General features: G+C 58.2%; 59 protein-coding genes (1 of these 59 running past the window's edge). 36 read left to right on the top strand and 23 right to left on the bottom strand.

Annotated features, from left to right (window positions below):
• Positions 1–228 precede the first annotated feature (228 nt).
• The 5 genes from BLM14_RS19165 (at position 229) to dnaQ (ending at position 3893) form a co-directional block, all read left to right on the top strand.
• The gene (locus BLM14_RS19165; RefSeq protein ID WP_100001526.1) at positions 229–1050 is read left to right on the top strand and encodes a pyruvate, water dikinase regulatory protein; all 822 of its coding nucleotides are present in this window, start codon (positions 229–231) and stop codon (positions 1048–1050) included.
• 43 nt (positions 1051–1093) lie between these two features.
• Positions 1094–1687 carry a Maf-like protein gene (locus BLM14_RS19160; protein WP_100000838.1) on the top strand — a complete coding sequence of 198 codons (594 nt, stop codon included), beginning with the start codon at positions 1094–1096 and terminating at the stop codon, positions 1685–1687.
• The gene (locus tag BLM14_RS19155; protein ID WP_100000837.1) at positions 1680–2528 is read left to right on the top strand and encodes a shikimate dehydrogenase; all 849 of its coding nucleotides are present in this window, start codon (positions 1680–1682) and stop codon (positions 2526–2528) included. Before BLM14_RS19160 ends, BLM14_RS19155 begins: the two co-directional genes overlap by 8 nt.
• Complete coding sequence (gene coaE / locus BLM14_RS19150) at positions 2525–3106, top strand: dephospho-CoA kinase (protein ID WP_100000836.1); 582 nt, start codon at positions 2525–2527, stop codon at positions 3104–3106. Before BLM14_RS19155 ends, coaE begins: the two co-directional genes overlap by 4 nt.
• Before the next feature lie 70 nt (positions 3107–3176).
• The gene (dnaQ, locus tag BLM14_RS19145) at positions 3177–3893 is read left to right on the top strand and encodes a DNA polymerase III subunit epsilon (protein WP_100001524.1); all 717 of its coding nucleotides are present in this window, start codon (positions 3177–3179) and stop codon (positions 3891–3893) included.
• A 50-nt stretch (positions 3894–3943) separates the two neighbouring features.
• On the opposite strand, the gene secB is transcribed toward dnaQ, so the two are convergent.
• Together secB and BLM14_RS19135 are read right to left on the bottom strand one after the other, a co-directional pair.
• A complete protein-coding gene (gene secB / locus BLM14_RS19140; RefSeq protein WP_100000835.1) occupies positions 3944–4450 on the bottom strand; it encodes a protein-export chaperone SecB in 507 nt (168 codons plus the stop codon).
• Positions 4451–4571: 121 nt separating this feature from the next.
• A complete protein-coding gene (locus BLM14_RS19135) occupies positions 4572–5057 on the bottom strand; it encodes an FxsA family protein (RefSeq protein WP_100000834.1) in 486 nt (161 codons plus the stop codon).
• Positions 5058–5234: 177 nt separating this feature from the next.
• Between BLM14_RS19135 and BLM14_RS19130 the strand changes: the two genes are divergently transcribed.
• The 4 genes from BLM14_RS19130 to BLM14_RS19115 are packed head-to-tail and all read left to right on the top strand — an operon-like array spanning position 5235 to position 7970.
• Positions 5235–5930 (top strand): Tim44/TimA family putative adaptor protein, encoded by a 696-nt coding sequence (locus tag BLM14_RS19130; protein ID WP_100001523.1) that lies wholly within the window; start codon positions 5235–5237, stop codon positions 5928–5930.
• Between the two features lie 20 nt (positions 5931–5950).
• Positions 5951–7051: a murein transglycosylase A gene (gene mltA, locus BLM14_RS19125; protein ID WP_100000833.1), complete on the top strand. Its 1101-nt coding sequence runs from the start codon at positions 5951–5953 to the stop codon at positions 7049–7051.
• Positions 7048–7602: a Smr/MutS family protein gene (locus BLM14_RS19120; protein WP_100000832.1), complete on the top strand. Its 555-nt coding sequence runs from the start codon at positions 7048–7050 to the stop codon at positions 7600–7602. Before mltA ends, BLM14_RS19120 begins: the two co-directional genes overlap by 4 nt.
• Positions 7599–7970: a helix-turn-helix domain-containing protein gene (locus tag BLM14_RS19115; protein WP_100000831.1), complete on the top strand. Its 372-nt coding sequence runs from the start codon at positions 7599–7601 to the stop codon at positions 7968–7970. The genes BLM14_RS19120 and BLM14_RS19115 overlap by 4 nt, the downstream gene beginning before the upstream one ends.
• Positions 7971–7985: 15 nt before the next feature.
• On the opposite strand, the gene BLM14_RS19110 is transcribed toward BLM14_RS19115, so the two are convergent.
• The 4 genes from BLM14_RS19110 to hslV form a co-directional block, all read right to left on the bottom strand.
• Complete coding sequence (locus BLM14_RS19110) at positions 7986–8948, bottom strand: DUF1402 family protein (RefSeq protein WP_100001521.1); 963 nt, start codon at positions 8946–8948, stop codon at positions 7986–7988.
• A 145-nt stretch (positions 8949–9093) separates the two neighbouring features.
• Entirely contained in the window at positions 9094–10401 is a 1308-nt protein-coding gene (gene hslU, locus BLM14_RS19105) for an ATP-dependent protease ATPase subunit HslU (RefSeq protein WP_100000830.1), read from the bottom strand.
• Positions 10398–10946: a GNAT family N-acetyltransferase gene (locus tag BLM14_RS19100; RefSeq protein WP_100000829.1), complete on the bottom strand. Its 549-nt coding sequence runs from the start codon at positions 10944–10946 to the stop codon at positions 10398–10400. The genes hslU and BLM14_RS19100 overlap by 4 nt, the downstream gene beginning before the upstream one ends.
• On the bottom strand, positions 10936–11490 hold the full coding sequence (gene hslV, locus BLM14_RS19095; RefSeq protein WP_100000828.1) for an ATP-dependent protease subunit HslV: 555 nt from the start codon (positions 11488–11490) through the stop codon (positions 10936–10938). The genes BLM14_RS19100 and hslV overlap by 11 nt, the downstream gene beginning before the upstream one ends.
• Before the next feature lie 204 nt (positions 11491–11694).
• Here hslV and hisB point away from each other — a divergent pair, with 204 nt between their 5' ends.
• The 7 genes from hisB to coaA are packed head-to-tail and all read left to right on the top strand — an operon-like array spanning position 11695 to position 16337.
• Positions 11695–12303 carry an imidazoleglycerol-phosphate dehydratase HisB gene (hisB, locus tag BLM14_RS19090; protein ID WP_100000827.1) on the top strand — a complete coding sequence of 203 codons (609 nt, stop codon included), beginning with the start codon at positions 11695–11697 and terminating at the stop codon, positions 12301–12303.
• A 15-nt stretch (positions 12304–12318) separates the two neighbouring features.
• Positions 12319–12819 (top strand): DUF2628 domain-containing protein, encoded by a 501-nt coding sequence (locus BLM14_RS19085; protein WP_100000826.1) that lies wholly within the window; start codon positions 12319–12321, stop codon positions 12817–12819.
• 1 nt (position 12820) lies between these two features.
• Positions 12821–13471, top strand: a complete 651-nt coding sequence (gene hisH, locus BLM14_RS19080) for an imidazole glycerol phosphate synthase subunit HisH (RefSeq protein ID WP_100000825.1) — start codon at positions 12821–12823, stop codon at positions 13469–13471.
• On the top strand, positions 13468–14211 hold the full coding sequence (gene hisA, locus BLM14_RS19075; protein WP_100000824.1) for a 1-(5-phosphoribosyl)-5-[(5-phosphoribosylamino)methylideneamino]imidazole-4-carboxamide isomerase: 744 nt from the start codon (positions 13468–13470) through the stop codon (positions 14209–14211). The genes hisH and hisA overlap by 4 nt, the downstream gene beginning before the upstream one ends.
• Positions 14208–14993: an imidazole glycerol phosphate synthase subunit HisF gene (gene hisF / locus BLM14_RS19070; protein WP_100000823.1), complete on the top strand. Its 786-nt coding sequence runs from the start codon at positions 14208–14210 to the stop codon at positions 14991–14993. Before hisA ends, hisF begins: the two co-directional genes overlap by 4 nt.
• Positions 14994–15009: 16 nt before the next feature.
• A complete protein-coding gene (locus BLM14_RS19065; protein WP_100000822.1) occupies positions 15010–15333 on the top strand; it encodes a phosphoribosyl-ATP diphosphatase in 324 nt (107 codons plus the stop codon).
• 2 nt (positions 15334–15335) lie between these two features.
• Entirely contained in the window at positions 15336–16337 is a 1002-nt protein-coding gene (gene coaA / locus BLM14_RS19060) for a type I pantothenate kinase (RefSeq protein ID WP_204251973.1), read from the top strand.
• On the opposite strand, the gene BLM14_RS19055 is transcribed toward coaA, so the two are convergent.
• The 4 genes from BLM14_RS19055 to BLM14_RS19040 all read right to left on the bottom strand — a co-directional run bounded on the left by BLM14_RS19055 (position 16324) and on the right by BLM14_RS19040 (position 19744).
• On the bottom strand, positions 16324–16938 hold the full coding sequence (locus BLM14_RS19055; protein WP_100000821.1) for an alpha-ketoglutarate-dependent dioxygenase AlkB family protein: 615 nt from the start codon (positions 16936–16938) through the stop codon (positions 16324–16326). The genes coaA and BLM14_RS19055 overlap by 14 nt on opposite strands.
• 74 nt (positions 16939–17012) lie before the next feature.
• Positions 17013–17471: a peptidoglycan-binding protein LysM gene (gene lysM / locus BLM14_RS19050; protein ID WP_100000820.1), complete on the bottom strand. Its 459-nt coding sequence runs from the start codon at positions 17469–17471 to the stop codon at positions 17013–17015.
• A 107-nt stretch (positions 17472–17578) separates the two neighbouring features.
• Complete coding sequence (arfB, locus tag BLM14_RS19045) at positions 17579–18016, bottom strand: alternative ribosome rescue aminoacyl-tRNA hydrolase ArfB (protein WP_100000819.1); 438 nt, start codon at positions 18014–18016, stop codon at positions 17579–17581.
• Positions 18017–18130: 114 nt separating this feature from the next.
• The gene (locus BLM14_RS19040; RefSeq protein ID WP_100000818.1) at positions 18131–19744 is read right to left on the bottom strand and encodes a phosphoenolpyruvate carboxykinase; all 1614 of its coding nucleotides are present in this window, start codon (positions 19742–19744) and stop codon (positions 18131–18133) included.
• A 308-nt stretch (positions 19745–20052) separates the two neighbouring features.
• On the opposite strand from BLM14_RS19040, the gene BLM14_RS19035 reads away from it, so the two are divergent.
• The 12 genes from BLM14_RS19035 (at position 20053) to trxA (ending at position 37676) form a co-directional block, all read left to right on the top strand.
• Positions 20053–20772 (top strand): response regulator transcription factor, encoded by a 720-nt coding sequence (locus tag BLM14_RS19035; protein WP_162293175.1) that lies wholly within the window; start codon positions 20053–20055, stop codon positions 20770–20772.
• A gap of 146 nt (positions 20773–20918) precedes the next feature.
• Positions 20919–22706 (top strand): sensor histidine kinase, encoded by a 1788-nt coding sequence (locus tag BLM14_RS19030; RefSeq protein ID WP_100000816.1) that lies wholly within the window; start codon positions 20919–20921, stop codon positions 22704–22706.
• Positions 22706–23164 carry an HPr kinase/phosphorylase gene (locus tag BLM14_RS32705; protein WP_100000815.1) on the top strand — a complete coding sequence of 153 codons (459 nt, stop codon included), beginning with the start codon at positions 22706–22708 and terminating at the stop codon, positions 23162–23164. Before BLM14_RS19030 ends, BLM14_RS32705 begins: the two co-directional genes overlap by 1 nt.
• Before the next feature lie 183 nt (positions 23165–23347).
• Entirely contained in the window at positions 23348–23749 is a 402-nt protein-coding gene (locus BLM14_RS19020) for a PTS sugar transporter subunit IIA (protein ID WP_100000814.1), read from the top strand.
• Between the two features lie 9 nt (positions 23750–23758).
• The gene (locus tag BLM14_RS19015) at positions 23759–24073 is read left to right on the top strand and encodes an HPr family phosphocarrier protein (RefSeq protein ID WP_162293174.1); all 315 of its coding nucleotides are present in this window, start codon (positions 23759–23761) and stop codon (positions 24071–24073) included.
• A gap of 181 nt (positions 24074–24254) precedes the next feature.
• Positions 24255–25655 (top strand): adenosylhomocysteinase, encoded by a 1401-nt coding sequence (gene ahcY, locus BLM14_RS19010; protein WP_100000813.1) that lies wholly within the window; start codon positions 24255–24257, stop codon positions 25653–25655.
• 207 nt (positions 25656–25862) lie between these two features.
• A complete protein-coding gene (locus tag BLM14_RS19005; protein WP_100000812.1) occupies positions 25863–28394 on the top strand; it encodes a sensor histidine kinase in 2532 nt (843 codons plus the stop codon).
• The gene (gene tsaE, locus BLM14_RS19000; protein ID WP_418314244.1) at positions 28387–29907 is read left to right on the top strand and encodes a tRNA (adenosine(37)-N6)-threonylcarbamoyltransferase complex ATPase subunit type 1 TsaE; all 1521 of its coding nucleotides are present in this window, start codon (positions 28387–28389) and stop codon (positions 29905–29907) included. The genes BLM14_RS19005 and tsaE overlap by 8 nt, the downstream gene beginning before the upstream one ends.
• A gap of 3 nt (positions 29908–29910) precedes the next feature.
• Positions 29911–30642 carry a nucleotidyltransferase family protein gene (locus BLM14_RS18995; RefSeq protein ID WP_100000810.1) on the top strand — a complete coding sequence of 244 codons (732 nt, stop codon included), beginning with the start codon at positions 29911–29913 and terminating at the stop codon, positions 30640–30642.
• Positions 30635–33775 (top strand): double-strand break repair protein AddB, encoded by a 3141-nt coding sequence (gene addB / locus BLM14_RS18990; RefSeq protein ID WP_100000809.1) that lies wholly within the window; start codon positions 30635–30637, stop codon positions 33773–33775. Before BLM14_RS18995 ends, addB begins: the two co-directional genes overlap by 8 nt.
• Positions 33772–37275 carry a double-strand break repair helicase AddA gene (gene addA, locus BLM14_RS18985; protein WP_100000808.1) on the top strand — a complete coding sequence of 1168 codons (3504 nt, stop codon included), beginning with the start codon at positions 33772–33774 and terminating at the stop codon, positions 37273–37275. The genes addB and addA overlap by 4 nt, the downstream gene beginning before the upstream one ends.
• A 77-nt stretch (positions 37276–37352) precedes the next feature.
• Positions 37353–37676 carry a thioredoxin gene (gene trxA / locus BLM14_RS18980; protein WP_100000807.1) on the top strand — a complete coding sequence of 108 codons (324 nt, stop codon included), beginning with the start codon at positions 37353–37355 and terminating at the stop codon, positions 37674–37676.
• Between the two features lie 48 nt (positions 37677–37724).
• On the opposite strand, the gene BLM14_RS18975 is transcribed toward trxA, so the two are convergent.
• From BLM14_RS18975 to BLM14_RS18930, 10 genes are all read right to left on the bottom strand, one after another.
• Positions 37725–39053: a bifunctional folylpolyglutamate synthase/dihydrofolate synthase gene (locus tag BLM14_RS18975; protein WP_100000806.1), complete on the bottom strand. Its 1329-nt coding sequence runs from the start codon at positions 39051–39053 to the stop codon at positions 37725–37727.
• A 42-nt stretch (positions 39054–39095) separates the two neighbouring features.
• Complete coding sequence (gene accD, locus BLM14_RS18970; RefSeq protein ID WP_100000805.1) at positions 39096–40019, bottom strand: acetyl-CoA carboxylase, carboxyltransferase subunit beta; 924 nt, start codon at positions 40017–40019, stop codon at positions 39096–39098.
• Positions 40020–40064: 45 nt separating this feature from the next.
• Positions 40065–40904, bottom strand: coding sequence for a tryptophan synthase subunit alpha (trpA, locus tag BLM14_RS18965; protein WP_100000804.1), 840 nt, complete (start codon positions 40902–40904; stop codon positions 40065–40067).
• Between the two features lie 2 nt (positions 40905–40906).
• Positions 40907–42157, bottom strand: coding sequence for a tryptophan synthase subunit beta (gene trpB, locus BLM14_RS18960; RefSeq protein WP_100000803.1), 1251 nt, complete (start codon positions 42155–42157; stop codon positions 40907–40909).
• A gap of 97 nt (positions 42158–42254) precedes the next feature.
• The gene (locus BLM14_RS18955; protein WP_100001515.1) at positions 42255–42914 is read right to left on the bottom strand and encodes a phosphoribosylanthranilate isomerase; all 660 of its coding nucleotides are present in this window, start codon (positions 42912–42914) and stop codon (positions 42255–42257) included.
• Between the two features lie 58 nt (positions 42915–42972).
• Positions 42973–43614: a YdcF family protein gene (locus BLM14_RS18950; RefSeq protein ID WP_100000802.1), complete on the bottom strand. Its 642-nt coding sequence runs from the start codon at positions 43612–43614 to the stop codon at positions 42973–42975.
• Positions 43614–44372 carry a M48 family metallopeptidase gene (locus BLM14_RS18945; protein ID WP_100000801.1) on the bottom strand — a complete coding sequence of 253 codons (759 nt, stop codon included), beginning with the start codon at positions 44370–44372 and terminating at the stop codon, positions 43614–43616. The genes BLM14_RS18950 and BLM14_RS18945 overlap by 1 nt, the downstream gene beginning before the upstream one ends.
• A gap of 120 nt (positions 44373–44492) precedes the next feature.
• The gene (locus tag BLM14_RS18940) at positions 44493–44945 is read right to left on the bottom strand and encodes a DUF2852 domain-containing protein (RefSeq protein ID WP_100001514.1); all 453 of its coding nucleotides are present in this window, start codon (positions 44943–44945) and stop codon (positions 44493–44495) included.
• 116 nt (positions 44946–45061) lie between these two features.
• On the bottom strand, positions 45062–46207 hold the full coding sequence (locus BLM14_RS18935; protein ID WP_100000800.1) for a benzoate/H(+) symporter BenE family transporter: 1146 nt from the start codon (positions 46205–46207) through the stop codon (positions 45062–45064).
• 25 nt (positions 46208–46232) lie between these two features.
• Positions 46233–47024: an alpha/beta hydrolase gene (locus BLM14_RS18930; protein ID WP_100000799.1), complete on the bottom strand. Its 792-nt coding sequence runs from the start codon at positions 47022–47024 to the stop codon at positions 46233–46235.
• A 213-nt stretch (positions 47025–47237) separates the two neighbouring features.
• Here BLM14_RS18930 and infC point away from each other — a divergent pair, with 213 nt between their 5' ends.
• The 7 genes from infC to pheT all read left to right on the top strand — a co-directional run bounded on the left by infC (position 47238) and on the right by pheT (position 53407).
• Positions 47238–47774, top strand: coding sequence for a translation initiation factor IF-3 (infC, locus tag BLM14_RS18925; RefSeq protein WP_100000798.1), 537 nt, complete (start codon positions 47238–47240; stop codon positions 47772–47774).
• 80 nt (positions 47775–47854) lie between these two features.
• Entirely contained in the window at positions 47855–48472 is a 618-nt protein-coding gene (locus tag BLM14_RS18920) for a methyltransferase family protein (protein ID WP_100001512.1), read from the top strand.
• 194 nt (positions 48473–48666) lie between these two features.
• Complete coding sequence (gene rpmI, locus BLM14_RS18915; protein WP_100000797.1) at positions 48667–48867, top strand: 50S ribosomal protein L35; 201 nt, start codon at positions 48667–48669, stop codon at positions 48865–48867.
• A 78-nt stretch (positions 48868–48945) separates the two neighbouring features.
• The gene (gene rplT / locus BLM14_RS18910; RefSeq protein WP_100000796.1) at positions 48946–49347 is read left to right on the top strand and encodes a 50S ribosomal protein L20; all 402 of its coding nucleotides are present in this window, start codon (positions 48946–48948) and stop codon (positions 49345–49347) included.
• 134 nt (positions 49348–49481) lie between these two features.
• Positions 49482–50564, top strand: a complete 1083-nt coding sequence (gene pheS, locus BLM14_RS18905; RefSeq protein ID WP_100000795.1) for a phenylalanine--tRNA ligase subunit alpha — start codon at positions 49482–49484, stop codon at positions 50562–50564.
• Entirely contained in the window at positions 50561–50971 is a 411-nt protein-coding gene (locus BLM14_RS18900; protein WP_100000794.1) for an ASCH domain-containing protein, read from the top strand. The genes pheS and BLM14_RS18900 overlap by 4 nt, the downstream gene beginning before the upstream one ends.
• Before the next feature lie 21 nt (positions 50972–50992).
• Positions 50993–53407 carry a phenylalanine--tRNA ligase subunit beta gene (pheT, locus tag BLM14_RS18895; protein WP_100000793.1) on the top strand — a complete coding sequence of 805 codons (2415 nt, stop codon included), beginning with the start codon at positions 50993–50995 and terminating at the stop codon, positions 53405–53407.
• 72 nt (positions 53408–53479) lie between these two features.
• Here the strand turns inward: pheT and BLM14_RS18890 are convergent, their stop codons facing one another.
• Complete coding sequence (locus BLM14_RS18890) at positions 53480–54247, bottom strand: aspartyl/asparaginyl beta-hydroxylase domain-containing protein (RefSeq protein ID WP_157929555.1); 768 nt, start codon at positions 54245–54247, stop codon at positions 53480–53482.
• A gap of 248 nt (positions 54248–54495) precedes the next feature.
• Complete coding sequence (locus BLM14_RS18885) at positions 54496–54894, bottom strand: hypothetical protein (protein ID WP_100000791.1); 399 nt, start codon at positions 54892–54894, stop codon at positions 54496–54498.
• Between the two features lie 125 nt (positions 54895–55019).
• Here BLM14_RS18885 and BLM14_RS18880 point away from each other — a divergent pair, with 125 nt between their 5' ends.
• A complete protein-coding gene (locus tag BLM14_RS18880; protein ID WP_162293173.1) occupies positions 55020–55796 on the top strand; it encodes a helix-turn-helix domain-containing protein in 777 nt (258 codons plus the stop codon).
• A 24-nt stretch (positions 55797–55820) separates the two neighbouring features.
• Here the strand turns inward: BLM14_RS18880 and BLM14_RS18875 are convergent, their stop codons facing one another.
• Positions 55821–56284: the 3' portion of an aldo/keto reductase gene (locus BLM14_RS18875; protein WP_100000789.1), read on the bottom strand. 532 nt of this gene lie beyond the right edge of the window; 464 of the gene's 996 nt are visible here — the last part of the coding sequence; the start codon falls outside the window, past its right edge; the stop codon is at positions 55821–55823.

Below are 56284 nucleotides of genomic sequence, written 5' to 3'. Positions count from 1 at the left end.
ATATAATCATTACAATGGCTTAACATATTGCTAACTGTGAATAAATATGTGGAAACCTGCGGAAGAAAGGCGAACTATCGCAACAATCCCCAGATTCCTGTTGCTGCCGACAAAGACATCCACAGCCAGGCTCGCTGTGGATGACTTGCCAATAATTCACATGGCTGCCATCAGTTGTGGATGCTTTGGCTGATTGTCCCCAGCCATCAACAGGAGATGAAAATTTCTGTGACGAAACCGGTAAATTACTTTCATCTTCATATGATTTCTGATGCGACCGGAGAGACTCTCATTGCCGCAGGGCGCGCGGCGGCAGCACAATACGCCCACGCACGGGCCATAGAGCATGTTTATCCGCTGATCCGGACGGAAAAGCAGATCAAAAAGGTCCTTGATGGGATCGATGCCGAGCCGGGTATCGTGCTCTATACGATTATCGATCAGCGGCTCGCCGCGATGATCAATGATGGTTGCGCGGCGATCGGTGTTCCTTGTGTATCTGTTCTCGAGCCGGTCCTGAGTATTTTCCAGTCCTATCTTGGTGCGCCGGCGGGACGACGCGTCGGCGCCCAGCATGTTCTCAATGCTGAATATTTCCGGCGGATCGATGCACTCAACTTTACGATGGAACATGATGACGGCCAGCTACCGCCGGATATAGAAGAGGCGGACGTCATTCTGATCGGCATATCGCGCACATCGAAGACACCGACAAGCATCTATCTTGCCAACCGGGGGATCAAGACCGTCAATGTTCCAATTGTTGTCGGCGTTCCAATCCCGGACGTGTTGATAAATTCCGAAAGGCCGCTGATTGTCGGGCTGGTCGCTTCAGCGGAACGAATATCGCAGGTTCGTCAGCACCGGGTACTTGGGGCAACGCACGGCTTCGACGCCGATCAGTATCTCGATCGCGCCAATATCATTGAAGAGCTGACCTATGCCCGGCAGATCTGCCACCGGCACAATTGGCCGATGATCGATGTCTCACGCCGTTCGATCGAAGAAACAGCTGCTGCTGTTCTTGCCCTGCGCGCCGAGGGACGATAACGGAACTGGGATCAACCTAATCTCCGGCAACGAAGAAAAGACCATGGACATTATCCTCGCCTCCAAAAGCCCGTTCCGCGCCATGTTGTTGAAAAATGCCGGCGTTGCATTCACCGCGCAGTCCGCGGATATCGATGAGCGCGCGGTGGAGGCACCACTCTACAACAGCGGTGCTACACCGGAAGACGTGGCTTTGGTTCTCGCGGAAGCAAAGGCGATCGATGTCAGCGAGCGCAATCCTGCAGCGCTGGTGATCGGTTCGGACCAGACCCTCTCCCTCGGTGACCAGGTCTTGCACAAGCCGGAAGATATGGAAGGCGCGCGGCGGCAGTTGCTGAAACTGTCGGGACAGACACATCACCTCAACAGCGCGGTTGTTCTCGCCAGGGACGGACAGACGCTGTGGCGGCATGTCTCTGTCGCTCGCATGACCTTGCGCGATCTTGATCCCGGTTTTATCGGTCGGCATTTGTCACGTGTCGGTGCGGTCGCACTGCAGAGCGTCGGCGCATATCAATATGAGGGGGAAGGGGTGCAGCTTTTCGAAAAGGTCGATGGCGACTATTTTACGATTGTTGGCTTGCCCCTTTTACCGTTGCTTGCAGAATTACGTCACGAGGGAGCAATCGATGGCTAGGGCTTTTGTCACGGGCCTTCCCATTCACCATTCACGCTCGCCGCTGATCCACGGCTACTGGCTGAAAAAATACGGTTTGGTTGGTTCCTACCAGGCGATCGAGATAGCGCCGGAAGGCTTTGCTGATTTCGTTCATAGTCTGCAAGGAAATGGCTATGCGGGTGGCAATGTCACCATTCCCCACAAGGAAAGCGCTTTTGCGCTGTGCACCAGGCACGATGAGGCCGCCGAGGATATCGGTGCGGTCAATACATTGTGGTTCGAAGAGGGCGTGCTCTGCGGTGGCAATACTGACGCCTATGGTTTCGTTGCCAATCTCGACGCGGTGAGTCCGGGTTGGGATCGACGCAAGTCGGCGCTGGTGCTCGGTGCGGGTGGTGCCAGTCGCGCGGTGGTCTATGCCTTGAAGCAGCGGGGATTTGATGATGTCCGCATCGTCAATCGCACCGTTGACCGGGCACGCGAGCTGGCGGACCGTTTCGGCACGGGTATAAGTAGTCATGAATGGCGCGCAATTCCCGAGTTGCTGAAAGGTGCTGAATTGATCGTCAATACCACTTCGCTTGGCATGGAAGGCAAGGAAGACGGTGCTGTCGATCTGTCGCTTGCTGACAGGGACGCGCTGGTGACAGACATTGTCTATGTGCCGCTGCAAACACCCCTGCTGAAAACGGCGCGCGTGTGTGGGCTCGAAACCGTCGACGGCCTTGGCATGCTGTTACATCAGGCTGTGCCCGGCTTTGAACGCTGGTTCGGCGTCAGGCCGGACGTTACGCCGGAACTGCGTACGCTCATCCTGGCCGATATGGCAATGTCTGACTTAAGCGGACAATCCAGATGATCGTCCTTGGTCTCACGGGTTCCATCGGCATGGGGAAATCGACCTCTGCACAGATGTTTGTCGATGAAGGCATCCCGGTCTATTCGGCAGATGCGGCAGTGCATCGGCTCTATTCCGGTGCTGCGGCCCCGCTGATCGAAGCAGCATTCCCTGGAACCACCGAAAATGGCAAGGTTGATCGCGCCAAGCTGTCTACAGCGGTCATGGAAAAGCCGGAAGCGCTGGAAAAGCTCGAGGCAATTATTCATCCGCTGGTACGCGCCGAAGAAAATGAATTTCGCGACAATGCGCAGTCACAGGGTGCAAATCTGATCGTCCTCGACATCCCCTTGCTCTTTGAAACCGGAGCCGAAACCCGGGTCGATAAGGTACTTGTCGTAACGGCCCCGGCGGATGTCCAGCGAAGGCGCGTTCTTGAGCGTCCAGGTATGACACCGGCGAAGTTGGGCGCCATTCTGGCGCGTCAGACGCCGGATGCGGAAAAGCAGGCCCGGGCGGATTTCGTCATCGACACGCGCCATGATTTCGATGTGACCCGCGCCGCGGTCCGCAAGATTATCAGCCTCCTGTCAGGATAGGCGGGGACAGAACCCATCCCCCCTTGCCCGAATGGGCCAATTCGTGGAACTTGGGCACAAGGGTGATTCCATGCGCGAAATCATATTCGATACGGAAACGACAGGTCTGGACCGGCTGGATGACCGGATCATCGAGATCGGCGGGGTCGAGCTTGTCAACCGGTTCCCGACCGGACGGACGTTTCACGTCTATATCAATCCCGAGGGCAAGACCGTGCACCCGGATGCGCTCGCGGTCCACGGGATCAGCAATGATCAGCTGGCCGACAAGCCGCTTTTCGCCGGTATCCTCCATGATTTTCTCGATTTCATCGATGGAGCCAAGCTGATCGCGCACAATGCGATGTTCGATATGGGCTTTGTCAATGCAGAGCTGAACCGTCTCGGCCATCCGCCAATACACAATGATCGGGTGGTCGACACATTGGCACTCGCCCGGCGTAAGCACCCGATGGGTCCAAACTCACTCGATGCTCTTTGCCGCCGCTACGGCATCGACAACAGCCATCGCACCATGCACGGGGCGCTCCTGGACTCCCAGCTTCTGGCGGAAGTCTACATCGAGCTGATCGGCGGCAAACAGGCGGCTCTCGGCCTGACAATTGCGGATCAATCGAACAACCAACGAGCCAGCGACGCAGCGGGAACAATCACGATTTCGCGCCGGCCAATAACCCTTCAGCCTCGATTGACCGATGCCGAAAAATCGGCTCACGCCAAGCTGGTGGAAAAGATTGGCGAAAAGGCGATCTGGAACGAACGCAGCGCCTCTCTCGAACTTCAATAAAAAACCCGGGCCTGGACCCGGGTTTTCGCTTTTTCGAAAGCAGGTTCGGCTTAGCTGACTTTGGCCTTGGCCTGTTCTTCGGCCATACGCTGCTGGAACATCTGAGCGAAATCGATCGGATCGATCATCAGTGGCGGGAAACCGCCATTGCGCGTTGCCTCGGCAATGATCTGACGGGCGAACGGGAACAGCAGGCGCGGGCATTCGATGAACAGCAGCGGCAGCAAGTGCTCCTGAGGGAAACCGACGAGACGGAAAACGCCGCCATAGACGAGTTCCGCATTGAACAGGACTTCCTTGCCTTCTCCAGCCTTGGCCGAAAGTGTCAGGACAACATCAAAGTCGTTCTCGGCGATCGGATTTGCATTGACGTTGACATTGATGCTGATGCCGGGAGCCTTGTCACGCGGACGCAGGGAAAGCGGAGCGCCAGGGCTTTCGAAAGAAAGATCCTTCACATACTGCGCCAGAATATTCAGCGTCTGCTGCGGGGCAGTTCCATCGCCATTGGTCACTTCGTTGCCGTTCCCGGCCTTTTCATCAGGCTTTTGAGCCATTGTCTGGAAACCTTCTTCTGTTACGTCCGCTTATGCACGGTTATCGAATGAATGATGGCTCGCTAGCATGTGTGTCTTGGCGAGGCAAGGCACGCACTCTAATCCTATCGTTTCATTCGTGCTACGGCTTTGGGTTCCAGGGCGAGTCTGGATCCGGCTTGCTGGTATAATCTTCCGGATCAAGTTCGATGACACGGTCCTTGATGCGCGATGTTCCGGGCCGGGACGCACCGCGGCCGCCGGACTGGACCACAACCACGCGGTCGCTGATGAACCGCCAGCCGATGTCACGCACGGCCGGGATGAACAGCAGCAAACCGATAATGTCGGTAATGAAGCCGGGAATGATCAACAGGAACGCGGCAAAGACCAGCATAACGCCGTGAACCAGCTCCCGCTTCGGCGTGCGACCGGCGGCCGTTTCCTCGCGGATTTTCTGGATGAGCCCAAAGCCCTGCAGGCGCAGCAAAAAGACGCCCAGGAAGATCGACAGGAATATGAGACCAAGCGTTGCCAGCACGCCGATTTTGCTGCCGACCACGATGAAACCAGCGATTTCCAGAAATGGGAGCGCCAGGAGGAGCAGAGGCACGAGAGACGATCGCAAACTAATTTACCTTTCAGAGGACATATCGGGATATTATCCATACCCGGCGTCAATTTCATGCCTATATAGGCAAGCAAGATGAGCATTTGTATGATTGTGTTTGGCAATCTATATGATTTTGGTATTTCGGCGGAAGATCGAAGGCCGCAACGAACTTTGGGATGAATGGCAGGCGACATGGAATATCTGGACTTCGGAACAATTTTTTTCTTCGTGGCTGCGGTGGTGATCTTTCTCCAACTGCGCAAGGTCCTTGGGCGGCGCACCGGCAACGAGCGCCCACCGTTCAATCCCTACACGCGCACAGCCGAGGTCGATGACAAGCCAAAGGCAGGCGACAATGTCGTTTCCCTGCCGCGCCGCGGTGAAGTGAAGGAAAGCAGCTTCGAGAAAATCGATGCAATCGCCAAGCCGGGCACGCCACTGAATGACGGTTTGCGCGCAATCCAGAATGCTGACCCATCCTTCGAACCCGCGAAATTCCTCGAAGGCTCGAAAATGGCTTATGAAATGATCGTCATGTCATTCGCCGATGGTGACCGCAAGACGCTGAAGTCCCTGCTGTCGCGCGAAGTGTTCGATGGTTTTGTCGCGGCCATTGCTGACCGGGAATCGCGCGGCGAAAAGGTGCAGTCGTCTTTCGTCGGCATCAACAAGGCGGAAATCATCGGTGCGGAGATGAAGGGCACCGAGTCCCACGTCACCGTGCGGATTATTAGCGAGCTGATTTCGGCAACGCTCGACAAGGACGGCAATGTGATCGATGGCGACAAGGAATCCGTCGCCGAAGTCAAGGATGTCTGGACCTTTGCCCGCGACACACGTTCGAAAGATCCGAACTGGAAGCTGGTCGCAACCGAAGCCGAAGACTGATCAATCGGGACTGAATAACCATGCTGTCGCCCCTGTTCCAGCCGGTGGATTTCAAAGACTGTCCCGGCTGGGAAGATGACAACCAGCTGGAGTCATTTCGCGCCTTCGTTCGCTCTGCGGAGCGCGTCCGGGAAAAGCCGTACAAGTCGGGTTCGCTCGGCATCAGTTTTGACGCGCTTGCGCCAATTTTAGCTGATTCACGTGAAACATTGGTCGAAACCGATCAGCAGGCACGGCAGTTTTTCGGGAAATGGTTTCAGCCGGCCCTAATAGAAAGCACAGAATCGAATGACGGTTTCGTCACCGGTTTCTACGAACCGGAGGTCATAGCATCGCCGGTTCGCACCGACCGGTTTACAGTCCCATTTCTCAGCCGCCCCACCGATCTCGTCGATATCGACGACAGCAACCGCCCCGATGGGTTCGATCACTATTTTGCCTTTGCCCGGGAAACGCCGGCAGGTCTCGTCGAATATTTCGATCGTCCTGCAATTGAAAGCGGCGCGTTGGACGGCCAGGGTCTGGAAATCGCGTTCGTCGAAAGTCCTGTCGATGCCTTCTTTATCCACGTTCAAGGTGCGGCACGACTGAAAATGACCGATGGCCGCCTTCGCCGCATCACCTATGCGGCCAAGACCGGGCATCGTTTTACCGGCATCGGCAAGATCCTGCTCGACAGCGGCGAGATAGCGCCGGAAAACATGTCGATGCGGTCGATCCGCGTCTGGCTTGCCGATCATCCGGAACGGGCACGGGCACTGATGTGGAACAACCGGTCCTATATTTTCTTTCGCGAGGCCGAGGTCGATAATGAATCGCTTGGTCCAATCGCCGCGGCCAAGGTGCCGCTGACCGGCGGCCGGTCTCTCGCCGTTGACAGGCTGCTGCACACATTCGGGACACCATTTTATATCCACGCCCCTGATCTGAAGGCTTTCGGCGGTGATCACTTTGCGCGTCTAATGATTGCGCAGGATACCGGCTCGGCCATCGTCGGCCCGGCGCGGGGCGATCTCTTTGCCGGCTCCGGCAATGCGGCGGGCGAGATTGCCGGTGGCATTCGCCACAAGGCCGATTTCTATGCGCTGGTTCCGCGCTCCCTTCTGGCACAAAACGCATGAAGAAGAAGGCGCTAGGCGGATTCGCCACTCTGGAGGACAGGATTCTCTGGGAGACTGTTGCCAAATCCGCAAGGCCGCTGAAGGGCAAGGAAAAGCCAACCTTTTTGATCGATGAACGACAAGAACAGAAGGCACTTCACCTATCGGCGCCAGAAAGCACCAGGCCGGTCCCATCGGCGATTTCCGATGTAAAACCGGCTCAACCGCAGCGTCTGCATCCGATCGACCGCCCGACGCACAAGAAAATCGCAAAGGGCCGCGTCGTTATCGAAGCCAGAATCGATCTGCACGGACTCACCCAAAGCGAAGCCTATGGCCTCCTCCTCGGTTTCCTGCAGCGCGCGCATCTGCGAAAGCTGCGCCATGTTCTTGTCATCACCGGCAAGGGATCTTCTTTTGGTAGCGACGGTGTGTTGCGTCAGGCCGTGCCTCTATGGTTTGCGACGCCGTCGTTCCGCATTCTGGTCAATGGCTATGAGGATGCAGCGCGCAACCATGGCGGTACGGGCGCGATTTATGTCCGCATGCGCCGGTCGCCGGAGGCGCCATGACCCCGTTTGGCGAAAAACTCCGTGACCTGCGCGCCGAACGCAGCATTTCGCAAAAGGACATGGCCAAGGCAATCGGCGTGTCTGCGGCCTATCTCTCAGCACTGGAACACGGAAAACGTGGTCAACCGACGTGGGACAAGTTGCAGCGCATTATCCAGTATTTCAATATTATCTGGGACGAGGCGGAAGAGCTGCAGCGATTGGCTATGATATCGGACCCCCGTATCACCATCGATACGGCCGGTCTTTCACCTGCAGCGACGGAACTTGCCAACCTGCTGGCCGCAAGAATCGGCGAAATTGACACAGACATGGCCAAGAGCTTGATCCAGAAGCTGAAAACCTTACCGGAAAAACGCAAACGCTAACGGGTGGTTCTTCAATCAGAAAAGCGCCCGAAGCTGGTCGATTTTCTCATTGACCAGCCAGCCATAATAATTCTCTTCCGGTAATAGCGGCTCTTCACCATTGGCCAAGCGAGCAGCATTGGCATCGGCCAGCGCACGCGCACGCCCATCGGGGCCGCCCGTATTGTAAAGGGTTGCGGTGATACCCGGATTTCCCGAGATATCGAAGTCGGCAACGCGGCGGTAGACATCGATCGAATGTTTTAGCGCTGCTGCCATATAGGGCAGCGTCAGGTCGGGATCCATGATCGTCTTGTAAACATCCGCCGCATGGTCGGCATCGAGCTTCGGCAGTCCCGAATAGCGACTTACCATGTCAGTCATCTGCAGTGCGATCAGGGGACTAAGCTGGCCAAGGCCAAAACTCTGCCCCGCGTAGAAAGGCTGGAAGAATACGGCGCTGAAACGATTGTCTGGAAAGCGCTTGCCCCCAACCGTCTTACCCCGGAAATCCTGTTCCCAGACATCCTCACGGCAGGTCCATAGGCGCAGGCTGTCCTTGAACTGCGCGCAGGCTGAAAACTGCGGCCGTTTGACAAAATCGCCAATGGTCTCGCCCTGGTAGTCGAAGCTCAGGCCTTGCTGGACGTAGGAAATGGCCTTGACGTAGTAGGTCTGCAGGCGGTCATAGGCATCGACATTGTAGGTGTGTTCGCCAACAAGGGCGCCGACAATGTGAACAGGATCGATCCCGTAGGTACGGGCAACGCTGGCAATCTTCGATCGCAGCTTGGAATCAGTTTTCAGCAGATTGTAGATCTTCTGATATTTCGCTTCATAGGTGGTGTTCATCTCGCGCGTCCGCTTGGCGGAAGCGGCGGGAACGCCGGGCTGGCTCTCATTGCGATTGCCTTCCGGTACGACAGTTACGGCCGCTGCCGGTTGCAAAGCTGAGAGCAAAAAACAACTCGTCGCGAAAAGGATCAGGTGGCGTTTCATCATCGGTCCAAAGTTTCGGTCGGGCGATCCGAATAACGCCTTGCTTGTTCGAAAGCCAGAAAAACCTCACCACCAGCATCGTTGGAGCAAAAAATGCCCCCCTCGCAGGGTCGAGGGGGGCAGTCGTGACAGGCGATGACTGACGCTAGAGTATGAAGCGCGACAAATCCGCGTTCTTGGCAAGGTCGCCGACAGTCTCGCGTACATATTTGGCGTCGATTGTGTGTTCGGCACCGGATTTGTCGGGTGCATTGAACGAAATGTCGTCGAGTACACGTTCCATCACGGTCTGCAAACGCCTTGCACCGATATTCTCCACCGTCGAGTTGAGGTCGACTGCGATATCTGCCAGGGCATCGATCGCATCGTCAGTGATGTTGAGCGTGACCTCCTCGGTCGCCATCAATGCGATATACTGCTTCAGCAGGCTGGCTTCCGGCTCGGTCAGGATTCGGCGCATGTCATCGCGGGTCAGGGCGCTGAGCTCGACGCGGATCGGCAGGCGTCCCTGCAATTCCGGCAGGAGGTCTGACGGTTTGGAAACATGGAAAGCGCCTGACGCGATGAACAGGATGTGGTCGGTCTTGATCGGACCGTATTTGGTCGCGACGGTCGTTCCCTCCACCAATGGCAGCAAGTCGCGCTGCACGCCTTCGCGTGATACGCCAGCACCCACGCCGCCGTCTCGCGCGGCGATCTTGTCGATCTCGTCGAGGAAGACGATGCCGTCATCCTCGGCCGAGCGCAGCGCTTCCTGGGTGATCTGGTCCTGATCGAGCAGCTTGTCCGACTCGTCATTGATGAGCACGGAATAGGACTCCTTCACCGTGGTTTTCACGGTCTTGGTTCGCCCGCCCATGGCCTTGCCCAACATGTCGCTGAGATTGAGTACACCAATATTGGCGCCCGGCATCCCCGGAAGTTCGAAATTGGGCATGCCCGAACCGCTATCGGCAATCTCGACTTCGATTTCCTTGTCGTCGATCAGCCCGTCGCGCAGTTTCTTGCGGAAACTGTCGCGCGTCGCGGGGCTCGCTGTCTTGCCGACCAGCGCATCGAGAACACGCTCTTCCGCGTTGACATGAGCCTTGGCCTTAACCTCTTCGCGCTTCTTTTCGCGCACGAGGCCGATAGCGACTTCGACCAGATCGCGAATGATCTGCTCGACATCACGCCCGACATAACCGACTTCAGTAAATTTGGTCGCTTCCACCTTGATGAACGGAGCACCGGCAAGCTTGGCCAGGCGGCGGGAGATTTCCGTCTTGCCTACGCCGGTCGGTCCGATCATCAGGATGTTCTTTGGCATTACCTCTTCGCGCATCTGGCCTTCCAGCTGCTGGCGGCGCCAGCGGTTGCGCAACGCGATGGCGACGGCGCGTTTCGCATCATTCTGGCCGATAATGTAGCGGTCGAGCTCAGAGACGATCTCGCGGGGGGAAAATGTTGTCATTGCAGTCTCACTTCATCTTGCCCAAATTCGGGCCATTGTTCAGGATTATCCCGCGCCATCAAAAGGGCGGGACCATAAATGGATGTGCGGGTATCGAAAGCAATGAAACCCGCTTTCTTATATGCCTTGATCGCCTGCTCATTGGCGGGATCCGGATCGACGATCACGCGCGGCACACCTTCTTCGAACAGCAGCGACACGAACTCGTCAAGCAGACGGGGTCCATGGCCCTGGCCGATCAGATCGGGCTCGCCGATGAACTGGTCAAGTCCGAGCGTGCCGGTTGGTTGGTCCTGGTAGGGATGGTCATCTTCCAGATGCGGATCGTAGGTCTGCAGATATCCGATGGCCTCGTCACCAAGCATGATGATGAAAGGCTCGACCGAGACGCTGTCCATGTGTTCCATGATCGATGCCATCTCCTCCTCCGGATCCTTGCCCCACCACTTCGCCACATGCGGTTCTGCCAGCCAATCCGAAATCATGCTCAGATGGCGGGGCTCGACCGGGATGAAGCCGTAGCGATAGATCGGCTCATTCGGCATCGAGGCTCTCGAGTGTGACGTTCGTATTGGTATAGATACAGATGTCGGCGGCGATCTGCATGGAGCGGCGGGCGATCTCTTCGGCGCTCAGGTCCATATCGGCCAGCGCGCGTGCAGCGGCCAGCGCGTAATTGCCGCCGGAGCCGATGGCCATCAAACCATGTTCAGGCTCTAGCACATCGCCAGTGCCGGTCAGGGCAAGCGTCACCGATTTGTCGGCGACGAGCATCATCGCTTCGAGACGGCGCAGATAGCGGTCCGTCCGCCAGTCCTTGGCAAGCTCTACACAGGCACGCATCAGCTGATCGGGATATTGTTCGAGTTTGCTTTCAAGCCGCTCGAGCAGGGTGAAGGCGTCGGCCGTTGCGCCGGCAAATCCGGCGATGACATTGCCTTTGCCGATGCGGCGTACCTTGCGGGCATTGCCTTTCATGACGGTATTGCCAAGGCTGACCTGTCCGTCGCCGGCAATTACCACTTTCCCGTTCTTGCGGACGGTTACAATGGTGGTCCCATACATGGTGGAGGGATTATGGTCTTGCATTCGTTTCTCCTTCAAGCAGGTCCGATTATGCCCCAAATGGCAGCAGTTCGAACCCCTTCTGTTGCACTTATGTATGACGCCGCTACGGAATTGCAAATGGCTGCCCCAGCCTGCGCTATCAAAGCATTTGGAGATTCGCCGTTCGTGTTTTAGAAGGCCACAATCAGTCGGCAGCATCAAGAACCCACGTGGCGGGAAACAGCAATGACAAGCGTCAGTATACGCACCGCGAAGATCGAGCGCAGCACCAAGGAAACCAGCATTGCCGTTTCGGTTAATCTGGATGGCACGGGCACGTTCAACATATCTACGGGCGTCGGCTTTTTCGACCATATGCTGGAGCAGCTCTCCCGCCATTCATTGATCGACATGGACATCAAGGCCAAGGGTGATCTGCATATCGATGACCACCACACGGTCGAGGACACGGGCATCGCCATCGGCCAGGCCGTCGCCAAGGCACTTGGCGATCGCCGCGGTATCAATCGCTATGCCTCGCTCGATCTCGCCATGGATGAGACGCTGACGCGGGCCGCACTCGACGTTTCGGGCCGGCCGTTCCTTGTCTGGCAGGTTGAGTTTTCGGCGGCGAAGATCGGTACATTCGATACGGAACTGGTGCGGGAATTCTTCCAGGCGCTGGCACAAAATGCCGGCATCACCCTGCATGTGTCGAACCTCTATGGTGCCAACAATCACCACATCGCCGAGACTTGTTTCAAGGCGGTTGCACGCACGTTACGCTGCGCCATAGAGACTGATCCACGTCAGAAGGATGCCATTCCTTCGACAAAGGGCACGCTGAACGGCTGACGGGAGGGCTGAAACATGGCCAGTTTTCTTGTATTGGCGCCGCGGTCGCAGAACGGCCAGCGTGACGACGACCGCACTGTTTTCATCCGGGATGGTTTTGCCGTCCTCGCTTTCGTCCTGCCTGTCCCCTGGCTGCTGGTGCACCGGCTATGGTTCGAGGCAGTGCTGGTTCTCGGATTAACGATTGTTATTTCTGTCGTGGGCGATTCTACCGGTCATGATGATATGGCGGCGTTCGTCACGGTGCTGCTTTCGCTTCTGGTGGGTTTCGAGGCGAACAACTGGCGGGCGGCAGCGCTGGAACGGCGCGGCTGCGAACAAATCGCGGTTGTCGATGCGCGCAATGCGGATGATGCTGAAACAATCTGGTTCCTCGGACCGAATATTGCGGCCGTTGCGCTACCTTCGACCCCTGCAAGCCTTATATCTGATATGCCGCCTTCGCTTCCGGCCGCCGCCCGCAAGCAGGCACTTGGCGGTATGGTCGGGCTAGTGAGCCTCCGGGGAGAGCATTAGCATGCGCGTTGCCATCATCGACTATGGTTCGGGCAATCTGCGTTCGGCTACCAAGGCTTTCGAGCGCGCGGCGCGGGAAAGCGGGATCAATGCGACGATCGATTTGACCGACGACGCGGAGCACGTCCGTAACGCCGACCGCATAGTCCTGCCGGGCGTCGGAGCCTATGCCGATTGCCGCCGCGGGCTTCATGCTGTCGAAGGAATGGTCGAAGCCATTCATGAAGTGGCGGTGGAAAAGGCACGGCCATTCCTTGGCATCTGCGTTGGCATGCAGCTCATGTCGTCGCGCGGACTGGAAAAGACCATTTCAACCGGCTTTGACTGGATCAAGGGCGATGTCCGTGAGATGGTGCCATCCGACCCGGCGCTGAAGATTCCGCAGATTGGCTGGAACACTCTCCGTCTCACTCGTCCGCATCCGCTGTTCGATGGGATCGAGACAGGACCGCAGGGTCTGCACGCCTATTTCGTCCATTCCTATTTTCTCGATGCCGAGATCGAAAATGACGTGGTGGCGGTCACCGACTATGGCGGGACGGTTACCGCTGCCGTAGCCAACGACAATATGGCCGGGACGCAATTTCACCCGGAAAAGAGCCAGGCCCTCGGCCTTGCCCTCATCGCCAATTTTCTGAGGTGGAATCCGTGATCCTGTTTCCAGCAATCGATCTGAAAGACGGCCAGTGTGTGCGCCTCAAGCTTGGCGATATGGATCAGGCCACGGTCTATAATGCCGATCCAGCTGCACAGGCCAAAGCTTTTGAGGCTCAAGGTTTTGAGTGGCTGCATGTGGTTGATCTGAACGGTGCCTTTGCCGGTCAGTCAGTCAACGGCGCTGCGGTTGAGGCGATCCTCAATGCCACGAAAAATCCTGTACAGCTTGGCGGCGGTATCCGCACGCTCGATCATATCGAGGACTGGCTGGCAAAGGGGCTCTCCCGCGTCATTCTTGGGACGGTGGCCGTGCGCGATCCGGCGCTGGTCGTCGAGGCCTGCAAGCGCTTTCCCGGCAAGGTGGCTGTTGGTATCGACGCCAAGGGCGGCAAGGTTGCCGTCGAAGGCTGGGCGGAAGCTTCGACACTCGGCGTTGTCGAACTGGCGAAGCAGTTTGAAGGCGCTGGTGTCGCTGCGATCATCTATACGGATATCGATCGCGACGGCGTACTCGCAGGCATCAACTGGGAATCGACGCTGCAACTGGCCGAGGCGGTCTCCATCCCGGTCATCGCGTCGGGCGGCCTTGCCTCGATCGCCGATATCGTCCGCATGACCATGCCGGATGCGAAGAAGCTTGAAGGCGCGATCTCCGGCCGCGCGCTTTATGATGGCCGGATCGACCCAGCGGAAGCGCTGCAGGTCCTCCGCGAAGCACGGGAGCGCGCCGCATGACCCTGAAAGCCCGTGTCATACCCTGTCTCGACGTGAAAGACGGCCGTGTCGTCAAGGGCGTCAATTTCGTTGATCTCATCGATGCCGGCGATCCTGTCGAGGCGGCGAAAGCCTATGATGCGGCGGGTGCAGACGAGCTCTGCTTTCTCGATATCACTGCCTCCTCCGACAATCGCGAGACGATTTTCGACGTGGTTGCCCGTACTGCCGAACAATGTTTCATGCCGCTGACCGTCGGCGGCGGTGTGCGTACGGTTGCCGATATCCGCAAGCTGCTCCTCGCTGGCGCCGACAAGGTGTCGATCAACACCGCTGCGGTGAACAACCCCGAGTTTATCGCCGAAGCGGCCGACAAGTTCGGCAATCAATGCATTGTCGTCGCCATCGACGCCAAAAAGGTTTCGAGCCCAGGCGAGACCGATCGCTGGGAGATTTTCACCCACGGCGGCAGGCAGGCGACCGGCATCGACGCGGTGGAGTTCGCGCGCAAGGTAGTCGATCTCGGAGCCGGGGAAATACTGCTGACCTCGATGGACCGGGATGGCTCGAAGATCGGCTACGATATTCCGGTGACACGCGCCATCGCCGATGCAGTCCGTGTGCCAGTGATAGCATCGGGCGGTGTCGGCAATCTGGACCACATGGTCGAGGGGATTCTCGAGGGTCACGCTTCGGCCGTGCTGGCGGCGTCGATCTTCCACTTTGGCACCTATACGATCGCGCAAGCGAAAGCCCACATGGCCGCGGCGGGTATTCCGATGCGCCTTGACCCTGTCCGCTGAGCCGCTGGAGAGCTTGATGACTGCATTCACCCTCGCCGATCTCGAGCGCATCGTGGCGGAACGCGCCGCGTCGGCAGACCTCAAATCCTATACTGCCAGCCTCTACGCCAAGGGTATTGGCAAGGCCAGCCAGAAGCTGGGTGAAGAGGCGGTTGAAACCGTCATTGCCGCCGTCTCCGGCGACAGGCAGGGCGTTGTTTCCGAAAGCGCCGATTTGCTCTATCATCTGCTGGTCGTTCTCGGGATTTCCGGCATCAAGCTTGAGGAAGTCCTCGAGGAACTCGACCGGCGAACGGCGCAGACCGGCCTTGAAGAAAAAGCCGCGCGAGGACATGACTGATCATGTTTAAAGCACCGGCAGTCGAACGACAGACAGAAGGGGATGTCGTGGATCAATTGGCACCCAGCGAGTTTTCGCCCTACCGGTTCTTCAGTGCCGAGCGGTGGGCAGAATTTCGTGCTGACACGCCAATGACGCTGACTTATGACGAGGTCAAGCGGCTGCGTTCTTTGGGCGATCCGATCGATCTCGATGAGGTGAGCCGGATCTACCTTTCGCTGTCACGGCTGCTTTCCGCTCATGTGGAGGCGAGCCAGCTTCTGTTCTATCAACGCCGGCAATTCCTCAACACCGGCGACGCCTTCAAGACACCCTTCATTATCGGCATTGCGGGGTCGGTTGCTGTCGGCAAGTCTACCACCGCCCGTGTACTGAAAGAGCTTCTGGCCCGCTGGCCGTCGAGCCCGAAGGTAGATCTGGTGACCACTGACGGGTTCCTCTATCCGAATGAGGTTCTGCGCACCAAGGGCCTGATGGAGCGCAAGGGTTTTCCCGAGAGCTATGATGTCGGCATGGTCCTGCGCTTCCTGTCGCAGATCAAGGCCGGCCAGCGCAACGTCAACGCACCGCTCTATTCGCACCTGACCTACGATGTGCTGCCGGGTAAATTCCAGACGGTCGATGCACCCGATATCCTGATCTTTGAAGGGATCAACGTGCTTCAGGTCCGCGATCTGCCTGAAGATGGCAAGATGGTGCCTTTCGTTTCGGATTTCTTCGATTTCTCGATCTATATCGATGCGGATGAAGAGCAGATTCACAAATGGTACATCAGCCGCTTCATGCGGCTGCGTGAAACGGCGTTCAAGGACCCGAGCTCGTTCTTCCATCGTTATTCGACGATTTCCGATGATTCCGCGCTCGCCATCGGCGAAAGCCTCTGGGCGAATATCAATCTGAAGAACCTCAAGGAAAACATCCTGCCGACACGGCCTCGTGCCGATCTGATCCTGCGCAAGGGTGACAACCACCTCGTCGAGGAAGTCGCGCTCAGGAAGCTGTGACGCGCCGCAAAGTGAGATTTATCCGGCCGGTGCTCTTCAAAAGCGTCGATGTGTCGGGATAGATGCGGTCGACGCCATGAAACGCCAGGCGGCCTTCGCCGCCGAGAACAATGACGTCTCCGCTTGAAAGCCGGATCGACTGCGTCTTGTCGTTGCGATTTGTGCCGCCAAAGCGGAACAGACAGGCGTCACCGAGCGAGACAGAAACGACGGGCGCCTGAAAATTCTGTTCGTCGCGATCCTGGTGCAGGCCCATCCTTGCAGTTTCCGAATAGAAATTCACCAGGCAGGCTTCCGGCGGCAACGGAAACTCGCCGACCTCGTGCCACAGCGCGAGCAGGCGCGGCGGAATGGCTGGCCACCGCTTTTGCGTCACCGGATGCGTGGGCTGATAACGATAACCCTGTTCCTTGTCGGTGACCCAGCCGAGCGAACCGCAATTGGTCATGCGCACGCTCATTTCCTTGCCGGTTTTCGGCATGGCTGGAACGTAAAGCGGTGCTTCGGTGACGACCGCCCTGATATCCTCCACCAGCGCAGCCTGTCCGGCCGGATCGAAATGATCCGGATAATAGCGAATGCCGGGTGCAAGCAGGAGCATCGAATGAGCTTAGCCGTTTAAAGCAAAGGCCCGGCTGCAATCAGGCGCCGGGCCGTTTGGCGATAAAGTTATGATCAGTCGAGCGCCGGGATGCGCAGCACCTGACCTGGGTAAATCTTGTCGGGATGGGTCAGCATTGGCTTGTTGGCCTCGAAGATCAGCGTGTTCTTGGCACCCTTGCCCTTGCCGTACTGGGACTCGGCGATTTTCCACAAATTGTCGCCCTTCTTCACCGTGTAGAACACGGGAGCCTTGGCGACCGAACCGGTGGTTGTGGTGTCGACCTTGAGGCCGTCAGTCTCGACCTTGGAGATACCAAGCGAGTTGCCAACGGCAATGATCGCCTTCTCCAGAATTTCCTGGTTGGTGACATTGCCCTTCAGGACTGCTTTGTCGCCTTCAACAAGCACCTCAACATTCTCGGTGCCGAGCTTGTGTGAATCGAGTTCTTTCTTCAGCGCCTCGGCGTCTGGCTCATCGTCGCCAATGCCTATTTTCTTTCCTACGGATTTAACGAAATCAAATAGTCCCATGTCTGGCTCCTTGTTGATTGTTCAAACCGGCAAATGCTGTTGTGGCACTCCGCGAAGGACTTTAAAAGCCAAGATTATCACGTGCAGTTAATATTCTAAGCGCACGTCTAATCTCCCTTGACCTTGCCGCGCATCTTTTTCACATCGGCACGGCCAGATTTTGCTTTGAGGCGGCGTTCGATAGAGCCCTTTGTTGGCCGGGTTTTCTTGCGGGGCGGCGGCGGTGGCTCGGCGGCCCTGGCGATCAGCGCAACCATGCGCTCGCGCGCATCCTGACGGTTGCGTTCCTGGGTGCGAAAGCGGCTAGCCTCGATGAGTACATCGCCGTCCTTTGTTGCCTTCTGTCCTGCGAGTTTTATCAGCCGCGCAAATACATCGTCCGGTAGCCCGGCGCGCGAGCCAAGAAACCGCAATTGCACTGCCGTCGAAACCTTGTTGACGTTCTGTCCGCCTGGTCCAGCCGAGCGAATGAAGCTTTCCTCCAGATCGTCCTCGTCGATCCAGATTCGATTGGTGATTTTGATCCGGCTCCGGCTCTCTTCCATCACTGGATTGGTAGCCGAAACTTTGATTCGCGCAAAGCACCAGGAACATTGCCGCAAGTGCAAAAGGCCCCATTGCAATCAACGGGGCCTTTCAATGTCGAGAATCCAGCGGAATTACTCCGCGGCAACCGGCGTGTGCGGGGCCGCAGCCCTGATATCGCTATCGACATGGCTTTCGAACTTGCCGAAATTGCGAATGAACATATCGACCAGCTTGTTCGCCTGGGCGTCGTAACCGGCCTTGTCTGTCCATGTCGAGCGCGGATCGAGAATGGTATCGTCAACGCCCGGCACCGAAACCGGAACCGCAAAGCCGAAATTCGGATCCGTGCGGAACTGGGCACCCTTCAGAGACCCATCTAGGGCGGCTGTAAGAAGTGCGCGTGTCGCCTTGATTGGCATCCGCTTGCCCGTACCATAGGCGCCGCCTGTCCAGCCGGTGTTCACCAGCCAGCAATCGACACCGTGGTCGGCGATGAGCTGGCGCAGGAGATTGCCATATTCCGACGGATGGCGCGGCATGAAGGGCGCGCCGAAGCAGGTCGAGAACGTAGCTTCGGGTTCGGTCACGCCGCGCTCCGTGCCGGCAACCTTGGCGGTGTAGCCGGAAAGGAAGTGATACATGGCCTGAGCCGGGGTGAGCTTGGCAATAGGCGGCATGACCCCGAATGCATCGGCCGTCAGCATGATGATGTTCTTGGGGTGGCTCGCCTTGCCGGTCTTCGATGCATTCGGAATGAAATCGAGCGGATAGGCGCAGCGTGTGTTTTCCGTCAATGAGCCGTCATTGAAATCCGGGTTCCGGTTTTCATCGAGAACGACGTTCTCAAGCACGGTACCGAAACGTTGGGTCGTCGCGAAGATTTCCGGTTCCGCTTCTGCGGAAAGACGGATTGTCTTGGCATAGCAGCCGCCCTCGAAATTGAAGACGCCGTGTTCGCCCCAGCCGTGCTCGTCGTCGCCGATCAATGTACGGCTCGGATCGGCCGAGAGCGTCGTCTTGCCTGTACCCGAAAGGCCGAAGAAGACGGCAGTGTCGCCATCCGGGCCTTCATTGGCCGAGCAATGCATCGGCATGACGCCCTTGGCTGGCAGGATATAGTTTAGCGCGGTGAACACCGATTTCTTCATCTCGCCCGCATAGGCCGAGCCACCGATCAACACGATCAAACGGTTCAGATCGACGGCGATGACCGTTTCCGTCCGCGTGCCGTGTCTGGCCGGGTCGGCACGGAACGACGGCAGGTCGATAATCGTCATCTGCGGCACGAAGCTTTTCAGCGTATCGCGGTCGGGCCGGATCAGGAGGTTGCGGATGAACAGCGAATGCCAGGCGAATTCGGTGATGACGCGGGTGTTCAGTTTGTAATCGTCATCGGCGCCGCCGACCAGATCCTGGACAAACAGTTCCTTGCCTTCTGCCTGGCTCATGAAATCGGCGTAGAGCAGGTCGAAGGCCTCGGGCGACATTGGTGAATTGTTATCCCACCAGACGTGATCCTCTGTGGACGCATCGCGAACAACAAATTTGTCCTTTGGCGAACGGCCGGTGTGCTGACCTGTGCGGGCAACGAGTGCACCCTGCGCTGTCAGCTCTGCCTCACCCCGCCGCAATGTCTCCTCGTAGAGCTCTGCTGCCCCGAGATTATAATAGACCGCCGAAAGCCCCTTCAAGCCTGAGGTGCCGAGCGCGATCGCCGCGTTGTGGATACCGGTCTCTCTAGTCATGTGTCCGCCGTTGTTTAAGAGGGTTCAAAGGTCAAGTTCCATTACGCCGCATCTCGCATCTTCCAACGGGAATGCGGTCATACTTGGTCAAAAGCAGAAAAAATGAGTAGTATCAAATGTTTAATCGATTTAAAGAATTTAAATTTTTTTAAATCGGTTTAAATAAGGAAAAATTCCGCTATTCTTCCGTGAGCGTAAAAGTCACCAAATGTGGTTAAGATGACATCGCTCACGAACTGTGCCACATTTTGTACCTAATTTGTCCGGCACAAGCAGCACTGACTCAATGGCACAAGGAAAGGCAGGGCATGAGGGAAGTACCCGCAATGCAAACAATCGCGCTCGTCGATGACGATCGCAACATTCTGACCTCCGTATCGATTGCGCTTGAATCGGAAGGCTATCGTGTCGAGACGTACACCGATGGTGCCTCTGCGCTCGATGGTCTGATGGCTCGCCCGCCCAACCTCGCCATTTTCGACATCAAGATGCCGCGCATGGACGGAATGGAGCTCTTGCGCCGCCTGCGCCAGAAATCCGATCTGCCGGTGATCTTCCTGACATCGAAAGATGACGAGATCGACGAGCTTTTCGGCCTGAAGATGGGCGCCGATGATTTCATCACCAAGCCGTTCTCCCAGCGTCTGCTGGTTGAGCGCGTCAAAGCGGTGCTTCGCCGTGTTGCGGCGAGGGAAACGGCGGCAAAGCCCGGCAGCCCGCAGGCAAAATCGCTCGAACGCGGCCAATTGGTCATGGACCAGGAGCGTCATACCTGCACCTGGATGGGCGAGCCCGTAACGTTGACCGTGACGGAGTTCCTGATCCTGCATTCCCTGGCTCAACGTCCCGGCGTCGTCAAAAGCCGTGACGCGCTGATGGATGCGGCCTATGATGAGCAGGTCTATGTGGATGATCGCACCATTGACAGCCACATCAAGCGACTGCGCAAGAAGTTCAAGGTCGTCGATGATGATTTCGACATGATCGAAACGCTCTATGGCGTGGGCTATCGTTTCCGCGAAACTTGATATTATTGCGGGCGAACATTGCTTAATGCATGACGCGGGACCGGCCAGCTGCTTTCACAGGCTCGTCATCCGCGCTAAAACAAGGTTGTCTCAACGCGTCTGGAATGCGATGAGACAACGCAATTTATGAGTTTTCTGAGGCAGAAATGGTAGCCGGGCTGCAAAGCGGCAATATTACGCGCAAGAGCGCCGTTATGCGCCGGAAGCGTTCGCTTGCCGTGAGGCGTTTCTTCAAGCCGCTTAATCGCGTCTTCGGCAACTATCTGTTTTCGAGCCTTACCCGGCGCATTCTGTTTCTCAATCTCGCCGGCCTTGCCGTCCTCCTGTCCGGCATCATGTACCTCAATCAGTTTCGCGACGGACTGATCGATGCGCGGGTTGAGAGCCTGATGACGCAGGGTGAGATCATCGCGGGCGCGATCGCCTCATCGGCAACCGTCGATACGAACTCCATTGCGATCGATCCGGAAAAACTGCTGGAATTGCAGGCAGGTCAAAGCATCACACCTTCGCCGGATGTCCTGGACAATCTTGATTTTCCGATCAATCCGGAACGTGTGGCACCGGTTCTGCGCCGGCTGATCTCGCCAACGCGTACCCGCGCGCGCATTTACGACCGCGACTCAAACCTCTTGCTCGACTCGCGCCATCTCTATTCACGTGGCCAGGTGCTGCGCTATGAGCTTCCGCCCATCGATGGGGAAGAACCCAGCTTCTTCGAGCGCCTGACCAACCGCATGACGCGGCTCCTGCGCCGTAGCGACCTGCCCATCTACCAGGAGCAACCTGGCGGTAACGGCTCTTCCTATCCCGAAATCGTCAAGGCACTGACCGGTTCTCCCGCAAAGGTTGTGCGCATGACGGAAAAGGGCGAGCAGATCGTGTCGGTCGCTGTGCCCATCCAGCGCTTCCGTGCCGTGCTCGGCGTACTCCTCTTGTCGACGGAAGGCGGTGACATCGACAAGATCGTTCAGGGCGAACGCTTCGCGATCATCCGTGTCTTTACGGTTGCCGCGCTGGTCATGGCGATCCTGTCGCTGTTTCTGGCCTCGACCATCGCCAATCCGCTGCGCCGCCTTGCCGCCGCTGCCGACCGTGTTCGTCATGGCGTAAAGAACCGCGAGGAAATCCCGGATTTCTCCGAGCGTCAGGACGAAATCGGTCACCTTTCCACGTCCATTCGCGATATGACCAATGCGCTCTATGCCCGGATCGAATCGATCGAGAGTTTTGCAGCGGATGTCAGCCATGAGCTGAAAAACCCGTTGACCTCGCTGCGCAGTGCCGTCGAAACGCTGCCGCTGGCAAAGAATGAAGAGTCGAAAAAGCGTCTCATGGACGTGATCCAGCATGATGTGCGCCGCCTTGACCGGCTGATCACCGATATTTCCGACGCCTCTCGCCTCGATGCCGAGCTGGCGCGTGAGGATTCCGAGCATGTCGATCTGAGATTCCTGCTTGGCAATCTGGTCACCGCCGCGCGCGAGGTCCGGCGTAACAAGAAGGACACACGGATCGAATTTGTCGTAGGCAAGCTACCGAACAACAAGAAAGGTTTTTTTGTTGTCGGCCATGATTTGCGGCTTGGGCAGGTGGTTTCCAACCTGATCGAGAATGCACGTTCCTTCGTTCCGGAAGAAGACGGTGTCATCACTGTCACGCTTCAGCATCTGGGCGATCGCATCCGCATTCTCGTCGAGGACAACGGCCCTGGCATCCGGGTCGAGCAGATCGACCGGATCTTTGAGCGATTCTACACGGACCGGCCCTCCGGCGAAGCGTTTGGCCAGAATTCCGGCCTTGGCCTGTCCATCAGCCGCCAGATCATCGAGGCCCACGGCGGCACGCTGAATGCCGAAAACATCGTCGATCCCAATGACGCTGACAATTATCTGGGCGCGCGGTTCACTGCCATTCTCCCGGTTGAGGTGTGATGATTGCCGAGCAGGGCGAACTCATGCACGCGACCGCCGTTCTCGTCGGCGACCGCGGCATCCTGATCATTGGTCCCTCTGGATCCGGCAAATCATCGATTGCCAGGGCGCTTATAGATAGGGCCCAAGCAAGGGGGGTGTTTGCAGCATTGATCAGCGATGATCAATGCCGGCTACAATCAATTTCAGGCCGGTTAATCTGCCAAGTCCCCGCCTCATTGCGCGGCGGATTGGAGGTTCGCGGTTCGGGCCTTCACACAGTCGATCACGAGGCGGCCGCAGTCATTCATCTTGTCGTCGAACTGGTCGAACCAGACCACGCCGTCCGGTTTGCCGATCAGGCAGTGATACAACTCCAAGATGTCGCAATCGCGCATATTCTTCTACCAAAACGCGAAATTGAGACCGCTTGCCGGGCTGTGGAAGCAAGACTTTTCTACCCGTCATGGAAAAAATAACCATACAATCCAAATGGTTGCTTCATTATGCTGTGAGAAAATGACGGTCTGTCTTGTTAACGCCATTTTTCCACTTGCCTTCACGATTCGTCCTGCCAGAATGCGACACCTGCCAAACGGGGCATTCAATGCGCAGTAAAAAGCCCAATCCCAAGGGGCTGGCGCGACAGGAGCAGTTTCAGAATGATCGGACTCGTGCTTGTGACGCACGGAAGACTGGCTGAAGAATTTCATCATGCCGTGGAGCATGTTGTTGGCCAGCAGGAATATTTGGAAACCGTATCAATCGGTGCGGATGATGATATGGAACAGCGCCGGCGCGACATTGTCGATGCGGTTGCGCGCGCTGACAACGGTTCGGGCGTCATCATTCTAACAGACATGTTTGGCGGAACACCTTCCAATCTGGCGATTTCCGTGATGGAGTCGGGGCGGATCGAAGTCATTGCCGGTGTTAACCTGCCGATGCTGATCAAGCTTTCCAGCGTACGCGTTACCAATGATATGGCGGCGTCGTTGCGGGAAGGCCAGGATGCCGGACGGAAATATATCAACGTGGCCAGCCAGGTGCTGACAGCCAAATAGAGGTTATGGATGCGCCTGACTGCGGAAACGACCGGCACGTTTGATCCGGACAATGCACTTGTGGAGTCATTCGAGATCATCAACCGGCGCGGTCTGCATGCGCGGGCCTCGGCGAAGTTCGTCCAACTGGTTGATGGCTATGACGCCCATGTGCGCGTCGAGAAGGACGGCATGACTGTTGGCGGCACGTCCATTATGGGCCTCATGATGCTCGCAGCTTCGCCCGGTTGCTGCATCAAGGTCAGCGCTTCGGGGCTTCAGGCAACTGAGGTGATGATGGCGCTGGGCGCGTTGATCGCTGACAAATTCGGCGAAGAAGCCTGACTGCATAAACCACCATTTCCGGCCCCAACGATATACATAAATCATTGCTGTCATATGCACGCATAAGGATTTCTTTATATCCCATTGTGCGTTGATGCCTAATCTGCTAGTCAACGGCATCTCCGGTCGCCCCTACGAGAGTGCGGCCAAACGGAACACACAAGGACGGAGCTCGCTTAAGATGGCTGAGAAACAGGATTACATCGTCAAGGACCTTGAACTGGCTGCATGGGGCCGCAAGGAAATCGAAATTGCCGAAACCGAAATGCCGGGCCTGATGGCCAGCCGCGAAGAATTCGGTGCATCGCAGCCGCTCAAGGGCGCCCGTATTACCGGCTCGTTGCATATGACGATCCAGACTGCCGTCCTGATTGAAACCCTGCAGGCGCTCGGCGCAAAGGTTCGCTGGGCATCCTGCAATATCTTCTCGACGCAGGATCACGCTGCTGCAGCCATCGCTGCAACGGGTACGCCAGTTTTTGCCGTCAAGGGTGAGACCCTTGAAGAGTACTGGACCTACACCGATCAGATTTTCCAGTGGCCGGATGGCCAGCCTTCCAACATGATCCTTGACGACGGTGGCGACGCCACCATGTACATCCTGATCGGCGCACGCGCCGAAGCTGGCGAAGACGTCCTGTCCAATCCGGGCAACGAAGAAGAGGAAATCCTCTTCGCGCAGATCAAGAAGCGCATGAAGGAAACCCCCGGTTTCTTCACCAAGCAGCGCGAAGCGATCAAGGGCGTCACCGAGGAAACCACGACCGGCGTCAATCGCTTGTATCAGCTGCAGAAGAAGGGCCTGCTGCCTTTCCCGGCAATCAACGTCAATGACAGTGTGACCAAGTCGAAATTCGACAACAAGTATGGCTGCAAGGAATCGCTGGTAGACGGTATCCGCCGCGCGACCGACGTGATGATGGCCGGCAAGGTTGCCGTCGTCTGCGGCTATGGCGACGTCGGCAAGGGCTCGGCCCAGTCGCTGACTGGTGCAGGTGCCCGCGTCAAGGTGACGGAAGTCGATCCGATCTGCGCGCTGCAGGCTGCGATGGACGGTTTCGAAGTGGTAACGCTCGAAGATGCAGCCCCGACGGCCGACATCATCATCACCACGACCGGCAACAAGGACGTCATCACCATCGATACGATGCGCAAGATGAAGGACATGGTAATTGTCGGCAATATCGGCCACTTCGACAATGAGATCCAGGTTTCCGCATTGCGCAACTTGAAGTGGAACAACATCAAGCCGCAGGTCGACATGATCTCGTTCCCGGACGGCAAGCGCCTGCTGCTTCTGTCGGAAGGACGCCTGCTCAACCTCGGCAACGCCACGGGCCATCCGAGCTTCGTCATGTCCGCCTCGTTCACCAACCAGGTCCTGGCTCAGATCGAGCTTTATAGCCGTGGTGAGCAGTACAAGAATGAGGTTTACGTGTTGCCGAAGCACCTTGATGAAAAGGTCGCTCGCCTGCATCTCGACAAGCTCGGCGCGAAATTGTCGGTTCTTTCCGAAGAACAGGCTGCCTATATTGGTGTAACACCAAACGGCCCATTCAAGTCAGACCACTACAGATATTGATCTGATCAGTATATACCCACAAGATATGGAAGCCGGAGGATTGACAAATTCTCCGGCTTTCTTTTTTGCGACCAGTTCTTCCCGTCGATTCGCTCAAGGTTTATTGTAGTGATTCGGGATGACGCTGTTCCAGGTGGGCCAAGCGATTGAAAAATCGAATGGAAAGGGGCAGCCGGGATTCGTCAGGATGGGGCAGCGACGGTTGATATGACGATTGGTGAAGGTGATGTTCGCAGTAAACATGCAGCACACGGAAGGCCGGTGCTGAGAAAGCTGCGGAGCCTGCTTGCGGGCGCCAGTTCCGCATTGCCAATTCTGTTAAGCTCTTCCCCCACTGTTCACGCACAGGATGCGCTGGGCAAGATCAACACACCGTTCGGCGTTGAAGTCGGTACGTTTGAAGTGGTTCAATTCGCCATGTTCCTCGGTGCCATGGGCGCCGCATTGCTTTCTGCAGGCTGGCTCATCCGCGAGCGCAGCCGCATTGCCCAGGAAAATCGTCAGCTTCGCGACAAGGTCGCCGATCTCAACGTCACCGTTCAGCGCAACGAAGCACTACTCAATCTCAAGGACCAGCGCATTATCGTGTGGGAGGGCGCTTCCAGCACGCCCAATCTGATCGGCAGCCTGCCACAGGAGATCGGCGTGCCCGAGGCTCGGGCGTTGTTTCTGGCGTTTGGCCGCTGGCTCCAGGTCGATTCCGCGACCTTGCTCGATCGCTCGATCTCGGCCTTGCGCGAAAAGGCACGGCCATTCGATATTGCCATTGAGACCGCGAAGGGTGCCCCGCTGGAAGTCCAGGGCCGCACGTCCGGCGGCTATGCCATCGTCCGTTTCATCAATCTCGGAGAAGCGCGGGCCGCACAGGCGCTGCTCAAGACCGAGAACTATCAACTCAATGAAGCCGTGGGCACATTGCGCGCGCTGCTGGAATCGATCGATATGCCGGCGTGGAGCCGCGATGGCGACGGCCGTCTCAGCTGGGTCAACATGGCCTATGCCAAGGCCGTGGACGTACGTGATACGCGCACGGCCATAACCGAGGCGCGTGAACTCTTCGGTGCGCAAGCACGCGAGCGCATTGAACGGGACAAAGCAGCGAACCGGCGCTTCCATGACCAGCTGTCGACGGTGGTTGGCGGAGATCGTCACGTTTTCCGGGTGACGGACGTTGCCGGCAGTGCGGGCTCTGCAGGCCTCGCAACCGATATCAGCGAAGTCGAACTCATCCGCGAGGAGTTCAAACGCACTGTTCTCAATCACTCGGACACGCTGGATCAGCTGAATTCCGCTGTCGCGATGTTCGACGCTAACCGCAAGTTGCAATTCTTCAACCAGGCTTTTGCAAAGCTTTGGGGATTGGAAACGGCTTTCCTCGAAAGCAGCCCCGACAATGCCATGCTGCTCGATCGCTTCCGCAGCGACGGCATTTTGCCGGAGCAGCCCGATTGGCGTCGTTGGAAGGAACAGGTTTTATCGGCCTATCATTCCGTCGAGTCGCAGGAGCATATCTGGTATCTGACCGACGGTCGCACGCTGCGTGTCATCGTCAATCCACAGCCGAAGGGCGGCGTCACCTGGGTCTTCGAGAACCTGACCGAGAAGCTTGAACTGCAAAGCCGTTACAACACGCTGATCAAGGTTCAGGGCCAGACGCTGGATCATTTGGCAGAAGGCGTTGCCGTGTTCGGTTCGGACGGCAAGATCCGCCTGTCCAATCCCGCATTCGCCTCGCTGTGGTCGCTGAAACGCGAACAGATTGCCGAGGGCATGCATATTTCGGCCATTCGGCGTCTGTGCGAGACTGTCTCTGACGCGACGCATTGGGAAACGTTCGTTACGACAGTCACTGGCTTCGACGACGAACGCCAGTCGCTGTCCGGTCATATCGAACTCACCACCGGCAAGATACTGTTCTACGCGACGGCGCCTCTGCCAAACGGCCAGACCATGCTGACCTTTGTCGACATGACCGATTCGGTGCAGGTCGAGCGGGCCCTGAAGGAAAAGAACGAAGCGCTGGAGCGGACGGACGAACTGAAGAACGATTTTGTCCAGCACGTATCCTATGAGCTGCGCTCGCCGCTGACGAACATCATCGGCTTTACCGAGCTTCTGCAGACGCCAATGACCGGGCCGCTCAATGATCGCCAACGCGATTACCTTGATCACATCGGCACGTCGTCCTCAGTGCTGCTGACCATCGTCAATGACATTCTTGATCTTGCTACGGTCGATGCCGGGATCATGGAACTCGACATCAGCGATGTCTCGGTCACCGATGCTGTGACGACGGCTTCGGAGAAAGTGGCCGACCGCTTGAAAGAGCACAATATCCTGCTCGATATCCGTATTACGCCCGGAACCGGCTCCTTCCGCGCCGATGCCAGCCGGGTCAAGCAGGTCCTGTCCAATCTTCTCAGTAATGCTGCCAATTATGCGCCGGAGGGCAGCACCGTTACGCTCGCCTGCTGGCGGGAACAGGCCGAAATGGTCTTCAGCGTGAAAGACAATGGCCCTGGCATGCCCGATTATGTGCTCGACAGTATCTTCAAGCGTTTCCAGCCCTATCCGAACGGGGGGCGCAAACGCGGTGCAGGATTGGGACTGTCGATCGTCAAGGGTTTCGTCGAACTGCATGGCGGAACGGTCGATATCAACAGCGCCGCCGGCAAGGGCACGCTGGTTACCTGCCGCTTCCCGCTGGAAGCGCGGACATTCAGCATCGCTGCTGAATAGAGCATTCATGACCCTCACCATCCAGCTCGCAACGACAGAAGATACCGAACGGCTTGGCGAGGATTTGGCGCTGGCGCTGCGCAAGGGCGATCTCGTATCGCTTTCAGGCGATCTCGGCGCCGGCAAGTCGACGCTGGCACGCGGTTTGATTCGAACGATTGCCAACGACAATGGTTATGAGGTGCCAAGCCCGACTTTCACGATCGTGCAGTCCTATCCGGAATTGCGCTTGCCGGTCAGCCATGTCGACCTTTACCGCCTGTCCTCGGCTGACGAGCTTGATGAACTCGGCCTCGATGAGGCTCTGGAGGACGGTACAGTGCTGGTGGAGTGGCCGGAACGGGCGGGCAGCGCTTTGCCCAAATCCAGCCTGCGCGTGACACTGCTCGGCGATGGCGATGGCCGCAAGGCATTGATCGACGGTGAGCCTGCTGCCCTTGCCCGGTTGCAGCGCTCGCTGGCGATCCGCAAATTTTTGAAAGACGCCGGCTTTGCCAGGGCCGAACGGCGCTATCTCCTCGGCGACGCATCTGCTCGCGGCTATGAAACGATTGCGGTGGGAGAAAAGCTTCCGCTCATCCTGATGAACTCGCCCTACAATCCCGGCGGACCAGTCCTGCGCGATGGCAAGACCTACATGCAGATCGCACACCTCTCCCAGTCGGTTACGGCGTTTGTTGCCCTGGACAGATTGTTGCAATCCAAGGGTTTCACTGTTCCCGAAATTTATGCCGAAGATCTTGAGAGCGGGTTTCTGCTGCTGGAAAATCTCGGAAGCGACGGCGTGCTTGATGCCGACGGCGCACCAATTCCGGAACGTTATGAGGCCGCGGTTCGCCTGCTGGCGAAATTGCATCAACATTCCTGGCCCCAGGATGTCGATGCCACTGAGGGTTATTCACATCATATCCACAACTTCGATCGCGATGCCATGATGATCGAGGTAGAGCTTCTATCCGATTGGTATGTGCCACGCATGCGTGGAGCACCGCTTGATCCCGCGCAAAAAGCCGCTTACGTCGCCGCCTGGGGCAGAGTATTTAGCCAGATAAGTAAATCCGAGAGAAGCCTGCTGCTGCGCGATGTTCACTCGCCCAATATTCTCTGGCGGGACGGGGCGGTGGGAACGGATCGGGTCGGGCTTATTGACTTCCAGGACGCCATGATCGGCCCGTCTGCCTATGACGTGGCCTCGCTCGTTCTTGATGCGCGGGTGACCGTTGCACCGGAACTGCAGGATCATCTGCTCGCCGCCTATCTTGACGAGCGGCGGTTGGCCGACAGCGAATTCGATGAGACGGGTTTCCGCGTAGCCTTTGCCATCATGGCGGCACAGCGGAACGCCAAGATACTCGGCATCTTTGTTCGCCTTGACGAGCGTGACGGCAAGCCTTTCTATTTGAAGCACTTGTCCCGTATCCAGACCTATCTCAATCGCGTCATTGGCCATCCGGCACTGGTGCCGGTGAAGGATTGGTGCGAAAAGGCAGGCATACTATCTTCGGAGATTTGATTGATGACGAGTCCGCGTACGGCAATGGTTCTGGCAGCCGGTCTCGGCAAGCGCATGGCTCCGATCACCGATACCATGCCGAAACCATTGGTAAAGGTAGCCGGCAAACGATTGATTGATTGGGGGCTTGACGCGCTCGAAAATGCTGGCGTTGAGCGCGCGATTGTCAACACCCACTATCTCGCCGACCAGCTCGATATGCATCTGGCGACGCGCAAGACACCAGCGATCCTCGTTTCCGATGAGCGCAAGGAACTGCTCGATTCCGCTGGCGGTATTATCAATGCGCTGCCGCAGATAGGCTCTGATCCCTTTTTTGTCATCAATGCCGACACTTTCTGGATCGATGGCGGGCGGCCGAATCTTGTCCTGCTGGCGGAAGGATGGGATGATGCGCGCATGGACATTCTTCTCATGATCGCAGCGAAGGGGCAGGCGACCGGATATGACGGGCGCGGCGATTTCAACATGAGCGCTGAGGGCAGGCTGCGCCGTCTCGAAGCGGGGGAGACTTCGCCCTATATTTATGCTGGTGCAGCCATAGTGCATCCGCGCATCTTTGCCGGTGCGCCGGCAGGCAAGGCATCGCTTAACCGTTATTTTGATGCGGCAATTGCTGCTGACCGGCTTTACGGCCTGCCAATGAACGGGCTCTGGCTGACGGTTGGAACGCCCGGTGCTATCGGCGAAGCGGAAGCCGCCATCGCCACGGCCGGTCAAGGGATCCATGGCTGAGCGTCAGCATCGCCGGGTTTTTTCGATAGCGCCAGGCATTCCATTCCTGCCTGCACTCGTCGATGCGCTGCAATCGGGCACGCTCGTCCCCGGCTTCCCTTCCAATACAACCGATCCGATGGCTCTGGCGCGCGTGACGATCTACGTGCCGACACGCCGTGCTGCGCGCAGCTTGCGCTCATTGCTCGTCGAAAAGAGCCCGGTCAAATCCGCCATCCTTCCCGTCATCCGCCCACTCGGCGATGTGGACGAGGATGCGGCGATGTTCGACATGGGATCGGATGCATTCTTCGATCTCCTGCCGCCGATAGGTTCTACCGAACGGCTGCTGCTGCTGGCACGGCTGGTGCGGCCCTGGCGCGAGCGCTTGCCGGACCATGTCCGGGCTCTGTTCGGCAATGAGGAAATCGCCATTCCCGCCACCACGGCCGATGCGATCTGGCTGGCGCGCGACCTCGCCGCTCTGATGGATCAGGTGGAAACGGAGGCCAGCGGGTGGGCGACACTCGCCCATATCGTATCGGAGGAGCTGCCGAACTGGTGGCAGGTGACGCTCGATTTTCTGGGCATCGTCACCAGCCTCTGGCCGGATATTCTTGCCGATCGTCATCGATCCAATCCCGCGGCCCATCGCAACCGCCTGATTGAGCTGGAAGCCGAGCGCCTGATGCGCAACCCGCCGGATGGACCAGTCATCGCTGCCGGGTCCACGGGCTCCATACCCGCCACGGCGAAACTGCTTGCAGCGATCGCATCACTGCAGCAAGGCGCAGTTGTCCTGCCTGGCCTCGATCGCGACATGGACGCGGAAAGCTGGGAAGTTCTGGGAAACATCGCCAACAATCCGTCGATCTTCGGCCATCCGCAATACGGCCTGAAGAAACTCCTGGGTGAGCTCGGTGTGCTGCGCCACGATGTTGTCCCTTTGGGAAGCGTTGCGCCGCAGAAACGCGCCCGCGAGCATCTGCTCGCTGAGGCCATGCGCCCCGCCGATACCAGCGAGGCCTGGAGTACTATCGACCGTGCCAGTGGGCAGTTTTCTGCCGCCATCGGATCAGTTGCCCTGGTCGAGGCAGCGAATGAGCGGGAAGAGGCACTTACCGTGGCGGTCGCCCTGCGCGATGCGATCGACCAGCCGGACCGGACGGCGGCGCTTATCACAGCCGATCGCGATCTGGCGCGGCGCGTCTCGACGGAACTCGCGCGCTTCAACATTGCGGCCGATGATTCCGGCGGTCATGCCTTGCGTGAAACGCAACCGGCGACGCTGATGCGACTGACACTCGAAACGGTCTTCAACCCTGGCGATCCGGTCTCGCTGCTCGCACTGCTCAAGCACCCGTTGACGCGGCTTGGTCTTGAACGCTCGACAGTGCGGCAGGCGGCAGAAACCATCGAACTCGTATCCCTGCGCGGCGGCACCGGACGCGCCTCGCTTTCCGGACTTGCCGCCTTCTTCGAGACACGACTGGCCGAAGGCAGCAGCGCGCCATTCGAACCCGTCTGGGTGCGGCAAATTTCCGTCGCGCAGATCGAGGCAGCGCGGATCGCCTGCGCTGCGCTCAGCCGCAGCATGGAGCCGCTCGCCGCCTTTGCCGACATGGCCGAGCCGGTGCAAATGGCTGAAATCATCCATGCGAGCGTAGCCAGCCTGGAAAATCTGGCGCGCGACGACAAGGGCGATATCGCGGCGCTCTACTCCGGCGCTGCCGGTGAACAGTTCGCAGCCTTCCTGCGCAATCTGGTTTCCGCCGATGCAGGGCTCGATTTTCTGCCCTCCGAATGGCCGGGCATGATCGAGGCGCTGATGTCCGGTGAGGTTGTAAAGCCGAAAGCCGGTGCCCATCCCCGCCTGTTCATCTGGGGTGCACTTGAAGCGCGTCTGCAGACCGTCGACACGGTTATCATCGGCGGACTCAATGAGGGCTCGTGGCCGGGCAAAACCCGCAATGACCCGTTCATGTCGCGGCCGATGAAATCTATTGTCAATCTGGAGCCGCCGGAGCGTCGCACAGGTCTCGCCGCCCATGATTTCCAGATGGCAATGGGCATGGACCATGTCATCCTGACCCGGTCGCAACGCTCCGCCAATGCGCCGACGGTTGCGTCGCGCTGGCTGCAGCGGCTGGAAACGGTGCTCGGCAAACCCGCAGCGGCGGAGTTGCGGACGCGCGGCACGAAATATCTGAACTGGGCGCGCGAGATCGATCATGCGGCGGATGAGGATTTCGTCAAGCGGCCCGAACCGAAGCCACCGCTTGAGGCGCGACCCAAACATTTCTCGGTTACGGAAATCGAAACGCTGAGGCGCGATCCCTACGCGATCTTTGCCCGCCGCATCCTGCGCCTGCGCCCGATCGAGCCGCTGATCCGCGATCCCGATGTGGCGGAGCGCGGTTCGCTGTTCCACAACATCCTGGCGCATTTTACCGAGCAGGGCATTGACCCGGTGCATGCGGATGCCGCCGCACAATTGCTGGACATCGGCAGACGTTATTTCGACGATATCGCGCTGCCGGAGGAAATCGACGCGGTCTGGTGGCCACGGTTTCGGGCGCTGGTGCCTGAATTTCTCGATTGGGAGCGCAGCCGTGCCCCATTGATTGCCAAGCGTCACCCCGAAATCGCCTCGAAGAAGATACCGGTCGAGGCAACGGGCGTGACCCTTTCGGGGCGTGCTGACCGGGTCGATCTCAGGCGTGATGGTACGGTCGACATCATCGACTACAAGACCGGTTCGACGCCGTCGAAACGCCAGGCTCACGTACTGCTGTCACCCCAGCTCGCACTTGAAGCAGCGCTTCTGGCACGTGGTGCCTTCCACGAAGTCGGCAAGCGCGACGCCGCTGATCTTCTCTATGTGCGCCTCCGGCCCAATGGCAGGGTGGATCCGGAATCGATCCTGAAGATCGGCACAGCCGCCAATAGCACCGAGAAAACCGCGCCGGAACTGGGCGAACTTTCCTGGCGCCGGCTGACCGAATTGCTGAACGCCTACCGCGACCCACATAAAGGCTATCTGTCGCGCGCCCTGCCATTCAAGGAGACGGATCTGACCGGGGACTATGATCATCTCGCCCGCGTACTGGAATGGTCGGCAGGCGGTGCTGATGATGGCGGCGACGCCGAATGAAAAAGCCCCGCATCATTCCCTTCGAAACGATAGCGAACCAAAACAAGGCGGCAGATCCAAGAGATTCGGTCTGGGTTTCGGCCAATGCCGGCTCCGGCAAGACCCACGTTCTGACCGAGCGGGTCATTCGGCTGCTGCTCGACGGAACCGATCCTTCGAAAATCCTCTGCCTCACCTATACAAAGGCAGCGGCAGCGGTGATGCAGAACCGCGTCTTTGCACGTCTTTCCGAATGGGCAACGACGGATGAAGTTACGCTGACGCAAACCATCCAGCAGATCGATGGCAGACCGCCGGATCTCGCTCGCCTGGCACAGGCGCGCCGCCTGTTTGCGCGTGCGCTGGAAACGCCGGGCGGGCTCAAGATCCAGACCATCCACGCCTTCTGCGAGGCCATTCTCCACCAGTTTCCGCTCGAGGCCAATATCGCTGGCCACTTCGAACTGATGGATGACATGATGCAGGTGGCCCTGGTCGGCGAGGCGCGCCGGCAGTTGCTGCAGTCGGCGCGCCTTGACAGCAATGCTGAGCTTGCCGCGGCCTTTGCCGATGTGCTCGATGCGGCAGGGGAGTTTGGCCTGCAGGGACTGCTCGACGAGGCGGTGAACAAGCGGCACGATCTGACACAATTCATCGACGATATTGGTCATGATGAGTTGCGCCGCCAGACCTTCTACGCGCATTTCGGCTTCACTGGCGCCGAGACCGAAGACAGCATCCTGTCGACGCTTTGGCCGGTACGCGAATTTGACAGCGCAATTCTTGGAGAAATCCTCGATATACCCAGAAGTGCCACGCGGGCGCAGGAGTTCGCTCTGACCTTGCGGTTCGCCAAGGTCAATGGACAGCTAGACCAGCGCGAAGAAGCCTTGCGCGCGGCATTTCTCAAGGCTGGCGGTGAGCCTAAGAGTGGTTCATTTATTTCCTCCAAGGCGGTGATAGACCGGGTTCCGGATTTCATTGATCGCTATGATCGCGCGGCCCAGCGCGTGTTCGACGGACTCGACCGGCTCAAGCAATTGCGTCTTGTTCGGCTGACCCTCTCCGCGCTGGTTCTGGTCGACGATCTGATCGGCCGCTATCAGCAGATGAAGAAGGCACATGGTCTTCTCGATTTCGATGATCTGATCGTTCGCACTGTGAAGCTGCTGGCGCGGCAGGATGCAGGGCCTTGGGTCCAGTACAAGCTCGACAAGGGCATCGACCATATTCTGGTCGACGAGGCGCAGGATACGAGCCCCAACCAGTGGAATGTCATCCGCCTGCTCAGCGAAGAGTTTTTCGCGGGAAAGACTGCGCGAGACATCCGCCGTACTCTGTTTGCCGTGGGCGACGAAAAGCAATCGATCTATTCGTTTCAAGGCGCGGTCCCGGAAGACTTCGCCGAGCACGGCAAGGCAACCGAACGAAAAACCAGGCAATCCGAGCTGAGCTTTGCCCGCGTCAATCTCAACTTCTCCTTCCGATCTTCTCCGGATGTGCTGTCCGCCGTGGACAGGGTCTTTGCCCGGCCGGAAGCCAATCGCGGCTTTGGCGCGGATCATGGCGCGACAGTGCACACCGCGATCCGCGATCACGATCCCGGTGAAGTGCAAATCTGGGAAATGCTTAACCCGGAAACAGCGCCGCAGGAGGAGGATTGGCGGACACCCGTCGACAGTCTGCCTGCTCCGCCGGTGCGTCTCGCCGAGCAAATTGCCCGCACCATTGATCTCTGGCTCAAGAACGGGGAAATCCTTGATGGGCAGGGCCGCCGGCTCGAGGCACGGGACATCATGGTCCTGGTACGCAAGCGTGATCAGTTCATGCCGGCCCTGTCGCGCGAACTGAAGAAGCGCCATGTTCCCGTCGCTGGCGCTGACCGGCTGAAGCTCACCGATCATATCGCTGTCAAGGATCTGATGGCGCTCGGCCGGTTCATGCTGCTGTCATCGGATGATTTGTCGCTTGCAGCCTTGCTCAAGAGCCCGCTGTTCAAATTGGGCGATGATCAGTTGTTTGCGCTCGCCTATGGCAGAGCCGAAAATGAAACGCTCTATCAGCGCCTGATTGCATGCTCCGAGGATGATCTCATTCTGCATGGAATTGCGCAACGGTTGCAGGAGTGGCGCAATCGTGCCGACACGGTGCCGGTGTTTGAATTTTATGCGAATATTCTTGGGCCTGGCGGCGCGAGACGCGACCTTCTGGCACGACTCGGCCATGAGGCGGGCGACGTCATCGATGAGTTCCAGAACTACGCCGTCGCGACAGAAAAGACAGGATTGCCGGGGCTGCAGGCGTTTCTCGAAACGTTGGATGCTGCGGCACCGGAGATCAAGCGCGAGCTCGACCAGAGCCGCAACGAAGTGCGCATCATGACTGTCCATGCCTCGAAAGGTCTGGAGGCGGCCGTGGTATTCCTGGTCGATTCCGGCAGTGCGGCTTCTGCGGGGGGACGCACCCCTAATCTGCTTTCGTTCGATCTGAGAGAGAAGGACGGATGGCAGGGCAAGGGCTTTCTGTTCGTTCCATCCAAGGCCTATGCGACGGCCTTCACCGGAAACATCGTCGATAATCTGAAAATCCGGGCGGAGGAAGAATATCGCCGCCTGCTTTATGTGGGCATGACCAGAGCCGAGGACCGTTTGATCGTTTGCGGCTATCGTGGAGCGCGGCAAGCGCCCGGCACCTGGCATGATCTGGTTGGAGCGGCATTGGGCGAAGTGAGCGAGCCGTTCGAGCACCCCATCGAAGGTGTGGCTGCCAAGCGTTACCGCGTCACGGAACGGGTGTCGGCAACGATAGCCGAGCCCGACACGGCAGTTGAAATAAATGCCGCACCATTCCCAGCATCCTATCGAAAGCCCATGCCGCGTGAAGCAGGGCTGCCAAGACCGCTGGCGCCATCCGGCGTCTCGGTATTGATCGAACCTGAGGATGAAACGCCTCTGGTGACCGGTTCGCCGGTGCTTGTGACGGATCACGGCGATCCGTCCTTTGCGATCCGGCGCGGCACGGTCATCCATGCGCTGTTGCAGACCCTTCCCAACCTCCCGGCCGATCAACGCCTTGCGGCTGCGGAACAGTATCTCTCGCGTGCCGCTTTTGACTGGAAACCGGACGAAGCCGAAAGGGCGCTCCAGTCGGTATTCAATGTCATGGATGATCCAGGCTTCGCGCCGGTGTTCGCGGCTGGCTCCCTGGCCGAGGTAGCGATTATGGGAACACTGCATCTGCGCGGCAAGGATCACGCGGTTTCAGGCGTGATCGACCGGCTGGCGGTGAACGAAAGCAGCGTGCTCATTGTGGACTACAAGACCAATCGGCCAGCCCCGCGAACGCTGGCCGACGTGCCTGCTGCCTATGTGGCTCAGCTAGCCCTTTATAGGCAATTGCTGGGACCGCTTTATCCCGGTAAAACCGTCGAGGCGGCGCTGCTCTTCACGGAGGGCCCGTACCTGATCGATATTCCCGTGAACGAGATGCACGGTGCACTTGCCCGTCTCACTGCATCGTGAGAAGACCACGCTTGACGAGCGCGAGCCGACTCACCACATGATGTGCAACACATTCACAAACCTACAAGGAAAAGCCTATGGCTACCGTCAAGATCGACACCAGCAATTTCCAGTCCGATGTAATTCAGTCCGGCCAGCCTGTTGTGGTTGATTTTTGGGCTGAGTGGTGCGGCCCGTGTAAGATGATCGCACCAGCCCTCGAAGAAATCGCTTCGGAGATGGAAGGCAAGGTCACGATCGCCAAGGTCAATATCGACGAGAATCCGGAACTGGCTGCTCAGTTCGGCGTGCGTTCGATCCCGACCTTGCTGATGTTCAAGGATGGTGAACTGGCTGCCAATCTGGTTGGCGCTGCTCCCAAGAGCAAGCTTTCCGACTGGATCAAGAATTCGGCTGCCTGATTTCCAGATTCCATCTGACTTAAAGAGCCCGGTCTTGCATCGGGCTTTTTATTGTGGCGGCGTGCCGTTGTCGGCAAGGACGTCGCCGGCAAGATAGAGGGATCCGCCAATGAGTATGCGCGGTGCGGCTTCGGATTTGTCCCAGCTGTCACGCAGGATTTTCAGCGCATTCTCCACGGAATGAACGGGTTCGGCTGACAGGCCTGCTTCGTGGGCTGCGATAGCCAGCTCGTCATGCGGAATGCCTGCGCCACTGGAGCGGATCGGTACCGTATAGACATGCCGCGCCATACCTGTGAAGGCCTGGAAATAGCCGACAGGATCCTTTGTGTTGATCATGCCGGTTATCAGGAATAGCGGCCGCTGGTTGCGGTCTTCGAGTGTGGCAACAGCCTCGGCAATGACCATCCCCGCTCCAGGATTGTGTCCGCCATCGAGCCATATTTCCGATCCGGGAACCGCCAGATCCACCAGTTTTCCCTTGATAAGGCGCTGCATGCGTGCAGGCCATTCCACCGACGTCATCGCCGTCTCAACCGCATGTTCGGGGATGGTAAAGCCGGCGGTCTTGACTGCCTGGATGGCGGCGGCAGCGTTTGCCAGCTGATGGCGGCCGAGCAACCCTGGCAAGGGAAGATCCATCAGCCCGGTATTATCCTGATAGATCATTCGCCCGCGTTCCTCAAAGCTGAGGAAATCCTGGCCATAGACCGAGTATGGGCAATCGCGCCGCTCGGCGGTCTCGATCAGGACCATCCGTACGGCTTCCTCTTCCTGCGCCCCGATAACGACCGGACAGCGCGACTTGATGATCCCGGCTTTTTCCGCCGCGATAAGTTCGACACGGTCACCGAGATAGGGTTGGTGATCGAGCGAAATCGGCATGATGACGCTGACGGCAGGTTCGGGAATGACGTTGGTGGCGTCAAACCGCCCGCCAAGGCCGACTTCGAGGATAACGGCATCGGCGGGATGTTCCGAAAACAGCACGAAGGTGACAGCAGTCAGGATCTCGAAAACAGTGATTGCCTGCCCGGCATTGGCCTCAGCGACCCGCTTGACCGCTTCGGCCAGCACATCATCGCCGACGATCTTGCCGCCGCCCGGTGCCCCGAGCCTGTAACGCTCGTGCCAGCGCACCAGATGCGGGGAGGTATGGACATGAACCGTATAGCCAGCGGCTTCGAGCAGCGCGCGCGAAAAGGCGACTGCCGAGCCCTTGCCATTGGTGCCCGCCACATGGATCACAGGCGGCAGCCTCAGATGCGGATTACCCAGCGTGTCGAGAAGCCGGGTGATGCGGCCCAAAGACAGATCAAAGCCCTTGGGATGCAAGCCCAACAGCCGTTCTATCTCTTGTTCAGCACGCGACGGCATTGCACACCAGGCTTCCAAGGTCATCCAACAAAGAGAAAGGCATCAAGAATTGGTTTCAACCGGTACCGGTAATGCGGTAGCCAATCCGTCTGGCAATTCTTCGGGAGTTTCGGTCGCCGGTTCGCCCATCAGCATTTTCAACAGGCGTGCAATCGTCGATTTCAATTCCGTCCGTGGTACAACCATGTCGACCATGCCATGCGCCTTCAGATATTCGGCGCGCTGGAATCCTTCGGGCAGTTTTTCGCGGATGGTCTGCTCGATGACACGCTGTCCTGCAAATCCGATCAATGCACCGGGCTCGGCAATGTGAACATCACCCAGCATCGCGTAGGAAGCAGACACGCCGCCTGTCGTCGGATTGGTCAACACGACGATATAAGGCAGTCCGGCTTCTTTCAGCATTTCCACGGCGACGGTGGTGCGTGGCAACTGCATCAGCGAAAGGATGCCCTCCTGCATGCGTGCGCCGCCGGATGCAGCAAAGAGTATGAGGGGCTTCTTCTGGGCGATCGCGGTTTCGAAGCCCTTGATAATTGCTTCGCCCGCCGCCATGCCAAGCGAACCGCCCATGAAACTGAAGTCATGGATCGTGACGACGACCGGCAGACCCTCGATTGTACCAAGGGCGTTGATGATCGCATCATCCTGACCGGTCTTGGCACGATGCTCCTTCAACCGGTCGACATAGCGCTTTTCGTCGCGGAATTTGAGCGGATCGGTTGCGACCCTCGGCTGTTCGAGTGTTTCAAACACACCGTCATCGAAGAAAAACCTCAGCCGGTCCCTGGCAGGAATGCGCATGTGATGGCCGGAGGAGGGCACGACCCACTGGTTCTTCTCCAGATCCGTATGGAAGACCATTTCGCCGGATTCCGGGTCCTTGATCCACAGATTCTCCGGCATTTCACGACGACCAAGCATCGAATTGATCTTTGGCCGGACGTAATTCGTGATCCAGTTCATGATCGGTCCTGTTCTTCTCTCAAGAGGTTAGCTGATTTAAGGCTTCTACTCTGCAGCTGCAAGCCGCACGGCTCGCACGCCACTGGAAAGGCCCTGCACCATGGTGGCAACTGCTTCAGCCGGATCGGCCACCAGCGAGCCGTCGGGATTGATCGTATTGGCCACTGCATTGACGATTGCCGTGCCGACAACCACGCCATCTGCAGCGGAGCCGATGACCTTGGCCTGTTCCGCGGTCTTGACGCCGAAGCCGACCACGACCGGCAGGTCCGTGTGCTTCTTGATCCGCTCGACAGCGGCCGCGACCCTGCTTGTATCCGGCAGTGCCGAACCGGTGATGCCGTTCATCGATACGTAGTAGACGAAACCCGACGTGTTCTGCAAAACCTTTGGCAGGCGCTTGTCGTCGGTTGTCGGCGTTGCGAGACGAATGAAGTTGATCCCCGCCTTGATGGCAGGGATGCAGAGCTCCTCGTCCATTTCCGGCGGCAGGTCGACGATGATCAACCCGTCAATTCCGGACGCGACGGCATCTTTCAGGAAACGATCGACGCCATAGATATAAATCGGATTGTAGTAGCCCATCAGGACGATCGGTGTGGTGTCGTCGCCTGTCCGGAACTGTGCGGCGAGTTCCAGGGTCTTTGTCAGCGACATGCCCTTTTTCAGCGCGCGAAGGCCTGCTGCCTGAATGGCCGGGCCATCGGCCATCGGGTCTGAGAAGGGCACGCCGAGTTCGATAATATCCGAACCGGAGCGAGGCAACGCCTTCATGATCCTGAGCGACGTGTCGAAATCCGGATCGCCGCCCATGAAATAGGTCACGAGTGCCGGACGGCCTTCTGCCTTGAGGGCAGCAAATTTTCGGTCAATACGGGTCGCCATGATCAGATATCCATTCCAAGCAGTTGACCGACCGTGTGCACGTCCTTGTCGCCGCGGCCTGAAAGATTGACGATCATGATCTTGTCCTGTGCCATTTTCGGGGCAATCTTCACCGCATGGGCGATCGCATGGGCGGATTCCAATGCGGGAATGATGCCCTCGGCGCGGGTGGTCAACTGGAACGCGTCCAGCGCCTCGCCGTCGAGGATCGGTACATAGGAAACCCTGCCCGTATCACGCAGCCATGAATGCTCGGGCCCGACACCCGGGTAATCGAGACCAGCGGAAACCGAATGGCCATCGAGGATCTGGCCATCCTTGTTCTGCAACAGATAGGTGCGGTTGCCATGCAGCACACCGGGGCGGCCCGCGCTCATAGAAGCACAATGTTCTTCGCCATCGAGCCCGCGGCCACCGGCTTCGACACCGATGATCTCGACGCTCTTGTCGTCGAGGAAGGGATGGAACAGGCCGATCGCGTTGGAACCGCCGCCAACAGCAGCAATGATCGTGTCGGGCAGGCGGCCTTCGCGTTCGAGGATCTGCTCGCGCGCCTCGGTACCAATGACCGACTGGAAGTCACGCACCAGCTCAGGATAAGGATGCGGACCGGCGGCCGTACCAATCAGGTAATAGGTGTCTTCGACATTCGAGACCCAGTCGCGCAGGGCTTCGTTCATCGCGTCCTTCAGCGTGCCGTGACCGGAGGAGACTGGCTTGACCTCGGCGCCGAGGAGCTTCATGCGGAAGACGTTCGGCTTCTGCCGCTCGACATCGGTCGCACCCATATAGACGACGCATGGCAGGCCAAAACGCGCCGATACGGTAGCGGATGCAACGCCGTGCTGCCCAGCACCAGTTTCCGCGATGATGCGCGTCTTGCCCATGCGCTTGGCAAGCAGGATCTGGCCGAGACAATTGTTAATCTTGTGGCTGCCCGTATGGTTCAGGTCTTCGCGCTTGAAATAGATCTTGGCGCCGCCGTCGAGGCCCTGATCCTTGGCAAGCTGACGCACATGCCGTGTCAGGCCTTCGGCATAATAGAGTTTGGAGGGGCGGCCGGCATAATGGGTCGACAATGCCTGAAGCTCTGCCTTGAACGACGGATCGTTCTTCGCGTCGTCATAGGCCTCCTGCAGCTCAAGGATCAGCGGCATCAGCGTCTCGGCGACAAAACGGCCGCCGAAAATGCCGAACATGCCCTCTTCATCGGGACCGGTCTTGAATGAATTGGGCTCAACCACCTTGTTCACTGCTTCACTCCGTTCTGGGCGGTCTCTGTCATTTCAGAAACGACCGTCCTATTCTCAAGGCCCCCGTCATTTCTACGAAATGACCGCCTCTTACGATTCAGGCCGCATCGGCGCTTTTGGCCGCGCGCACGGCTCGGAAAAATTCCCCGATGAGGCCAACATCTTTTACACCCGGCGCGGATTCGACGCCGGATGAAATATCGATGCCGCTTGGCAAAGTCGCCGCCAGCGCTTCATCGATATTGCCCGCATTGAGACCACCGGAAAGCATGTAATCGATGGAGGCGTCAAGCTCGCTGAGCACCTGCCAGTCGAAAGATACGCCATTTCCGCCGGGAAGTTCGGATCCCTTGGGCGGTTTGGCATCAAAAAGGAAGCGGTCTGCAACGCCGATATAGGGCGCGATCTGGTCGAGATCGCTGCGTTCGCGCAGGGAAAACGCCTTCATGACTGGCAGCCCATAGCGCGCTTTGACTTCGGCAACGCGTGCGACACTCTCATTGCCATGCAGTTGCAGCATGTCCGGCTTCATCGCGGCGACAATTGCGTCGAGCGTCGCATCGTCTGCATCGACTGTTACGGCAACAGCCTTGGCGTGTCCTTCAGCGGGGCGGCGCAGACGGCCCGCTTCGCTGGGATCGATATTGCGCGGACTCTTTGGGAAGAAAATGAAGCCGATATGCGATGCACCGCCGTCCAGCGCTGCCGCGACTGCTTCGTCGGTTTTCAACCCGCATATCTTGATATCAAGGCTCATAAGCCGCCACTCGCATGAAAATGCGTCAAAGTCGAGGATTTTGCGCATGGATCAACTGTTAGAGATGGTGGTGATAGCCCTCTTTGACAAGGAAATCGAACGCATCCGCGACAGATGCAGGGATGGATTGCGCTATCTGGTAGCCTTTGGCCGGATAGTCGATCATGCGTTGCAGATCTCCGACCATTTCGTGAACGAGCTTCTCAAGCGGGTAGGCTTCGGTCGGCTGATCCTCGAAACGGGTCAACGGTGCCGTTACCAGCGCCTCGACATGGGGCCATTGGGCGCGAACAGCCGCATAGGCACGTCGCTGGGTCTGCGGTTTCGTCACGATAACGATGCGACGCGCCTCGTCCCCGGCCATCGCTCGCGAAAACCGGATGTTCTCGCCAATATTCGTGGCTTGCGGCTCGATCAGGATGGCATCGTCTGGAACGTCCAGTTCTTTTGCGCGTGCGGCAAAAGCCTCCGCCTCAGTGCCGCCGTATAGTCCGTCTGTCCAGTTACCAGACTTGCCGGTAAACAGTATTCGCCCGGCCAGGCCCTCATGAAACAGTTCGGCACAGCGATCCGCGACACGCAGGTCGTAGCTGCCGAGACCGATGATCAGGTCAGCTTTCGACAATTCATCATAGATCAGGTGAAAATCCCACAACGTGCGCGCCGCCTGCAGAACGGCAGGAGAAACAGATGGTCGCATCAGCTGAAATCGATTGCCTGCAGCGCGCCGCCATTACGTTTCAGCCAGGCCTTGCAACGCTCCGTATCCGGGCAAAGCTCGCCGCACAGTTTCCAGAATTTCGGCCCGTGGTTCATTTCTTTCAAATGCGCCACTTCATGCGCGACGAGATAGTCGATGATCGGCGGCGGCGCCATCATGATGCGCCAGGAAAACGACAGCGTACCATCTGACGTGCATGAGCCCCAGCGGCTCTTCGTATCCTTGAGTCGAATGACCTTGGCGCGTCGTCCTACGGTTGTCGTGTGGCGCGCCACCAGCATTTCAAGATCGCGCTTGGCCTCGCGCTTCAGAAAATCGCCAACCCGCCGCGCCAGATGCGGGCGGTCTCCATAAACGATCAGCTTGGGACCGTCGGCTCCGTTTTCCTGCCTGACGGTTCCGCGTTTCGCCGGCTCGTGCACGATGAGATGCGGCACCCCCCGAACGGGGATCTTCACCCCCGGACGTACCTTGGGTTGGTCCGGCATTTTGGCAATGCGGGTTTCGATCCAGCCCTCATGGCGCGTCAGAAACTTGTCGATCTCCCGAGCCGGCATGCCCGGCGGCACAGTCATGCGAAGCCCCTTGCCGCCCGCATCGATACGCAGCGTCAGCCGTGTTGCCCGCGGGTTTTCCATCACGCGCAGCGGCAGGACGCGGCCAGCAACCTCGTAGCTCCGTTCGGCTTTCAGCGTTGCGGATTTTTTCGGCGGACTCCGGAAGAGCGACAGGATCATGAGATCACATTAGTTGATTCGAACAAAAGCGGTGAGACAAAACAGAAGCGGCGCCGGAAGGCGCCGCCATGGAACTACATTTCGCAATCAGGACTGGAGGGAACTGACTGCAAGCAGCCGCTATTCTCCGTCAGTATCGTTCACGCCAGGAACGGAGCCGGAAGGCTTCTTTGGCGCGGCGTTCCGCTCGGCCATGAAGCGATCGAATTCTTCGCGGTCCTTGGCGCGGCGCAGTTCACGCGCATACTCTTCAAACTCGCTACGCATTTCCTCGAGCTTGCGGCGCTCTTCGTCGAGGCGCTCCAGCTCTTTCTCGCGCCATTCGTCAAAGGCAACGTTGCCTGTCCCGAACGGTCCTCTGCCGAAATGATGAGAGTGACGCTGACGGCGGAATGCACCGCAGAAATTGTCAGTCGCATTGCTCATTTCGTTCTTGAAGCCGCCGAAACGATTGCCCCAGACAATATAGGCAAGCATGGCCAAACCAAGCGGCCAGAACAGCATGAAACCGATAATCATCAGAGCGATGGTGGCCGGTGTCCAGCCTGGCCGGATCAAAGCAGCATTGTTCATCGAAAGCCCTTCCCTATCAAGAAAGCCCGACCCCGATTGGTCGATTGATATCGACATGGGAAAGGATTTGGGGCTTTTCAAGAAAGTGTGATCTCAAATGCGGCAAGGCATTGGAATCAGACCCGTTTCTTTGCGTGATCGAGCCCGGCGACCAGAAGGCCGGCGACCAGTGCCCAGAAGGCCGCGCCGATGCCGCCGATCGTAATGCCCGACGCCGTGACCGCAAAGGTCACAATTGCTGCCAGGCGCTCGTGCTCGACCTTGAGGGCCAGCGACAGAGCGTTGGTGAAAGCGCCGATCAGCGCCATACCTGCCACGAGGGCGATCAGCGAGGCGGGCAATACTGCAAAGAGCGCGACGAGCGACGCGCCGAATATCGCAAAGATCAGATAGGACAGCGCATAGAACGGACCGGTCAGCCAGCGTTTTTCCGGATCGGGATGAGCGTCGGGCCCGGTGCAAATCGCAGCAGAAATCGCAGCCATATTGCTGGTGTGAGCGCCGAACGGCGCGCTGATCAGGGAAACGAGACCGGTAACCTGGAGCGCGGCGGCAGTAGGAGGCTCATAACCAGCTGCACGCAGGACAGCAAAACCCGGCAGGTTTTGCGATGCCATGGTGACGAGATAAAGCGGCAGAGCGAGTCCGATCATGGCACGCGCGTCGAAGACCGGCATGATCATCGTTAGCGTCGAGAGCTCGATAGCAGGCACACTCACCACGCGGCCGCTGAGAAAGGCGTAGAGAACGCCCCCGAAAAGCACCGCAAGCACGGCCATGGCTGGATTGAACAGGCGGATGATGAAGAACAGCGCGACAAGCGGCAGCACGAAGAGCGGGTCGACCGGTATCGTCCGCGCGGCGCCTGTGAGAAATGCAAATAGGACGCCTGCCAGCATGCCCGAGGCAATCGACGCTGGGATTTTCGAAACAAAAGCCGAGACTGGCTTGACCAGCCCGGTGATGATGATCGCGATGGCGGTCACGATGAAGGCACCGACCGCCTGTTGCATGGTGAAGCCGACCGAGCCGCCGATGAGTGCCAGTCCAGGCGTCGACCATGCGGCAATGATCGGCATCTTGTAGCGCCAGCTCAAATAACCCGTCGCAACGAACATGGAGAGGCAGGCTGCCGTCACCCAGCTTGCAGTCTCGGCTTGCGTCGCTCCAAGCGCCTGTGCGGCCGCGATGATGAGCGCAAGCGTTCCGCCAAACCCGACAACGGCAGCGACGACGGCAGAAGCAATCACGGAGAAGCGCATGGCAAGAACCTGACATGTGGGAGATTTATTGGATGGAATGAAGTGCTTTTGAACGCTCGACCATTGAAGACACGGTTCTCGTTAGAAGTTTAAGGTCCTGGGGGCGGGACAGGCGATGATCGCCGTCGCGCACCAGCGTGATTGTGACATCATCGACAGGCAGGTGATCCACCAGCCGCAGAGCGTGGCTGTAGGGGACATCCCGGTCTTCCATTCCCTGGAGAATGTGAACGGGGCAATCGGTCTGGATGACGCCCCTGAGCACCTGGTTGGCCTTGCCATCTTCAAGCAGCGCCTTGGTATAGATATAGGGTTCGGGCGAATAATCCGACGGCTCTTCCATATAGCCAAGCTCGGCGATCTGCCGCCGCTGGTCATGGGTGAGCTGCGGCTCGACGAGTTCAGAAGTGAAGTCAGGCGCAGGCGCAATCAGGACGAGACCGGCGACGCGTTCACGTTCACCCGACTTTTGCAGCTCCTGGATAAGGCGTAGGGCAATCCAGCCCCCCATGGACGAGCCAACGAGGATCTGCGGCCCGGAAGAAAATTGGCGGAAGATCGCGAGACTCTGTTCGAGCCATATGGAAATTGTGCCATCGCGGAATTCTCCACCGGATTCCCCGTGACCGGAATAATCGTGCCGGAGGAATGCCAGCCCTCTCTCGCACGCATACTGATCGAGCCATTCGGCCTTCGTGCCGAGCATGTCCGAACGGTAGCCGCCAAGCCAGACGATGCCGGGGCTGTGCCCGGCACGCTGGCGCAGCGCAATATTTGTCCCGTTGACCTCAAGAAACTGTGGCGGCGATGTATTCATATGCAGACTCCGGTCGATGATCTGCCTTTTGCCATGGCAAATTACATCGATAAAGTCTGCAACATTGCATAAAACTCAAATAATCCTATGTTTGATTTGGGTGATTTATCCTGAAAAAAATGATATTGGCATGGGCCAGCGCAGCATAAGCATTGCGGCTACGGTCTTACGGTGCTATTTGCGTGACCGAAATAATTCAAGGAGACTACTGCCATTCGCCGACCCTTTAGAGCACAGGTGGTCCAGAAAGATGGACCTCGTTCCAACCGTGATATCCGGGTACCCCAGGTACAGCTCATTGATGCCGAAGGTGAAAACCACGGCATCGTCACCATACAAGCAGCATTGGCCATGGCCGATGAGGCTGGACTCGATCTCGTCGAGATCGTGCCCAATGCTGAACCGCCGGTGTGCAAGATCGTTGACCTTGGGAAACTGAAGTACCAGGGCCAGAAGAAAGCTGCCGAAGCGCGCAAGAAGCAGAAGACGGTCGAAATCAAAGAAATCAAGATGCGGCCGAACATCGACACACATGACTATGATGTGAAGATGAAGGCGATCAAGCGTTTCTTCGACGAAGGCGACAAGGTCAAGGTGACATTGCGTTTCCGCGGTCGTGAAATGGCCCACCAGGAACTCGGCATGCGGTTGCTCGACCGGGTCAAGGAGGACACGGTCGAGATTTCCAAGGTCGAAGCCGAGCCAAGGCTCGAAGGCCGCCAGATGATGATGGTTCTGGCGCCGCGCTAAAAAGAACTACGTTTTAAGATCAAAGCCGCCTTCGGGCGGCTTTTGTCTTGAACGATCCAGAGTCGAGGGCCGGAATGGCGCTGAATACCCCCAAAGAAATGTCCCGTTTTCAACAGCGCAGGCGCATCGCAATAGCCGTCGTCATCGGGCTGATCCTCGTCGCCCTGCTCACGATTCGCTCGGCGTGGGACAATGACTGGACGCACGAATATATCGAGGATTTCGGGATCGGGGTGATCGTCCTCGCCATCCTCGGCCGGATGTGGTGCACGCTTTACATTGGCGGGCGCAAGAGCGCGGAGATTGTCCGCCTCGGACCCTATTCGATGAGCCGCAATCCACTGTACGTGTTCAGCACGCTGGGCGCGGCGGGCATTGGCATGTTAACTGGTAGCCTGACTGTGGCGCTGGTGCTTGCCGCCCTTTGCTATTTGGCATTCCACTTTGTCATCGTGGCAGAGGAGGGCTATCTGGAGAATATGTTCGGCGAGACCTACAGCGCCTACAAGCGCGAGGTGCCGCGTTTTTTCCCGAAGCTTTCGCTTTACAAGGAAGCCGACGTCCTCAGCGTCAAGGCTTCCATGCTCTACAAGACGTTTTTTGATGGACTGGTGTTTTTCGTTTCCTATCCGCTGTTGGAATTCGTCGAGTATCTGCAGGTGACCCACGTTCTGCCCGTTCTGCTGCGGCTTTACTGAGCTTTTCGCCGGCTATCGCGATTCAACTGTTGCGCTTTTTCAGGCTTCTGGTAATAAGGCCGCGTTCAAACCGCCCGGCAGGGCATGCCGTGGCGGTTTTGTATGCTTTCGGGCTTTGGTCGGCCTGAAGTTAAAACAAGAGACCCGAAGCTCTGAAAGAGCGAAGCGGGACTCATAAGATTAGGAGTAGCAAAATGCCCAAGATGAAGACCAAGTCTGCTGCCAAGAAACGGTTCAAGATCACCGGGACTGGCAAAATCAAAGCCGCCGCCGCTGGCAAACGCCATGGCATGATCAAACGTTCGAACAAATTCATTCGTGACGCACGCGGGACCATGGTCCTCTCCGATGCCGATGCGAAAATCGTGAAGAAGTTCCTGCCCAACGGGCTCTGATCCGGGCGACGTTATCCACCCAAGAGGCGGTCATTTCGAAAGAAATGACAGGGAGCCTTAAGTTAAGGAGATCATATCATGGCACGTGTAAAACGGGGCGTTACGTCTCACGCCAAGCATAAAAAAGTTCTGAAGCAGGCCGAGGGTTTCCGTGGCCGCCGCAAGAATACCATCAAGACCGCCAAGGCCGCTGTCGATCGTTCAAAGCAGTACGCTTATCGCGACCGCAAGAACAAGAAGCGCACGTTCCGCGCGCTCTGGACCCAGCGTATCAACGCCGCTGTGCGTGAACATGGCCTGACCTACAGCCGTTTCATCGACGGTCTGAGCAAGACGGGTATCGAGGTTGACCGCAAGGTTCTGTCGGATCTCGCGATCCACGAGCCGGAAGCATTTGGTGCACTCGTGGCTTCGGCCAAGAAGGCGCTTGAATACCTCAAGAACACCACTCCGAACGCTTTTGAAGGCGCTGTCCGCTAAGCCAGCCGCCGCTCCCAAAGCATTTTCGGAAATTTAGACTTGGGAAACCCGCGCTGGCTCGGCTGGCGCGGGTTTTTCAATTTTCTGCACGATGACGATCAGTTAGTCGCAAACCGCGAAACGGGTGAAGAACCATGGACGATCTGGTACAATTGGAAAGCGTGCTTGCCGCGCAGATTGAGGCAGCGAATGATGAAGCGGCCATCGAGGCTGTTCGCGTCGCCGCTCTGGGCAAGAAGGGCTCGATCTCGGAAAAGCTGAAGTCCCTAGGGTCGATGTCGCCGGAAGAACGCCAGTCCCAGGGCCCGGCCATCAACGGGCTGAAGAACCGTATCACCGAAGCGCTGACCGCTCGCAAGAGCGCGCTCAAGGATGTCGCGATCGCCTCGCGCCTCGAAAAGGAAAAGGTCGACGTTTCGCTTCCCGTGCGTGCAGCGCCGGCCGAGCGCGGCCGCATTCATCCGATCAGCCAGGTTGTCGACGAAATCACGGCGATCTTCGCCGATATGGGTTTCTCCATTGCCGAAGGTCCGGATATCGAGACGGACTATTACAATTTCACCGCGCTGAATTTCCCGGAAGGCCATCCGGCGCGCGAGATGCACGACACGTTCTTCTTCAATCCGGATGAGAATGGTGAGCGGCGTGTCCTGCGCACCCATACGAGCCCGGTGCAGATCCGCACCATGGAAAGCCAGAAGCCGCCGATCCGCATCGTCATTCCGGGCAAGACCTATCGCATGGATAGCGACGCCACCCACTCGCCGATGTTCCATCAGGTGGAAGGCCTCGTCATCGACAAGACTGCCAATGTTGCCAACATGAAGTGGGTGCTGGAAGAGTTCTGTAAGGCGTTCTTCGAGGTGCCATCGCTGAAGATGCGTTTCCGCCCGTCCTATTTCCCGTTCACCGAACCGTCGCTTGAAGTCGATATCCAATGCGACCGCTCCGGCAAGGAAGTGAAGTTCGGCGAAGGTACGGACTGGATGGAGATTCTTGGCTGCGGCATGGTGCATCCGAACGTGCTGCGTGCCGGCGGGCTCGATCCGGATGAATATCAGGGCTTTGCCTGGGGCATGGGCATCGATCGCATCGCCATGTTGAAATACGGCATGCCGGACCTGCGGGCCTTCTTCGATGCCGATGTCCGCTGGTTGCAGCACTACGGCTTCCGTCCTCTCGACATGCCGACGCTTTTTGGGGGCCTGAGCGCGTGAGCGGACTGCCCGAGCAGTACAGGGATGCGGTGACGTTCGCATTCGGCGATTCTCCCACGCTTGCCGACGAATTGCTGGCGCTTGTGCTTGCGGGCAAGAAGACGGCGACCTGTGCTGCATTGCGTGACTATGCCGGGGACAGTGCCGACAAGCCTGTCGTGGGCCGGCGTGATGTGGTGCTCGACGGTGCGGGCAAGCCAGCGGCGGTCATCGAGACCGTCGAGGTCACCTATCGCCGTTTCGACGAGGTCGATTCAGCCTTTGCCCGCGACGAGGGTGAAGGCGCTGCCACGCTCGAACAGTGGCGGCACGATCACGAGAGCTATTTTCGTCGCAATGGCGGTTTTTCGCCGGACATGGACCTTCTGTGTGAGCGGTTTCGCCTCGTCGAAATCCTCAAACGCTAAAATCGAGAAACGAGTGAAATCATGAAATTCACACTCTCCTGGCTAAAAGATCATCTCGAGACCGAGGCTTCGCTCGACAAGATCGTCGAGACCCTGACCATGATCGGTCTGGAGGTCGAATCTCTTGACGACAAGGCCGCGCTCAAGCCCTTCGTCATCGCCAAGGTATTGACGGCTTCCCGGCACCCCGATGCCGACAAGCTGCAGGTCCTCACCGTCGATACGGGCGACGGCAAGCCGCTGCAGGTTGTCTGCGGCGCGCCCAACGCACGCGCTGGCCTGATTGGCGCCTTCGCTGCGCCGGGCGCCTATGTCCCGGGCATCGATCTGACCTTGTCGGTCGGCAAGATTCGCGGCGTCGAGAGCCATGGCATGATGTGCTCCGAGCGCGAACTGCAGATGTCGGATGAGCACAACGGGATTATCGACCTGCCGGCGGATGCACCGGTCGGCACGAGCTTCGCCGCCTATGCTGGATTGGACGATCCTGTCATCGAGATCAACCTCACGCCGAACCGCCCGGACTGCACGAGTGTTTACGGCATTGCCCGCGATCTTGCCGCGGCGGGTCTCGGCACCCTCAAGAGCCAGCCGATCGAACCTGTCAAAGGTGCTGGCCCGGCGCAGGTCAATGTCTCGCTCGAGCTCGGCGACGATAAACATCTTTGCCCAGGTTTCGCCTGGCGCACGATCAGGGGCGTAAAGAATGGTCACAGCCCGAAATGGCTGCAGCAGCGGCTGATCGCCATTGGCCTGCGCCCGATCAATGCACTGGTCGATATCACCAATTACCTGACCTTCGACCGTGGCCGTCCACTGCACGTTTTCGACGCGGACAAGGTCGAGGGCGGCCTTACCGTACGCCGCGCCAGGGCAGGGGAGCAAATTCTCGGTCTCAACGGCAAGGAATACACGCTGGGGCCGGACAATGTCGTGATCGCCGACGCTGATGGCGTTGAATCGATCGGCGGGATCATGGGCGGCGAACATTCCGGCTGCGATGAGAATACCACCAATGTCGTGGTTGAATCGGCGCTTTGGGATGCGATGAACATTGCCCGCACGGGTAGGACGCTTGGTATCATCACCGACGCGCGTTACCGTTTCGAGCGCGGCGTCGATCCGGAGTTCATGGTTCCCGGCCTTGAACTTGCCACGCAGCTGGTCCTCGATTTCTGTGGCGGAACGCCCTCCGAGACGCAGCTTGTTGGCTATAAGGGCCATGCGCCGAAAACCGTTCAGTTTCCGGCCTCTGAGGTCAAACGTCTTACCGGCATCGATGTACCGGCCGAGACCGGCCTCGATATTCTGTCGCGTCTCGGCTTCGTGCCGCAGGGTAAAGGAGAGCTTGTGGATGTCGTGGTGCCGTCATGGCGCCTGGATATCGATGGCAAGGCGGATCTGGTCGAAGAAGTCATGCGTATCCATGGCGTCGATCGCATCGATCCGCAGCCGCTGCTCAGCCATGCGGCAGTGAACGGCAAGATACTAACGACGCTGCAGATCCGCACCCGCAATGCGCGGCGTGCGCTCGCCTCGCGAGGCATGATGGAAGCGGTCACCTGGTCGTTCATTTCCGAAGATTCCGCCAGGGCTTTCGGCGGCGGCCAGCCGGAACTGAAGCTTGCCAACCCCATCGCGGCCGACATGTCCGACATGCGCCCGTCGCTGCTGCCTGGCCTGCTTGCCGCCGCACAGCGCAATGCCGATCGTGGCTTCAATGACCTGGCGCTGTTCGAGGTCTCGGGCACCTATGAGGGCAATACGCCGGAAGCGCAGCGCCGCGTTGCTGCTGGCGTTCGCCGCGGAACGGCGAGGCTGGAAGGCTCGGGCCGTCACTGGGCGGGCAATGCCGCGACAGTTGGCGTTTTCGATGCCAAGGCCGATGCGCTGGCGGTGCTCGAAGCATCCGGGGCACCGGTGGACAAGCTGCAGATCGAAAGCGGCGGACCGGCCTGGTATCATCCGGGTCGCTCCGGCACGATCAAGCTCGGCCCCAAGGTCATTCTCGGAACCTTCGGCGAGTTTCACCCGAAGACCCTGGAAACGCTCGACGTGGCAGGCAGTCTCTGCGGCTTCGAAGTATTCATCGACGCCATCCCCGAGCCAAAGCAGAAGGCGACCCGCACCAAGCCGGCGCTCAACCTTTCGGATTTCCAGGCGGTGCGCCGCGATTTCGCGTTCATCGTCGACAAGTCCGTGGAAGCGGGCGCCATTGTCCGGGCGGCACTCGCCGGGGACAAGAAGCTGATCACCGGCGTTCAGGTCTTCGATCTGTTCGAAGGTGCATCCCTTGGCGAGGGCAAGAAGTCCGTGGCAATCGAGGTGGCGATCCAGCCGCAGGAGCGCACCTTGAACGATGAGGACCTGGAAGCGCTGACCAGACGCGTTGTCGAGAGCGTCAGCAAGCAGACCGGCGGTGTGTTGCGGGGCTAACGCCGCCATCCGAAATCTCAAATACAAAAAAGGGGCGCATTGCGCCCCTTTTCATTTGGTTGGATAGCAGGGCTATTTCTGGATAACCTTCCAGTTTTTATAAAAGATCGAATTGCTGCCCTTCAGGATTACACCCATGAACGAGACGATGCCTGCGAAGAGGCCCGGCATATAGGACGGGCGCAGGATATCGACGAACAGGCAGTAACGCGTCTGGTCGGTCTGGTTGACGGACTGATGCATCAGCGTGTCATCAAAGATGAACAGCTTGTCGTCTTTCCAGTAGCTCGTTGTATCGCCGCACCAGATATAGGCAGTGCGGTCATTCATGTCGTTGATGTTGTAGAGGACGCGGATGGTCGCCCGGACCGGTCCGAAATGCTTCGATGTTGAGTTCTTCTTGTTGAAGACCGACACGCCGATCGTCTTCACGAAATTGTACTTCTCGTAGAAGGACGGCACATTGGCGAAGCTTGGCTGGTCTTTGCCATACCATTTGAAGAAGAACATGCTGCGCGCCTGCTGTTCCGCGCGCGCCTGCAGCTGGCCGACAATGTTTTCCTTCTGTGTCGCCGTAATCAGCCGCTTTACTTCGGCCTGATAATCAGGCGGAAGGTCCTGCAGCTTGTAAACACCCTTGTTGACATAGGGCAGCGACAGGATGTCGAGGATGATGTTCAGCGGCGACAGGAGCCAGGTGAACATGCCATTGCCGAAGAAATATTGCTCGACGACCTCACGGCTCAAATTCTTGTTGCGCGACAGATCATAGAGGCCGCAGATCAGGTAGAAAATCACCAGATAAGGGACAAAATAGGCGATGACGCCTAAAAGAACCAATCCGACAGCCCAACGTCGAAGAGACTTTTTCGTTGCTTTTTCCATGGTATTCCAGGTTCAGCGCCAGCGATGAAAGACAAGGTGGCGCGGCTTGTTGAGACAAATCGATCTTGCGCGATATAAAGCCGCCGGCGAATTTTTTAAAGTCGCCAATGGCGGTCAGGAATAGGCCCCACAGCAATTCGTCTGTCAAGTGCGCGAAAAGGGCGGTCCGGAAACCGCCCCTTTTTCTTTATTGTCGCTTTCGATCAGGCCGCTTGTGCCGATCCAATCGCCTTCAAACCCTGCCACTCAATAATGGCGAAGCAGGCAACGGCAGCCGTAACGGCAAGACTGGCAACGACACCAAGAGCTGTAAATGCCGATGGCATCAGCATCAGGATTGCCGGGACGCCGACGACCCAGAGCAGATCCGCGGCGAACACGAAGCCAACGAGCGGCGCCGATGTGGACTTCCACCGGGCAATGAGGCCGACATCGACGGCGAACAGAATGAGCGCAATGCCGAGCGCCGCGATGAGCCAGCCAGGCGCCCCAGGCATCAGGTAGATTGCGGAAAGTTCTGCGAAGAGCGCAAGGCCAAGCCCCGTCATGCCTGTTAGGACCGCGTTGATCATCAGGCCGTCTTTCAGATTGATTCTTACCATTTTGGATCTCCTTTGTTCGTGTTGATGAGCGAATACTGAAAGGGATAGGTAGGCAAAACAATTACGTCTGAGGTAATGGTTTCACTGCAACCTGAATGACATTGTGTATGAAATGGAAAACGGCCATGGAATTTGGTGATCAACTAAAGCAGTGGCGCTCGCACCGGCATCTGAGCCAGCTCGATCTCGCTCTGGAAGCCGGTATCTCCGCGCGACATCTGTCCTTCCTCGAAACCGGCCGCGCCCGCCCTTCCGAGGGCATGATCATCCGCATTTGCGAGACGCTGGAATTGCCGTTCAAGATTCGCAACGAGCTGTTCACTGCCGCCGGCTTCGCGCCGCGCTATCTCTCTGCCGAGCGCGAGGGCATTGCTGGGTTGCCGCCGTTGATACGCGATACGTTGCAGATGATTCTCGCGCGGCATGCGCCATGGCCGGCGGTCGCCTTCGATGCCGATCACAATATCCTTGCCGCCAATGCCGGCTTCATGGGTCTTGCCGATGCGCTTGGCATCAGGATTGCGCCGGGGATGAACATATTGGCGCTGGTGCTCGAACAGGGACCCGTCCGCGCTGCGATTGCGAATTGGCCGGAGGTCGCTTTGCTGTTTCTCAAGCGTGCACGCAACGAAGCGCGGCTCTACGGCCCGAGCGAACTCGCCAAGCGCATTGCCACCAATGAGGCGGAATTTGCAGAACTGTTGCGCGGCGACGAGAGCGAGCGCAACCCGCCCCCTGTCATCACGGTACAACTGCGCCTCGGCGAGTTGGTTACCAGCTGGATCACCACTCTCACTGCCTTTGGCTCGGCGCAGGAAGTTTTGACTGAGGGGATTTTCATCGAGCAATATTTCCCGGCGGATGACGCAACACGGGCCATTGCAGACAGTGCGGGGCGCTGATTGCTCAGCGCCCCGTGTTTTTAATCAACCGTTGACGAGAGCGAGCGACGCATCCGTGTAACGCTTGCCCGCGACGCGGGTGGGAGAAAGCGCGTCACCGATTTTTGCCAGGTCAACAGCGGAGAGGGAAATATCGGCCGCGGCCGCATTCTCTTCCAGGTGCTTGATCTTGCGCGCACCCGGGATCGGTACGATGAAATCGCCCTGATGCAGGACCCAGGCGAGCGCCAGCTGTGCCGGCGTGACACCCTTGTCCGCCGCCAGGTCCTTCAGCGTGGCGATCAGCGCGGCATTGGCGTCCATGTTTTCCGCCTGGAAGCGCGGCAGGGTCTTGCGCCAGTCATCGGCGCCGAGTTCATCGGGCTTGCTGATCGTGCCGGTCAGAAGGCCGCGTCCCAGTGGACTATAGGGCACGAAGCCGATGCCAAGTTCGCGGCAGACGGCGAAGACCTCGTCTTCCGGCTCGCGGCTCCACAGTGAGTATTCGC

The organism is Phyllobacterium zundukense (genome assembly GCF_002764115.1).
Classification (GTDB): Bacteria; Pseudomonadota; Alphaproteobacteria; order Rhizobiales; family Rhizobiaceae; genus Phyllobacterium; species Phyllobacterium zundukense.
This window is presented reverse-complemented; position numbering and strand designations above follow the sequence as displayed.

Excerpts from the sequence above, each read along its gene's own strand:
- BLM14_RS19160 (WP_100000838.1), top strand. The coding sequence starts at position 1,094 with ATGGACATTATCCTCGCCTCCAAAAGCCCGTTCCGCGCCATGTTGTTG.
- BLM14_RS19155 (WP_100000837.1), top strand. The coding sequence starts at position 1,680 with ATGGCTAGGGCTTTTGTCACGGGCCTTCCCATTCACCATTCACGCTCG.
- coaE (WP_100000836.1), top strand. The coding sequence starts at position 2,525 with ATGATCGTCCTTGGTCTCACGGGTTCCATCGGCATGGGGAAATCGACC.
- dnaQ (WP_100001524.1), top strand. The coding sequence starts at position 3,177 with ATGCGCGAAATCATATTCGATACGGAAACGACAGGTCTGGACCGGCTG.
- secB (WP_100000835.1), bottom strand. The coding sequence starts at position 4,450 with ATGGCTCAAAAGCCTGATGAAAAGGCCGGGAACGGCAACGAAGTGACC.
- BLM14_RS19130 (WP_100001523.1), top strand. The coding sequence starts at position 5,235 with ATGGAATATCTGGACTTCGGAACAATTTTTTTCTTCGTGGCTGCGGTG.
- mltA (WP_100000833.1), top strand. The coding sequence starts at position 5,951 with ATGCTGTCGCCCCTGTTCCAGCCGGTGGATTTCAAAGACTGTCCCGGC.
- BLM14_RS19120 (WP_100000832.1), top strand. The coding sequence starts at position 7,048 with ATGAAGAAGAAGGCGCTAGGCGGATTCGCCACTCTGGAGGACAGGATT.
- BLM14_RS19115 (WP_100000831.1), top strand. The coding sequence starts at position 7,599 with ATGACCCCGTTTGGCGAAAAACTCCGTGACCTGCGCGCCGAACGCAGC.
- BLM14_RS19110 (WP_100001521.1), bottom strand. The coding sequence starts at position 8,948 with ATGAAACGCCACCTGATCCTTTTCGCGACGAGTTGTTTTTTGCTCTCA.
- hslU (WP_100000830.1), bottom strand. The coding sequence starts at position 10,401 with ATGACAACATTTTCCCCCCGCGAGATCGTCTCTGAGCTCGACCGCTAC.
- BLM14_RS19100 (WP_100000829.1), bottom strand. The coding sequence starts at position 10,946 with ATGCCGAATGAGCCGATCTATCGCTACGGCTTCATCCCGGTCGAGCCC.
- hslV (WP_100000828.1), bottom strand. The coding sequence starts at position 11,490 with ATGCAAGACCATAATCCCTCCACCATGTATGGGACCACCATTGTAACC.
- hisB (WP_100000827.1), top strand. The coding sequence starts at position 11,695 with ATGACAAGCGTCAGTATACGCACCGCGAAGATCGAGCGCAGCACCAAG.
- BLM14_RS19085 (WP_100000826.1), top strand. The coding sequence starts at position 12,319 with ATGGCCAGTTTTCTTGTATTGGCGCCGCGGTCGCAGAACGGCCAGCGT.
- hisH (WP_100000825.1), top strand. The coding sequence starts at position 12,821 with ATGCGCGTTGCCATCATCGACTATGGTTCGGGCAATCTGCGTTCGGCT.
- hisF (WP_100000823.1), top strand. The coding sequence starts at position 14,208 with ATGACCCTGAAAGCCCGTGTCATACCCTGTCTCGACGTGAAAGACGGC.
- BLM14_RS19065 (WP_100000822.1), top strand. The coding sequence starts at position 15,010 with ATGACTGCATTCACCCTCGCCGATCTCGAGCGCATCGTGGCGGAACGC.
- coaA (WP_204251973.1), top strand. The coding sequence starts at position 15,336 with ATGTTTAAAGCACCGGCAGTCGAACGACAGACAGAAGGGGATGTCGTG.
- BLM14_RS19055 (WP_100000821.1), bottom strand. The coding sequence starts at position 16,938 with ATGCTCCTGCTTGCACCCGGCATTCGCTATTATCCGGATCATTTCGAT.
- lysM (WP_100000820.1), bottom strand. The coding sequence starts at position 17,471 with ATGGGACTATTTGATTTCGTTAAATCCGTAGGAAAGAAAATAGGCATT.
- arfB (WP_100000819.1), bottom strand. The coding sequence starts at position 18,016 with ATGGAAGAGAGCCGGAGCCGGATCAAAATCACCAATCGAATCTGGATC.
- BLM14_RS19040 (WP_100000818.1), bottom strand. The coding sequence starts at position 19,744 with ATGACTAGAGAGACCGGTATCCACAACGCGGCGATCGCGCTCGGCACC.
- BLM14_RS19035 (WP_162293175.1), top strand. The coding sequence starts at position 20,053 with ATGAGGGAAGTACCCGCAATGCAAACAATCGCGCTCGTCGATGACGAT.
- BLM14_RS19030 (WP_100000816.1), top strand. The coding sequence starts at position 20,919 with ATGGTAGCCGGGCTGCAAAGCGGCAATATTACGCGCAAGAGCGCCGTT.
- BLM14_RS32705 (WP_100000815.1), top strand. The coding sequence starts at position 22,706 with ATGATTGCCGAGCAGGGCGAACTCATGCACGCGACCGCCGTTCTCGTC.
- BLM14_RS19020 (WP_100000814.1), top strand. The coding sequence starts at position 23,348 with ATGATCGGACTCGTGCTTGTGACGCACGGAAGACTGGCTGAAGAATTT.
- BLM14_RS19015 (WP_162293174.1), top strand. The coding sequence starts at position 23,759 with ATGCGCCTGACTGCGGAAACGACCGGCACGTTTGATCCGGACAATGCA.
- ahcY (WP_100000813.1), top strand. The coding sequence starts at position 24,255 with ATGGCTGAGAAACAGGATTACATCGTCAAGGACCTTGAACTGGCTGCA.
- BLM14_RS19005 (WP_100000812.1), top strand. The coding sequence starts at position 25,863 with ATGACGATTGGTGAAGGTGATGTTCGCAGTAAACATGCAGCACACGGA.
- BLM14_RS18995 (WP_100000810.1), top strand. The coding sequence starts at position 29,911 with ATGACGAGTCCGCGTACGGCAATGGTTCTGGCAGCCGGTCTCGGCAAG.
- addB (WP_100000809.1), top strand. The coding sequence starts at position 30,635 with ATGGCTGAGCGTCAGCATCGCCGGGTTTTTTCGATAGCGCCAGGCATT.
- addA (WP_100000808.1), top strand. The coding sequence starts at position 33,772 with ATGAAAAAGCCCCGCATCATTCCCTTCGAAACGATAGCGAACCAAAAC.
- trxA (WP_100000807.1), top strand. The coding sequence starts at position 37,353 with ATGGCTACCGTCAAGATCGACACCAGCAATTTCCAGTCCGATGTAATT.
- BLM14_RS18975 (WP_100000806.1), bottom strand. The coding sequence starts at position 39,053 with ATGCCGTCGCGTGCTGAACAAGAGATAGAACGGCTGTTGGGCTTGCAT.
- accD (WP_100000805.1), bottom strand. The coding sequence starts at position 40,019 with ATGAACTGGATCACGAATTACGTCCGGCCAAAGATCAATTCGATGCTT.
- trpA (WP_100000804.1), bottom strand. The coding sequence starts at position 40,904 with ATGGCGACCCGTATTGACCGAAAATTTGCTGCCCTCAAGGCAGAAGGC.
- BLM14_RS18955 (WP_100001515.1), bottom strand. The coding sequence starts at position 42,914 with ATGAGCCTTGATATCAAGATATGCGGGTTGAAAACCGACGAAGCAGTC.
- BLM14_RS18950 (WP_100000802.1), bottom strand. The coding sequence starts at position 43,614 with ATGCGACCATCTGTTTCTCCTGCCGTTCTGCAGGCGGCGCGCACGTTG.
- BLM14_RS18945 (WP_100000801.1), bottom strand. The coding sequence starts at position 44,372 with ATGATCCTGTCGCTCTTCCGGAGTCCGCCGAAAAAATCCGCAACGCTG.
- BLM14_RS18940 (WP_100001514.1), bottom strand. The coding sequence starts at position 44,945 with ATGAACAATGCTGCTTTGATCCGGCCAGGCTGGACACCGGCCACCATC.
- BLM14_RS18935 (WP_100000800.1), bottom strand. The coding sequence starts at position 46,207 with ATGCGCTTCTCCGTGATTGCTTCTGCCGTCGTCGCTGCCGTTGTCGGG.
- BLM14_RS18930 (WP_100000799.1), bottom strand. The coding sequence starts at position 47,024 with ATGAATACATCGCCGCCACAGTTTCTTGAGGTCAACGGGACAAATATT.
- rpmI (WP_100000797.1), top strand. The coding sequence starts at position 48,667 with ATGCCCAAGATGAAGACCAAGTCTGCTGCCAAGAAACGGTTCAAGATC.
- rplT (WP_100000796.1), top strand. The coding sequence starts at position 48,946 with ATGGCACGTGTAAAACGGGGCGTTACGTCTCACGCCAAGCATAAAAAA.
- pheS (WP_100000795.1), top strand. The coding sequence starts at position 49,482 with ATGGACGATCTGGTACAATTGGAAAGCGTGCTTGCCGCGCAGATTGAG.
- pheT (WP_100000793.1), top strand. The coding sequence starts at position 50,993 with ATGAAATTCACACTCTCCTGGCTAAAAGATCATCTCGAGACCGAGGCT.
- BLM14_RS18885 (WP_100000791.1), bottom strand. The coding sequence starts at position 54,894 with ATGGTAAGAATCAATCTGAAAGACGGCCTGATGATCAACGCGGTCCTA.
- BLM14_RS18880 (WP_162293173.1), top strand. The coding sequence starts at position 55,020 with ATGGAATTTGGTGATCAACTAAAGCAGTGGCGCTCGCACCGGCATCTG.